Source organism: Shimia sp. R9_3, from assembly GCF_017743755.1.
GTDB lineage: Bacteria > Pseudomonadota > Alphaproteobacteria > Rhodobacterales > Rhodobacteraceae > Shimia.
Genome location: NZ_JAGHRP010000002.1, coordinates 626,984 through 681,552 on the forward strand (window position 1 = coordinate 626,984; position 54,569 = coordinate 681,552).

At 59.6% G+C, this 54,569-nt stretch carries 60 protein-coding genes and 1 tRNA gene (1 of these 61 cut by a window edge); 34 read left to right on the forward strand and 27 right to left on the reverse strand.

Going from position 1 to position 54,569, the window contains the following annotated elements; translation table 11 throughout:
* A protein-coding gene (locus J7412_RS07480; RefSeq protein WP_209062011.1) for a polysaccharide biosynthesis/export family protein crosses the window boundary here: on the reverse strand, positions 1–252 show its 5' end (the start). The gene continues 852 nt to the left of window position 1, outside the view; the window shows 252 of its 1,104 coding nt (coding positions 1–252); the start codon lies at positions 250–252; the stop codon falls past the left edge of the window.
* A 132-nt stretch (positions 253–384) separates the two neighbouring features.
* Positions 385–1,680: a capsular biosynthesis protein gene (locus tag J7412_RS07485; RefSeq protein ID WP_209078083.1), complete on the reverse strand. Its 1,296-nt coding sequence runs from the start codon at positions 1,678–1,680 to the stop codon at positions 385–387.
* A 179-nt stretch (positions 1,681–1,859) separates the two neighbouring features.
* Here J7412_RS07485 and J7412_RS07490 point away from each other — a divergent pair, with 179 nt between their 5' ends.
* Complete coding sequence (locus J7412_RS07490; RefSeq protein ID WP_209078084.1) at positions 1,860–2,450, forward strand: riboflavin synthase; 591 nt, start codon at positions 1,860–1,862, stop codon at positions 2,448–2,450.
* Positions 2,451–2,578: 128 nt separating this feature from the next.
* Here the strand turns inward: J7412_RS07490 and J7412_RS07495 are convergent, their stop codons facing one another.
* Positions 2,579–3,631 (reverse strand): proline racemase family protein, encoded by a 1,053-nt coding sequence (locus J7412_RS07495; protein WP_209078085.1) that lies wholly within the window; start codon positions 3,629–3,631, stop codon positions 2,579–2,581.
* A 240-nt stretch (positions 3,632–3,871) separates the two neighbouring features.
* Here J7412_RS07495 and ribB point away from each other — a divergent pair, with 240 nt between their 5' ends.
* The 4 genes from ribB to J7412_RS07515 all read left to right on the forward strand — a co-directional run bounded on the left by ribB (position 3,872) and on the right by J7412_RS07515 (position 6,522).
* Positions 3,872–4,993 (forward strand): 3,4-dihydroxy-2-butanone-4-phosphate synthase, encoded by a 1,122-nt coding sequence (gene ribB / locus J7412_RS07500; protein WP_209060725.1) that lies wholly within the window; start codon positions 3,872–3,874, stop codon positions 4,991–4,993.
* 4 nt (positions 4,994–4,997) lie between these two features.
* On the forward strand, positions 4,998–5,549 hold the full coding sequence (locus J7412_RS07505) for a 6,7-dimethyl-8-ribityllumazine synthase (protein ID WP_209078086.1): 552 nt from the start codon (positions 4,998–5,000) through the stop codon (positions 5,547–5,549).
* Positions 5,546–6,016, forward strand: coding sequence for a transcription antitermination factor NusB (gene nusB / locus J7412_RS07510; RefSeq protein WP_209060722.1), 471 nt, complete (start codon positions 5,546–5,548; stop codon positions 6,014–6,016). Before J7412_RS07505 ends, nusB begins: the two co-directional genes overlap by 4 nt.
* Before the next feature lie 176 nt (positions 6,017–6,192).
* Complete coding sequence (locus J7412_RS07515; RefSeq protein ID WP_209078087.1) at positions 6,193–6,522, forward strand: hypothetical protein; 330 nt, start codon at positions 6,193–6,195, stop codon at positions 6,520–6,522.
* A gap of 58 nt (positions 6,523–6,580) precedes the next feature.
* On the opposite strand, the gene J7412_RS07520 is transcribed toward J7412_RS07515, so the two are convergent.
* Both J7412_RS07520 and J7412_RS07525 read right to left on the reverse strand, forming a co-directional pair.
* Complete coding sequence (locus J7412_RS07520) at positions 6,581–7,018, reverse strand: SRPBCC domain-containing protein (RefSeq protein ID WP_209078088.1); 438 nt, start codon at positions 7,016–7,018, stop codon at positions 6,581–6,583.
* Positions 6,993–7,349, reverse strand: a complete 357-nt coding sequence (locus J7412_RS07525; RefSeq protein WP_209060714.1) for a metalloregulator ArsR/SmtB family transcription factor — start codon at positions 7,347–7,349, stop codon at positions 6,993–6,995. The genes J7412_RS07520 and J7412_RS07525 overlap by 26 nt, the downstream gene beginning before the upstream one ends.
* Positions 7,350–7,504: 155 nt before the next feature.
* Between J7412_RS07525 and J7412_RS07530 the strand changes: the two genes are divergently transcribed.
* Positions 7,505–8,080, forward strand: coding sequence for an STM3941 family protein (locus J7412_RS07530; RefSeq protein ID WP_209078089.1), 576 nt, complete (start codon positions 7,505–7,507; stop codon positions 8,078–8,080).
* 285 nt (positions 8,081–8,365) lie between these two features.
* Positions 8,366–8,830: an MmcB family DNA repair protein gene (locus J7412_RS07535; RefSeq protein ID WP_209078090.1), complete on the forward strand. Its 465-nt coding sequence runs from the start codon at positions 8,366–8,368 to the stop codon at positions 8,828–8,830.
* Between the two features lie 182 nt (positions 8,831–9,012).
* Here J7412_RS07535 and J7412_RS07540 read toward each other — a convergent pair whose 3' ends face one another.
* On the reverse strand, positions 9,013–9,198 hold the full coding sequence (locus J7412_RS07540) for a DUF6324 family protein (RefSeq protein WP_209060708.1): 186 nt from the start codon (positions 9,196–9,198) through the stop codon (positions 9,013–9,015).
* Between the two features lie 175 nt (positions 9,199–9,373).
* On the opposite strand from J7412_RS07540, the gene J7412_RS07545 reads away from it, so the two are divergent.
* From J7412_RS07545 to J7412_RS07555, 3 genes are all read left to right on the forward strand, one after another.
* Positions 9,374–9,862, forward strand: coding sequence for a GNAT family N-acetyltransferase (locus tag J7412_RS07545; protein WP_348540478.1), 489 nt, complete (start codon positions 9,374–9,376; stop codon positions 9,860–9,862).
* Between the two features lie 45 nt (positions 9,863–9,907).
* Positions 9,908–9,984: transfer RNA gene (locus J7412_RS07550), tRNA-His, on the forward strand.
* Positions 9,985–10,135: 151 nt separating this feature from the next.
* A complete protein-coding gene (locus tag J7412_RS07555) occupies positions 10,136–10,387 on the forward strand; it encodes a hypothetical protein (RefSeq protein ID WP_209078092.1) in 252 nt (83 codons plus the stop codon).
* A 77-nt stretch (positions 10,388–10,464) separates the two neighbouring features.
* Here the strand turns inward: J7412_RS07555 and J7412_RS07560 are convergent, their stop codons facing one another.
* A complete protein-coding gene (locus J7412_RS07560; RefSeq protein WP_209078093.1) occupies positions 10,465–10,791 on the reverse strand; it encodes a DUF6476 family protein in 327 nt (108 codons plus the stop codon).
* Between J7412_RS07560 and J7412_RS07565 the strand changes: the two genes are divergently transcribed.
* On the forward strand, positions 10,790–11,818 hold the full coding sequence (locus J7412_RS07565) for an RluA family pseudouridine synthase (RefSeq protein ID WP_209078094.1): 1,029 nt from the start codon (positions 10,790–10,792) through the stop codon (positions 11,816–11,818). The genes J7412_RS07560 and J7412_RS07565 overlap by 2 nt on opposite strands.
* 100 nt (positions 11,819–11,918) lie before the next feature.
* On the opposite strand, the gene J7412_RS07570 is transcribed toward J7412_RS07565, so the two are convergent.
* Positions 11,919–12,320, reverse strand: a complete 402-nt coding sequence (locus tag J7412_RS07570; protein WP_209078095.1) for a hypothetical protein — start codon at positions 12,318–12,320, stop codon at positions 11,919–11,921.
* Between the two features lie 94 nt (positions 12,321–12,414).
* On the opposite strand from J7412_RS07570, the gene J7412_RS07575 reads away from it, so the two are divergent.
* The 3 genes from J7412_RS07575 (at position 12,415) to J7412_RS07585 (ending at position 15,449) form a co-directional block, all read left to right on the forward strand.
* Complete coding sequence (locus tag J7412_RS07575) at positions 12,415–13,236, forward strand: LysR family transcriptional regulator (protein WP_209078096.1); 822 nt, start codon at positions 12,415–12,417, stop codon at positions 13,234–13,236.
* A 181-nt stretch (positions 13,237–13,417) separates the two neighbouring features.
* Positions 13,418–14,314 carry an RNA polymerase sigma factor RpoH gene (gene rpoH, locus J7412_RS07580; RefSeq protein ID WP_209078097.1) on the forward strand — a complete coding sequence of 299 codons (897 nt, stop codon included), beginning with the start codon at positions 13,418–13,420 and terminating at the stop codon, positions 14,312–14,314.
* A 166-nt stretch (positions 14,315–14,480) separates the two neighbouring features.
* Positions 14,481–15,449, forward strand: coding sequence for a Gfo/Idh/MocA family oxidoreductase (locus J7412_RS07585; protein ID WP_209078098.1), 969 nt, complete (start codon positions 14,481–14,483; stop codon positions 15,447–15,449).
* Between the two features lie 81 nt (positions 15,450–15,530).
* Here J7412_RS07585 and J7412_RS07590 read toward each other — a convergent pair whose 3' ends face one another.
* From J7412_RS07590 to prfA, 3 genes are all read right to left on the reverse strand, one after another.
* On the reverse strand, positions 15,531–16,151 hold the full coding sequence (locus J7412_RS07590) for a DUF4167 domain-containing protein (RefSeq protein ID WP_209062007.1): 621 nt from the start codon (positions 16,149–16,151) through the stop codon (positions 15,531–15,533).
* A gap of 218 nt (positions 16,152–16,369) precedes the next feature.
* Positions 16,370–17,209 carry a peptide chain release factor N(5)-glutamine methyltransferase gene (gene prmC / locus J7412_RS07595; RefSeq protein ID WP_348540479.1) on the reverse strand — a complete coding sequence of 280 codons (840 nt, stop codon included), beginning with the start codon at positions 17,207–17,209 and terminating at the stop codon, positions 16,370–16,372.
* A complete protein-coding gene (gene prfA, locus J7412_RS07600) occupies positions 17,206–18,255 on the reverse strand; it encodes a peptide chain release factor 1 (protein ID WP_209078099.1) in 1,050 nt (349 codons plus the stop codon). Before prfA ends, prmC begins: the two co-directional genes overlap by 4 nt.
* An 83-nt stretch (positions 18,256–18,338) precedes the next feature.
* Here prfA and J7412_RS07605 point away from each other — a divergent pair, with 83 nt between their 5' ends.
* Positions 18,339–18,629: a hypothetical protein gene (locus J7412_RS07605; protein WP_247742751.1), complete on the forward strand. Its 291-nt coding sequence runs from the start codon at positions 18,339–18,341 to the stop codon at positions 18,627–18,629.
* On the opposite strand, the gene J7412_RS07610 is transcribed toward J7412_RS07605, so the two are convergent.
* The 3 genes from J7412_RS07610 to J7412_RS07620 all read right to left on the reverse strand — a co-directional run bounded on the left by J7412_RS07610 (position 18,549) and on the right by J7412_RS07620 (position 21,313).
* A complete protein-coding gene (locus J7412_RS07610; protein ID WP_209078101.1) occupies positions 18,549–18,956 on the reverse strand; it encodes a DUF1499 domain-containing protein in 408 nt (135 codons plus the stop codon). The genes J7412_RS07605 and J7412_RS07610 overlap by 81 nt on opposite strands.
* 115 nt (positions 18,957–19,071) lie before the next feature.
* The gene (gene speB / locus J7412_RS07615; protein ID WP_209078102.1) at positions 19,072–20,037 is read right to left on the reverse strand and encodes an agmatinase; all 966 of its coding nucleotides are present in this window, start codon (positions 20,035–20,037) and stop codon (positions 19,072–19,074) included.
* Between the two features lie 115 nt (positions 20,038–20,152).
* Positions 20,153–21,313, reverse strand: a complete 1,161-nt coding sequence (locus J7412_RS07620; RefSeq protein ID WP_209078103.1) for a M20 aminoacylase family protein — start codon at positions 21,311–21,313, stop codon at positions 20,153–20,155.
* A gap of 63 nt (positions 21,314–21,376) precedes the next feature.
* Here J7412_RS07620 and mazG point away from each other — a divergent pair, with 63 nt between their 5' ends.
* Both mazG and J7412_RS07630 read left to right on the forward strand, forming a co-directional pair.
* Positions 21,377–22,207 carry a nucleoside triphosphate pyrophosphohydrolase gene (gene mazG, locus J7412_RS07625; RefSeq protein ID WP_209078104.1) on the forward strand — a complete coding sequence of 277 codons (831 nt, stop codon included), beginning with the start codon at positions 21,377–21,379 and terminating at the stop codon, positions 22,205–22,207.
* Positions 22,208–22,389: 182 nt separating this feature from the next.
* The gene (locus tag J7412_RS07630) at positions 22,390–23,403 is read left to right on the forward strand and encodes a Fe(3+) ABC transporter substrate-binding protein (protein ID WP_209078105.1); all 1,014 of its coding nucleotides are present in this window, start codon (positions 22,390–22,392) and stop codon (positions 23,401–23,403) included.
* A gap of 75 nt (positions 23,404–23,478) precedes the next feature.
* Here the strand turns inward: J7412_RS07630 and J7412_RS07635 are convergent, their stop codons facing one another.
* Complete coding sequence (locus J7412_RS07635) at positions 23,479–24,666, reverse strand: membrane dipeptidase (RefSeq protein WP_209078106.1); 1,188 nt, start codon at positions 24,664–24,666, stop codon at positions 23,479–23,481.
* A 139-nt stretch (positions 24,667–24,805) separates the two neighbouring features.
* On the opposite strand from J7412_RS07635, the gene J7412_RS07640 reads away from it, so the two are divergent.
* From J7412_RS07640 to J7412_RS07655, 4 genes are all read left to right on the forward strand, one after another.
* Entirely contained in the window at positions 24,806–25,075 is a 270-nt protein-coding gene (locus tag J7412_RS07640) for a DksA/TraR family C4-type zinc finger protein (RefSeq protein ID WP_209060680.1), read from the forward strand.
* Between the two features lie 7 nt (positions 25,076–25,082).
* Positions 25,083–25,568: an NAD(P)H-dependent oxidoreductase gene (locus tag J7412_RS07645; protein WP_209078340.1), complete on the forward strand. Its 486-nt coding sequence runs from the start codon at positions 25,083–25,085 to the stop codon at positions 25,566–25,568.
* Between the two features lie 103 nt (positions 25,569–25,671).
* Positions 25,672–26,133 carry a hypothetical protein gene (locus J7412_RS07650; protein ID WP_209060678.1) on the forward strand — a complete coding sequence of 154 codons (462 nt, stop codon included), beginning with the start codon at positions 25,672–25,674 and terminating at the stop codon, positions 26,131–26,133.
* A gap of 24 nt (positions 26,134–26,157) precedes the next feature.
* Positions 26,158–26,478, forward strand: coding sequence for a hypothetical protein (locus J7412_RS07655; RefSeq protein WP_209060677.1), 321 nt, complete (start codon positions 26,158–26,160; stop codon positions 26,476–26,478).
* Between the two features lie 205 nt (positions 26,479–26,683).
* On the opposite strand, the gene J7412_RS07660 is transcribed toward J7412_RS07655, so the two are convergent.
* The 3 genes from J7412_RS07660 to J7412_RS07670 all read right to left on the reverse strand — a co-directional run bounded on the left by J7412_RS07660 (position 26,684) and on the right by J7412_RS07670 (position 29,931).
* Complete coding sequence (locus J7412_RS07660; protein WP_209078107.1) at positions 26,684–28,501, reverse strand: M3 family oligoendopeptidase; 1,818 nt, start codon at positions 28,499–28,501, stop codon at positions 26,684–26,686.
* A gap of 189 nt (positions 28,502–28,690) precedes the next feature.
* Positions 28,691–29,641, reverse strand: coding sequence for an alpha/beta hydrolase (locus J7412_RS07665; protein ID WP_209078108.1), 951 nt, complete (start codon positions 29,639–29,641; stop codon positions 28,691–28,693).
* The gene (locus J7412_RS07670) at positions 29,641–29,931 is read right to left on the reverse strand and encodes an SCP2 sterol-binding domain-containing protein (RefSeq protein WP_209060674.1); all 291 of its coding nucleotides are present in this window, start codon (positions 29,929–29,931) and stop codon (positions 29,641–29,643) included. The genes J7412_RS07665 and J7412_RS07670 overlap by 1 nt, the downstream gene beginning before the upstream one ends.
* 124 nt (positions 29,932–30,055) lie before the next feature.
* Here J7412_RS07670 and J7412_RS07675 point away from each other — a divergent pair, with 124 nt between their 5' ends.
* The 6 genes from J7412_RS07675 to J7412_RS07700 all read left to right on the forward strand — a co-directional run bounded on the left by J7412_RS07675 (position 30,056) and on the right by J7412_RS07700 (position 36,002).
* The gene (locus J7412_RS07675) at positions 30,056–30,616 is read left to right on the forward strand and encodes a tetratricopeptide repeat protein (RefSeq protein ID WP_247738642.1); all 561 of its coding nucleotides are present in this window, start codon (positions 30,056–30,058) and stop codon (positions 30,614–30,616) included.
* Between the two features lie 39 nt (positions 30,617–30,655).
* Positions 30,656–33,532 carry a helicase-related protein gene (locus J7412_RS07680; RefSeq protein WP_209078109.1) on the forward strand — a complete coding sequence of 959 codons (2,877 nt, stop codon included), beginning with the start codon at positions 30,656–30,658 and terminating at the stop codon, positions 33,530–33,532.
* Positions 33,533–33,535: 3 nt separating this feature from the next.
* Positions 33,536–33,913 (forward strand): RNA-binding S4 domain-containing protein, encoded by a 378-nt coding sequence (locus J7412_RS07685; protein ID WP_209078110.1) that lies wholly within the window; start codon positions 33,536–33,538, stop codon positions 33,911–33,913.
* A 53-nt stretch (positions 33,914–33,966) separates the two neighbouring features.
* Positions 33,967–34,305, forward strand: coding sequence for a ferredoxin FdxA (gene fdxA, locus J7412_RS07690; protein WP_209060666.1), 339 nt, complete (start codon positions 33,967–33,969; stop codon positions 34,303–34,305).
* Between the two features lie 298 nt (positions 34,306–34,603).
* A complete protein-coding gene (locus J7412_RS07695) occupies positions 34,604–35,113 on the forward strand; it encodes a CarD family transcriptional regulator (protein WP_209060663.1) in 510 nt (169 codons plus the stop codon).
* 118 nt (positions 35,114–35,231) lie between these two features.
* On the forward strand, positions 35,232–36,002 hold the full coding sequence (locus tag J7412_RS07700) for a potassium channel family protein (protein ID WP_209060661.1): 771 nt from the start codon (positions 35,232–35,234) through the stop codon (positions 36,000–36,002).
* Between the two features lie 43 nt (positions 36,003–36,045).
* Here the strand turns inward: J7412_RS07700 and cobS are convergent, their stop codons facing one another.
* A complete protein-coding gene (gene cobS / locus J7412_RS07705; RefSeq protein ID WP_209078111.1) occupies positions 36,046–36,819 on the reverse strand; it encodes an adenosylcobinamide-GDP ribazoletransferase in 774 nt (257 codons plus the stop codon).
* A gap of 82 nt (positions 36,820–36,901) precedes the next feature.
* Here cobS and cobT point away from each other — a divergent pair, with 82 nt between their 5' ends.
* Entirely contained in the window at positions 36,902–37,912 is a 1,011-nt protein-coding gene (gene cobT, locus J7412_RS07710) for a nicotinate-nucleotide--dimethylbenzimidazole phosphoribosyltransferase (RefSeq protein WP_209078112.1), read from the forward strand.
* Between the two features lie 15 nt (positions 37,913–37,927).
* On the opposite strand, the gene J7412_RS07715 is transcribed toward cobT, so the two are convergent.
* Both J7412_RS07715 and J7412_RS07720 read right to left on the reverse strand, forming a co-directional pair.
* The gene (locus J7412_RS07715) at positions 37,928–39,811 is read right to left on the reverse strand and encodes a cation:proton antiporter (RefSeq protein ID WP_209078113.1); all 1,884 of its coding nucleotides are present in this window, start codon (positions 39,809–39,811) and stop codon (positions 37,928–37,930) included.
* A gap of 28 nt (positions 39,812–39,839) precedes the next feature.
* The gene (locus tag J7412_RS07720; RefSeq protein WP_209078114.1) at positions 39,840–40,295 is read right to left on the reverse strand and encodes an Lrp/AsnC family transcriptional regulator; all 456 of its coding nucleotides are present in this window, start codon (positions 40,293–40,295) and stop codon (positions 39,840–39,842) included.
* A 157-nt stretch (positions 40,296–40,452) separates the two neighbouring features.
* Between J7412_RS07720 and hppD the strand changes: the two genes are divergently transcribed.
* Positions 40,453–41,550, forward strand: a complete 1,098-nt coding sequence (gene hppD, locus J7412_RS07725) for a 4-hydroxyphenylpyruvate dioxygenase (RefSeq protein ID WP_209078115.1) — start codon at positions 40,453–40,455, stop codon at positions 41,548–41,550.
* A gap of 112 nt (positions 41,551–41,662) precedes the next feature.
* On the opposite strand, the gene J7412_RS07730 is transcribed toward hppD, so the two are convergent.
* From J7412_RS07730 to J7412_RS07745, 4 genes are all read right to left on the reverse strand, one after another.
* A complete protein-coding gene (locus tag J7412_RS07730) occupies positions 41,663–44,188 on the reverse strand; it encodes a hypothetical protein (protein ID WP_209078116.1) in 2,526 nt (841 codons plus the stop codon).
* Positions 44,189–44,403: 215 nt separating this feature from the next.
* Entirely contained in the window at positions 44,404–45,696 is a 1,293-nt protein-coding gene (locus J7412_RS07735) for an O-acetylhomoserine aminocarboxypropyltransferase/cysteine synthase family protein (protein ID WP_209078117.1), read from the reverse strand.
* Positions 45,697–45,911: 215 nt separating this feature from the next.
* The gene (locus tag J7412_RS07740; RefSeq protein ID WP_209078118.1) at positions 45,912–46,916 is read right to left on the reverse strand and encodes a hypothetical protein; all 1,005 of its coding nucleotides are present in this window, start codon (positions 46,914–46,916) and stop codon (positions 45,912–45,914) included.
* A gap of 99 nt (positions 46,917–47,015) precedes the next feature.
* Positions 47,016–47,684, reverse strand: coding sequence for a TetR/AcrR family transcriptional regulator (locus J7412_RS07745; protein ID WP_209078119.1), 669 nt, complete (start codon positions 47,682–47,684; stop codon positions 47,016–47,018).
* A 63-nt stretch (positions 47,685–47,747) separates the two neighbouring features.
* Here J7412_RS07745 and J7412_RS07750 point away from each other — a divergent pair, with 63 nt between their 5' ends.
* The 4 genes from J7412_RS07750 to J7412_RS07765 are packed head-to-tail and all read left to right on the forward strand — an operon-like array spanning position 47,748 to position 51,710.
* Positions 47,748–49,067, forward strand: coding sequence for an NAD(P)-binding domain-containing protein (locus tag J7412_RS07750; RefSeq protein WP_209078120.1), 1,320 nt, complete (start codon positions 47,748–47,750; stop codon positions 49,065–49,067).
* On the forward strand, positions 49,064–49,972 hold the full coding sequence (locus J7412_RS07755) for a bile acid:sodium symporter (protein WP_209078121.1): 909 nt from the start codon (positions 49,064–49,066) through the stop codon (positions 49,970–49,972). The genes J7412_RS07750 and J7412_RS07755 overlap by 4 nt, the downstream gene beginning before the upstream one ends.
* Positions 49,969–50,907 (forward strand): SDR family oxidoreductase, encoded by a 939-nt coding sequence (locus tag J7412_RS07760; protein ID WP_209078122.1) that lies wholly within the window; start codon positions 49,969–49,971, stop codon positions 50,905–50,907. The genes J7412_RS07755 and J7412_RS07760 overlap by 4 nt, the downstream gene beginning before the upstream one ends.
* On the forward strand, positions 50,904–51,710 hold the full coding sequence (locus J7412_RS07765; RefSeq protein WP_209078123.1) for an SDR family NAD(P)-dependent oxidoreductase: 807 nt from the start codon (positions 50,904–50,906) through the stop codon (positions 51,708–51,710). The genes J7412_RS07760 and J7412_RS07765 overlap by 4 nt, the downstream gene beginning before the upstream one ends.
* A gap of 139 nt (positions 51,711–51,849) precedes the next feature.
* On the opposite strand, the gene J7412_RS07770 is transcribed toward J7412_RS07765, so the two are convergent.
* Positions 51,850–52,224: a DUF4345 family protein gene (locus tag J7412_RS07770; RefSeq protein WP_209078124.1), complete on the reverse strand. Its 375-nt coding sequence runs from the start codon at positions 52,222–52,224 to the stop codon at positions 51,850–51,852.
* Between the two features lie 27 nt (positions 52,225–52,251).
* The gene (locus J7412_RS07775; protein ID WP_209078125.1) at positions 52,252–53,175 is read right to left on the reverse strand and encodes an SDR family NAD(P)-dependent oxidoreductase; all 924 of its coding nucleotides are present in this window, start codon (positions 53,173–53,175) and stop codon (positions 52,252–52,254) included.
* Between the two features lie 133 nt (positions 53,176–53,308).
* Between J7412_RS07775 and J7412_RS07780 the strand changes: the two genes are divergently transcribed.
* A complete protein-coding gene (locus J7412_RS07780) occupies positions 53,309–54,226 on the forward strand; it encodes a LysR family transcriptional regulator (protein ID WP_348540480.1) in 918 nt (305 codons plus the stop codon).
* Positions 54,227–54,569 lie beyond the last annotated feature (343 nt).

The window sequence follows — 54,569 nt, forward strand, 5'->3', positions numbered from 1 at the left end:
GTTTTCCCAGATTGTCAGCGCCAGAACATCGCCGGGGCGGATGGTGTCAGAGCCAAGCCGGTCTGCATTCTGGAAGCTGTCAGAGAATCCCAGAGCGGGAACAATGGCGGTTGCGCGGGACACGCGGTCATTGACCTCAACGATGAAGGCGTCACCCTCACGCTGTACGGAACCGGCGAAGATTTCTTTCTTGTTTGGGCCGGACCGTGGCACCAAACTGCAAGAAGCCACAAGCGCCGCGACCGCGACCATTGTGGCGCATTTCCCCATACGGGTAGCAAAGACTTTCACTGCTCGGTCTCCTCGACCTTATATTTTTCTGCCTCAGGTTTTTTCGACAACTTATCGAAATAGAAACCAAAAATCCAGCGCTAGACTTAGTGGTTACTTCGTCACCAGCCGCAACTGTTGCCGCGGTGCCGCTGTGCCGGAGGCGAGCGCATTGTAGGGATCGTCAGGAGAAAGCATCATATCGACGACCTGCCGGAGCAGTTGCCGACGTGCGCGGGCAGAGTAAAATCCGCCGGGCACCTGACTGGTTTCCAGCAGGTAGCGGCGATAGGTTTTATAGGCGCGGTTGTCCGGGCGGCTGGCACCGGCGAAGAACTCGGTCAGAGGTTGTTTGCTGACAAACTCGGGCTGGTCATAGACCGCGCTGCCAAAGGCTTTGAGAGGAATGCCGCGCCAGAGCACCTGCTGCGCGGCTGTCGAATTCACGGTGACAGCGGAGCGCGCATCATTGAGCAACTGGGCAAGTTTGCCGCCGCGCACATAATGCACGCGGTCCTCAACATTGTGCTGCCGGGCAAGTTTGCGAATCTCCCGCCGCAGGGGCACGCGGCCGTCTTCAAGCGGATGCGCCTTGAACACCAGGTGATGGTGCTGGGGGGCGCCAGCGGCAAAATTCTCAATCACCAGCGACAGGAAGTCTGTCATGCTGTCAAACGGAGAATGGGACTGAAAGCTGCTGTCATGTTCCAACTGCAGCAACGCCAGATGATAGGGGAAGCCGCCAAAGCGGATGCGCAGCGTGGCGATGCGGCGCTCCAGCGCGTGGGCGGGCATCATCAGAAGACGCTGAAGATAGAGGCGGAATTCCCGCGTGACCGGCAACGCCCGATGCGGGCGGAAATTGCGGTAACGCTGGTTCGTGAACATCACAAACCAATGATAGAGCGCGCCATAAAACACATGCTGACGGGTGTCACCCCAATGGGCCGGGGGCAGCGGGGCCTCCATATCCGACAGCTCCAGCGCACGCTCCATTTCGGGGATGGTCATGTCCATCAGGCGCGAGTTGCCGTTGGAGCCGCCGCGTTCATAGGTCACCCAATAGGGGCGCAGATAGCCCTCTTCAAAGACATGCACCTGCACACCGGCGCGTTTGGCAATCTCCACCGCGTGGGCATGGATGGGGCGGGTGTCCCCATAAAGCACAATATCGGTGATGCCCTTGTCCGACAGAATATTCTCAAAGGTGTCTGGCCAGTTTTCCAGCGTGTCGCGATAGGGAATGTAGCTTTTGCGGGCGGGCCAGAAGGCATGATCTCCGGCGTTGAAGCCGACACGCCAGACCCGCGCACCGGACCGGCGCAGCATCCGCCCAAGCGCCGCAAAAAACGGGCCGTGCGGTCCCTGTAAAAACAGGAAAGTCCTATCTGTGCCGGTGGTATTCTTCATAGTCGCCAACCCTATACGCCGGAATTTAAGCAAATGTTACCCTTTCCGCGTGGCAAAATTATGGTCCAGAGGGGGCTGCTTGTGGCTCTGTTGGCCGTCCTGACGCCTGCCATGGCTTGTCTTGGCGCGCGCTGCGGCTTAGGTCTAACGCAAATCACCGGATTGTATTGGAGCGGCTCGTGTTTACCGGAATCATCACCGACGTTGGCAAAATTGCGGAATTGGAACAGCGGGGCGATCTGCGCGCGCGCATCAGCACGGCCTATGACACCGGCAGCATCGAAATGGGCGCATCTATTGCAAGCGACGGTGTGTGCCTGACAGTCATCGCCATGGGCGAAGGCTGGTATGATGTGGAAATCAGCGGTGAAACCGTCTCCAAGACCAATCTGGCGGCTTGGGAAGCTGGGCGCCGTGTGAACCTTGAACGCGCGCTGAAGGTGGGCGACGAGCTTGGCGGGCATATTGTGTCTGGCCATGTGGACGGTGTGGCCAAGATCGTGAAGATGGCCGACGAAGGCGACAGCACGCGGTTCACCTTTGAAGCGCCCGAAGCTTTGGCGAAGTTCATTGCCCCGAAAGGCTCTGTGGCGCTCAATGGCACCTCGCTGACCGTGAATGAGGTGGATGGCTGCACATTTGGGGTGAATATCATTCCGCACACCAAAGAGGTCACCACCTGGGGCGACGCGAAAGAGGGCGATCTGATCAACCTCGAGATCGACACGCTGGCACGCTATGTGGCGCGGCTGTCTGAGATGGGCGGCTGAGGCCTGATCCCTTCACCCCGGCAGACATAGCCTGCGGTTGTCGTGCTTGGTTGTGGGGACTGAAGCGTTTGAGGCGTCGCATTGCTGCGGCGCCTTTGCTTTTGCGCGCGAGCCTCTGAGTCGCAGCCTCACCACATATCGCCAACGGTAAAGCCGTTGGGGAATGGATCACTGGGATCTAGCGTGTAGTTTGCGGTGCCGTAGATCCAGCCCTGGCCAGACAGGCTCGGCACGATGGCTTTGTAAGGACCAACCGTGGTTTCGCGCAGAATACGTCCGGTGAAGGTGGTGCCCAGCGGGCCTGCATTCACATAGTCCTTACCCACAGCCAGCTGGCCGCGCGCATGCATCACCGCCATCTTTGCGCAGGTGCCCGTGCCACAGGGGGAGCGGTCCAGAATACCGCTGGCCGCTTCGGGCCGCGCGGGATCAAACGGGCCGGTGGAAATAGTGATTGCGCCGCGCCCGTGGGTGGCCGGATCAATCGGTGGCCCCCAGAGATTGGTGATCGTTGGGCCGATGATCGCGGGGTTGTCTGGATGCACAACGGGGAGCTGCTCTGCGGTGGCGTGCCGAATGGCTTCGCTGACACGCAGGATTTCCCCGCCATTGTCACCGGAGAGATCCACGTCCAGTTTCGCGGCTTCCGCCAAAACAAAAAACATGCCGCCCCAGGCCACATCCACGGTGACGGTGCCAAGGCCCGCCACTTCGACCTTTGCATCCAGATGCACGGCAAAGGCGGGCACGTTTTCAAAGCTGACGGAGGTGACTTTGCCATCCTTGCAGGTGGCGGTGACTTTGATGAGGCCTGCGGGGGCTTCCAAGGTCAGCTCGGTCACGGGCTCCACCATCGGCAGGATGCCGGTTTCCAGAAGCGCGGTGACCACGCAGATCGTGTTGGAGCCGGACATCGGCGGGTATTCCTGCTGCTCCATGATGATGAAGCCCATGTCGGCCTCCGGATGGCAGGGTGGCACAATCACATTGCAGCAAAGGCCCGGGTTGCCGCGCGGCTCGCGCAGCATCTTGAGGCGGATATCGTCGTGATGGGCCTGCATATAGGTCATGCGCTCAAACACGGTGTCGCCGGAAAAATGCGGCACGCCGCCGGTGATGACGCGCCCGGGTTCGCCTTCGGCATGGGCTTCAACAGCGGTGATCAATCGGTTTGTGCGCATGGTCTGTCCTCTTCTTAAGGGGGAGCCTATGCGCAAACCGGGGCAGGGGGCCAGCCCCCTCACTTGCGCAAAGCGCAAGCACACCCCCGGGATATTTGAAGAATGAGAAGCTGTTGGGAGGCTTTCTGTGGCAAGGTCTGGGTACAAAGGAGGGCGATTTTGCACCCGGGGTGGCCGTTCCTGCACTTTCATTCAGAGCACGCATGGTCTATCTGAGCGGCAACAGTGCGGAGATGACAGATGTCTTTTGAACAGCCCGGCCCCGTTGAGCAAAGCCTGCGTGATGCGATCAGCCCGATTGAGGAGATCATTGCAGAGGCGCGCAATGGCAAGATGTATATCCTTGTGGACCATGAGGATCGTGAAAACGAAGGGGATCTGATCATCCCGGCGGAGTTTGCCGACGCGGCGGCGGTCAACTTCATGGCCACCCATGGGCGCGGGCTGATCTGCCTGCCCATGACCGCTGAGCGGATTGACACTCTGGGCCTGCCGATGATGGCGGTGAACAACTCCTCCCGTCACGAGACCGCTTTCACCGTATCCATCGAGGCGCGTGAAGGTGTGAGCACCGGGATTTCTGCCGCAGACCGTGCGTTGACCATTGCCACCGCGATCAATGAGCAGAACACCATGGCGGCGATTGCCACACCTGGGCATGTCTTCCCGCTGCGGGCCAAGCGTGGTGGTGTGCTGGTGCGCGCCGGTCACACCGAAGCCTCGGTGGATATTTCGCGCCTCGCAGGTTGTCACCCCAGCGCGGTGATCTGTGAGATCATGAACGAAGACGGCACCATGTCCCGCCTGCCGGAACTGGTGGAATTTGCCAAAAAGCACGATCTGAAGATCGGCACGATCAGCGACCTGATTGCCTATCGTTCACGTGTCGACAATGAGGTGGTGGAAACCTCGCGCGAGACCGTGACCTCGGAGTATGGCGGCGATTGGGAGATGCGCATCTTTACCGATCAGATCCACGGCATCGAGCATGTGGTGATGATCAAGGGCGATATCACAACACCTGAGCCGGTTCTGTCGCGCACCCATGCGCTGCATGAGGCGGGAGATGTGCTGGGTCTTGGGCCCAAATCGGTCAACGAGCTACCCACCGCCATGCGCAAGATTGCCGAGGAAGGCCGCGGTGTGGTCTGCCTGTTCCGCGAAGTGCGCCACAGCCTTTACGCCGATGAAGACGAAGGCCCGCGCATTGTGAAACGCACAGGACTTGGCGCGCAGATCCTCTCCAACCTCGGTTGTAAAGAGCTGATCCTGCTGACCGATAGCCCGGAAACCAAATACCTCGGACTGGACGCCTATGGGCTGTCCATCGTGGGCACACGCCCCATTCTCTCGGAAGGATAAGACCATGGCAGGCGCAGAAAAACACTACATCATGCCGCGCGCAGAGTTCGACAAGCCGGTCAAGCTCGCCATCGTGATGTCACCTTACTACAAAGACATCGCCGACAATATGCTGGCGGGCGCTGTGGCGGAGATTGAGGCCGCAGGCGGCACCTATGAGGTGGTCGAAGTGCCCGGCGCGCTGGAGATCCCAACGGCGATTGGCATTGCCGAGCGCATGAGCAACTTTGATGGCTATGTGGCGCTGGGCTGTGTGATCCGGGGCGAGACCACCCATTACGAAACTGTCTGCAACGACAGCAGCCGCGCGATCCAGCTTCTGGGACTGCAGGGGCTGTGCATCGGCAACGGCATCCTGACGGTGGAGAACCGCAAGCAGGCCGAAGTGCGGGCCGATCCGAAAGATCAGAACAAAGGTGGCGGTGCTGCCGCTGCGGCCTTGCATCTTGTGGCGTTGAGCCGTAAGTGGGGCGCTCAGCGCAAGGGAGTCGGCTTTTTGCCCGACACCGAAGAACTCAAGATCGCTGGTCAACTCAAGGACAATCCAACGGCATGACCCTTTCAGGTAACCAGAAACGTAAGATGAAATCCGCCTCCCGGCTCTATGCGGTGCAGGCGCTGTTTCAGATGGAAAGCTCACACCAGACCGTAGATCAGGTGCGGGTGGAGTTTCTGGACCACCGGTTTGGCGCCGAGGTGGATGATGGCACTGACATGATCGAGGGCGATGCGGAGCTGTTCCGCAAAACCCTTGAGGATGCGGTGAACTATCAGGCGCCGATTGACCAAATGACCGACCGCGCGCTGGTGGCAAAATGGCCGATCGATCGGATCGACCCAACCCTGCGCGCGCTGTTCCGTGCGGCGGGTGCGGAGATCCTGCAAAGTGAGACCCCACCCAAGGTGGTGATCACCGAATATGTCGGCATTGCCGCGGCCTTCTTCCCGGACGGCAAGGAATCCCGCTTTGTGAATGCGGTGCTGGATCACATGGCGCGTGAGGCCAAACCGGAGGCGTTCTAAGCGCCTCCTTGCTTTCTCCAACTCATTAATCGGCTGTTAACCTTCGCGCGCCAAGGTGATCCGCGACGCGCGCGGTGGCGTATGCTGTGTGACGTGTCGTCGGACAAATATGTCGCGCCGGATTGGCTTGCCGTTTCTGACAGGCTGTCGTTTAATGAGCGAAAGGAGGCACTGCCATGCCAAAGCTTATCTCTCTTTACATTCGTCAGGTCGCGATTGGGTTTGCCTTGTCCGCCGTGTTTGTCGGGATGTTGATGTATTTCAACGTGGCCAATCTCTGGCATCTGGTGAGCAGCAGCTCTGAAGGCGCGATTGCGCTGGTGGTGATGTGGGTGCTGAACGGCATCGTGTTCGCCGGCGTGCAGTTCGGTATCGCCATCATGCGACTGAAAGACGACGATCAACCCGGTGGTGGCAAGCGCCAGATGATGCCGATGATGCTGGCAGAGCCGGTACCGGTCAAAGTGGATCGCCGCACACCTCAGCAGCGCCAGATCCGCCGCTGATCTCAGGCCACAGTAAACCGCATCGAAGCGCCCCTCCAAGGGCGTTTTTTTGTTGGGCTCACTGCATGTCGTGCAGGTTGAGCAGGAAGCCGTGCCAACCTTTGTCGAGCGCCAAAACGAGGCCAAAGCCGTCCACATCCTTGGGCAAACCAGAGTGGGTGAGCGTAAGACGCGTGCCACCGGGGGCGTCCTTCAGCTCCCATTCCACGGTGCTCATCTGGCCATCCATAGGCCCCACGGTGAAATCCCATTTCATGTAGTCATGAGGTTTGGCTTCAACCACTTTGCCCCAGCACATGCGGTCGCCGTCTTTCTGGGAACGCAGCGTGTAGTCTTCTCCAACCGTGAGATCCGCATCGGAAGGGTGGAACCATTTGCCCAGCAGCTCCGATTTGGTGAGAAAGGCCCAAACGCGGTCTTTGGGCACCGCGAGGAAGACGGATTTGCGAATGGTCGTGTCTTGGGAAAGTTCAGCCATTGTGCTGTCCAGCGTCATTGTCAGTCTCCTTTTGGATGTCGGTTTCGATGGCGGTCTTGAGTGCGGTCAGGCGCGCGTCCCAGAATTGGTCAAACCACCCCAGCCAATCCAGAGCAGGTTTGAGCGCCAAGGGATTGAGTGCATTCACTTTTTCGCGCCCGCGCGGGGTCACTGTGATCAACCCGCCGTCTGAAAGCACAACAAGGTGCTTCTTCACCGCAGCGCGGGTCATGTCAAAATGATCGGACACCTCGGCGATGGTCATCGGGGTGTCCCCCAACATGCGCAGAATATCGCGACGGGTGGGGTCACCCAAAGCGCGGAAGACAGGTTGCAGGTGATCGGGCATGGGAGTCTCTTACGTGATACCTTTTGGTATTCAAAAATATGATACCTTTTGGTGTTGAGTCAAGGGCTGTTGATAGCTCTGATAATCGTTGCTGGCGCTACCGATGTGTCCGTGTATAAATCTCAAAAAGCGCCAAAGCTGGAAAAGGCACCACAGTGAAAGTCTATGAAAACGCACCCGTGATTGGGATTCGTTGCGCACAGATTGATCCGACTGTGGAGTTGAAGATCAGGCGCGACCTGAAGAAAATCACATCAGCAATACTTGTGTCCGCTGTTTTCGCTTCAGGGAGCGTCTGGATTTTGAGCGACCAAGGTTGGGAAACTGCGAGCCTTGAAGCATGGCTAGGTTTGATTTTGTTTGGAGGGGCAGCGATAGGGTACACCATTTTTGCCCTACTTGGCAGGCGAGATCCCCTTGTACTTTCTCCAAGAGGACTGTGCGACCATCGGATGAGTAAAACGGTTATCCCTTGGAGTGAGGTAACTGGGGTTGATCAGTCCACACTGGGGCGATTCAACCGTGTTGTGGCCGTGACTGTGAAGAAGGAAGCCATGGCCAATTTTAAGGCTCATCTTTTTGGCCGCCGCCTTAGCAGGCTTTCTGCGAAAATGGGATTGAAGACCATCTACATCCAAGGGGATTTGGAACCCTCCATCGACGAACTGGTCGAGATCATCACGCAGTATGCAAAAAACTACAATCCGGATTTTGAAAGCTCTGAAAACTGATCTCAGAGGCTTAAAGTGGCGGGCCCGCAAACGCAGCCGTGGGGTTATCTCATTCCCGAGGACCTGTATATACAGGTGGGCGCCAGGTAACCAGGCCAGGACCAGGACAGAGCCAGCTCCCTCGGAATTGCTTAAGGCCACCGGAATGCAACCGTATCACGAGAAGGGCAGCACCCGCCGCTGACCTATCTATGCCCGCACCCCAGCAAAGACAAGGGGTGGCCCGCCTGTGTTCCTTCAAATCAGAGCTTGAAATTTTGTTCTCTATATGTTCACGCTGTGGGTATGGAAGAGAATTTGCAACCCGGACAACGCCTCGCGCGTGGTGTCAGCCGCCATCTGCGCAGTCATGGCTTTGTTTCTGTTGAAGAATTTGTGCCCGTCCGCGGTCTGCGCGTGGATGTGATGGCCTTGGGGCCCAAAGGGGAGCTTTGGGTGATTGAGTGCAAATCCAGCCGCGAAGATTTTCAGACCGACAAGAAATGGCAGGGCTATCTTGAGTGGGGCGACCGCTATTTCTGGGCGGTAGACACGGATTTCCCCACCGAACTTTTGCCGGAGGGCACGGGGCTGATCTTTGCGGATGCCTATGATGCGGAGATCATTCGCATGGGGCCCGAAGAAAAACTGGCTCCGGCGCGGCGTAAAAAGATGATCCAGAAATTTGCCATGGATGCGGCGCGGCGCCTGCAGCGCTATCGCGATCCCAAGCTCACGGCCCTGCCGGAGGAGGCGGAAGAGGGGGCCTGATCGCGCGGGCAGAGCGCGGTTACCGCAATGGGATTTACGGTTTGAGATCAAAGCCTTTGAACTCAAAGACCGTAGAGAGATCCTGAGCTGTGCGCGCCTGAAGCCGCCCAGGCTTCTCATTCTTCAAATATCCCGGGGTAGCCACATCGCAGATGTGGCAGGGGCAGCGCCCCTAACCAGCCTCACTTGACCTGACGCGCCGTGGCTGCGGCTGCGCGAATCTCTTCGGCGATTTCTTCGGCTTCCTCGGGGTCAAAATCCATCGGGATCTCCAAGCCACCGGCTTCGATATAGATGCGCACAAAACCCTGATCGGTCGGGCCGATTTGCATGTTGGCTTCGATGTTGCTTTCGGTGTTGATGCCCATGGCGATCTCCTTGGGGTCAGTCTTGTGGTCGGTCTTGGGGGTTCCATGTTGTGCCGATTGCGGTAGCGTGAACTTGCGCCAAAGGCAAGCTGTGCGCGGATCTGGCGGTTTGGTGTGCGGTGGAGAGGCGCGTGGTGGAGAGGTCGGCTGTGGAGAGGTTAAAGGGGGCAGGGCAGTGGATGACGGAATCACCTTCCGGAAGTTTGCGGCGCAGGATCTGGACTGGCTGGTGGAAAGCCACGCCACGCTCTATGCGCGCGAAGAAGGGTTTGACGACAGCTTTGGTCCCCTCGTGGCAGACATCGCCCGCGGATTTCTTGTCTACCATGAGATCGGCAAAGAATCAGGTTGGATTGCTGAGCACGACGGGCACCGGCTGGGATGTATTTTCTGCGTGCGCGCGGACCGGGAGGGATTCGCCAAGCTGCGCCTGTTTCTGGTGCTGCCGGAGGCGCGCGGCTTTGGCTTGGGGCAACGGCTTTTGGATACCTGCATGGGGTTTGCGCGAGGCGTCGGCTATGAGGGCATGACGCTCTGGACCCACAAAAGCCATGAGGCAGCCTGCGCTTTATATGCCAAAAACGGCTGGCGCTGTGTGGCGGACCGACCGGTGCACAGCTTTGGATGCGATCTTGTCGAACAAACCTGGGAAATCGTGTTTTAGGTGCTTGCATCCCCTGAATGGTATCTGTAAACCGCCCCTCACAGTGCCGCCTTAGCTCAGTAGGTTAGAGCGCTGGATTGTGGATCCAGAGGTCCCCCGTTCGAGCCGGGGAGGCGGTACCATCAAAAAGCTCTCAGCTGTTACGGCTGAGAGCTTTTTTGTTTTTGGGCGCATACCAAACTAACAAGGTCATCTCGTTGCTTGCGCGGAAGACCACCAAAACGCTATTCGTATTGAAGCCCTGAGGCTAGCGCACCTCCAGCATATCCGTATGTGAAAGGATCTGAATTGATTAAGCGTTTCATTGTCGAAATTTGGCGAGAGTTTTTGTTTATTGTTTTGATGATTGGTATGATCTTGATTTACAAAATCTACTTTCCAGAGAAGTTTGCGGCGTCCAGTTACAGCGCTGCCGCCGACTTCTTAATTTTTTGCGGTATACCATTTTTTCTTTTCTATGAGTGGGTGACCTTTGATCGTAGTGCCGAAGAAAAACGGGGGAACAACGATCAGCGTAAAAGGTGAGCTTTTGGCTCTCTGAAATTGGACTCTTTGGTTCGATCTGGCTGGGGGTGCGTTTCGTCGATTTGAAGCCGCAAAGGTCACTGTTCTTTAGGATTGTTCCCAAAACCCCCTGCCGTCAGCGCGATTTCCTGGCGCAGTGCACCGGTGATGCGGTCGTGAATCAAAATGCGGTTGTCGGTGGTCACAATGGCCACCCAGCCGTCCCCCATGGTGACCGCCTGCGCCTCTGCACCGCCGTCCAGCGTGAGGTTTTCCGGCAGGATCGGCCCATCGTCACGGAAGCGCATGACAATCAGCGCAACCACCGTTACAAGCCCCACCATCATCACCACAGTCAGGCCCGTGACCAGAAGGCGCAGAAAGCGCAGGTTGGTTGGCTCAATTGGTTCCGGAGACTCTTCCATGGCGGAAACCCTTGTAGAATTTGTGATCGCGGAAGACCCGCCCAAGCGTCTTGATAAGGCGCTTTCGCGTGATGTGCCAGTGGAAGCCAGCCTGAGCCGCACGCGGCTTGCCAAACTCATCTCTGAGGGCGGCGTGGCGCTCAACGGAGTGACGGTGACCGACCCGAAGCACAAGGTGGCAGAGGGCGATGCGGTCATAATCACCGTGCCAGTGGCCGAGGACAGCCACATCGGCCCAGAGGACATTCCGCTTGAGGTGATCTGGGAAGATGATGATCTCATTGTGATCAACAAACCGGCGGGCATGGTGGTGCATCCAGCACCGGGCACGCCCAATGGCACCTTGGTGAACGCGCTGCTGCATCATTGCGGCGACACGCTTTCCGGTGTGGGCGGTATGAAGCGCCCCGGCATTGTGCACCGCATTGACAAGGAAACCAGTGGCCTCCTGGTGGTGGCCAAGACAGACGCGGCCCATCAGGGGCTGGCGGCGCAGTTTGAGGCTCACACGGTGGAACGTTACTACCGCGCGGTGTGCTATGGGGTGCCGGATGCCAATGACCCACGCCTGCGTGGTGTGCGCGGCGTGAATTTTGAATCCGGCAACATCATGAAAATCACCACCCATCTGGCGCGTCACAAGACAGATCGACAGCGTCAGGCGGTGCTGTTTGAAGGCGGGCGCCATGCGGTCACGCGGGTGCGGATCGTACAGCCTTTTGGCAATCCGGCGGTGGCCTGTCTGGTGGAATGCTGGCTTGAGACCGGCCGCACCCACCAGATCCGCGTGCATATGGCCCATGCCGGCCACGGGCTGATCGGGGATCCGGTCTATGGCGGCCGTCGCAAGCTGCCTGAAAAGGCAATCGGCGTCAAAGGCGCAGGCGCCGCGCGAAGTTTTGACCGTCAGGCGCTGCACGCCGCTGTTCTGGGCTTTGAGCATCCGGTCACAGGGGAAACTCTGCGGTTTGAAGCGCCCCTGCCAGAAGATATGGCGCAGTTGATTGAGGATCTCGGCGGGGTCTGAAGAGGCGTAAGTCCACAGGTTGGCCTGTGAAAGCCCAAGGATCTGAGCCAGATACGGTTGGCTCAGATCATGTTGTCACCATCGGCGAGTCCGCTGTGCCTCAGTGTGTCGCCTGTGACAAATCTATGATTTCGGTGACGGTTTCACGAAAGAAATCGACCTTGCCGTCCGACTCATGCGAGAGGATGTAGGTGCTGCTGCGGCAGGGACAGCCGCCAAGCCCGTAGAAAAATTCCTGTTCAAACCGGGTCAGATGCCAGCCTTCCTGATCCAGTGCTGTGGTTTCAATACGCAGCGCCTTCGTGCCTTTGGGGAACACCTCCATAGCAAGGCGCTGCAGTATCTCTCCCAATGCGGCCAACCCTTTGCCCGCCTGCCAGCTCACATCAGCCTCGTCTTTATAGTGGTCAATCCGAAAATCGATGTCTTCGGCCAAAAGCGTGATCATGCTGGCATCCGCCTCAGCAAACTTCTGTAACAACGTCTCAATCGCGGTGGTCATTCCTGTGCTCCCAAAATGATTACAGGTTTTGGATGGCAGGATTTTCAAGTATAAGGAATTCAGGTGTTATATAGATTTGATATAGGAATTGGCTATGGTAGAGCTGACCGCACTCACATATTTTGTCAGCGCCTATGAAACCGGCTCGTTCAGCGCGGCGGCGCGGGTCAATGGTGTCAGCCAGCCCACCGTGTCCGCTGCCATTCAGAAACTTGAGACCACATTGGAGGGGGCGGTGTTCTTGCGGGAGCGTCGCGGGTTGTCGCCAACCGATCTGGGGCAGCGCCTTTATCAGGAGGCATCCGCCTCTGTCGCCACCTTGGCAGGCTTGCCTGATCGTCTGAAGCCAAAACCCCGGCAGGTTCTGAGGGTTTATGCCCAACCGGATGTGCTGATGGCGCCCTATATGCCGCTGTTTCATCAGCTCAGACAGGCCATGCCGCAGGTGGTGCTGGCCTTTTGCGACAATGTGGAAGAGGCGGATGTGGCCTTGGTGACCGAAGGCTGTCAGCCCAAAGGCCACAGTTTTTCCAAACTGAGCGAGGATAAGTTTGGTGTGGCCTTGCCCAAAGGGCATGTGCTCGCTGCGGCGGAAAGCCTGTGTTTGGAGGATATTGCCAATGAGCCGCAAATTCTGCGCCCCTATTGTCCGAATGCCGATCTGATGCGGGTGGCGCCGATGGCGGTGTCAGAGGCGCATGCGCGGGCCTTAAATGACCTTCAGGTGTTGGATCTGGTGGCCGCAGGGCTGGGCGTTGCGCTGGTGCCAATGGCGCATCAGGCGGCCCATGGCGGGGTCGAAGTCCGCCCCCTGCGCGTTGACGTGGCTTTGACACGTGTGGTGGGGCTGTCAGCGCGAAAAACCAGCTTTGCGCAGGAGGTTGCGGCTAAGTTTGTAGCCCTGGCAGGGGGCTGATGGTCTAGCCATGCGTGTGAAACAAAGCGCAAATGCATGTGAAACACTGGTCTAAAGCTGGTGTGGTCGCGTAGTAAACCCTACTCTGAGAGTCAGAAATTCACATCTGCCTATTGAAACACGCATTTGGCGACCTAGATCAATGTTAAGCAGATAAACATACGATTGGGAGGCAAGACTTATGGCAAATTATGCAAACCTGCCCGCACCGACACCAGAGGGCGGTCTGAACCGCTACTTGCAGGAAATTCGCAAATTCCCGCTCCTTGAGCCGGAAGAAGAATACATGCTGGCCAAGCGCTGGGTTGAGGAACAGGACGCGACAGCGGCCCATAAAATGGTGACCTCGCACCTGCGTCTGGCGGCCAAGATCGCCATGGGCTATCGCGGCTACGGCCTGCCGCAGGCGGAGGTGATCTCCGAGGCCAATGTGGGCCTGATGCAGGCGGTCAAGAAGTTTGATCCGGAAAAAGGCTTCCGTCTGGCGACCTATGCCATGTGGTGGATCCGCGCGAGCATTCAGGAATATGTGCTGCGCAGCTGGTCCATGGTGAAACTTGGCACCACCAGCGCGCAGAAGAAGCTGTTCTTCAACCTGCGCAAGGCCAAGGCCCGTATCGGCGCGCTGGAAGAAGGCGATCTTCGTCCTGAAAACGTGGAGCGCATCGCCAATGATCTCGGGGTGACCGAAGAAGAGGTGATCTCCATGAACCGGCGCCTGTCGGGCGGGGATGCCTCCCTGAACGCACAGGTCGGCTCCGAGGGCGAAGGCACCATGGAGTGGCAGGACTGGCTGGAAGATGAAACCGCGGATCAGGCGGCGGATTATGAGGCCAGGGACGAGCTCGCTGCCCGCCGTGAGCTGCTGGTTGAAGCGATGGATGTGCTGAATGACCGCGAGAAGGACATTCTCACCCAGCGCCGACTGGCGGACAAAGCGGTGACGCTTGAGGATCTGAGCGGGCAATATGACGTGAGCCGCGAACGCATCCGCCAAATCGAAGTGCGCGCCTTTGAAAAACTGCAAAAGCGCATGCGCGAGCTGGCCTCCAGCCGCGGGATGCTCGCAGCGAACTAAGCGCAAACAAACCACATAGATAAGAGCGCCGGTCCTTTCAGGATCGGCGTTTTTCATTGCGGCCTCCTTTGGCTCATGGATCTGCGATCTCACAGATGACGCGGGCGGTTGCCTCTAGGGAACGCGGAGACTAGGCTCTGCACGTTCAGAGGGAGGGAGCGCTAACATGACTGACAAAACCATTCGATGGGGTATTCTCGGGGCGGCAAATTTTGCCCTCAATCACATGGGGCCGGCGATCCATGCCGCCAAAGGCGCACAGCTGGCGGCGGTGGCGAGCTCCAGCGCGGAGAAGGTGGCCGCTTTCGAGGCTTTCGCGCCGGGGCTGCGTCACCACACAAGCTATGAGGCACTGCTCGCCGATCCGGAAATCGATGCGGTCTACATCCCGCTGCCCAACCATTTGCATGTGGAATGGGCGATCAAAACGCTTGAGGCCGGTAAGGCGGTGCTCTGCGAAAAACCCATCGGCATGGATGTGGCAGAGATCGACCGTTTGATCGCGGCGCGGGACAAGGCCGGTGTTCTGGCGGCGGAGGCCTTCATGATTGTGCATCATCCGCAATGGCAGCGGGCCAAGACACTGCTGGAGGAAGGGGCCATAGGCACTTTGCGCCACGTGAACGCGGTGTTTTCCTATTTCAATGACGACCCTGCCAACATCCGCAATCAGGCTGATATTGGCGGCGGCGGCTTGCGCGACATCGGCTGCTACGTGCTGGGCGGCGCGCGTTTTGTCACCGGAGAGGAGCCGGTCTCGCTCGATCACACGCGGGTACAGATGGAAAACGGCATCGACCTCTTTGCCGATATGAGCTTCACCTTCCCCAGCTTCACCTATCAGGGCTACACCGCCATCCGTATGGCCCCGCGTCAGGAAGTGCATTTTCATGGCGACGCCGGGGTGATGAGCCTGACATGTCCTTTCAATGCCGCCGTGTTTGATCAGGCGGAGCTGGTTCTGTCACGGCCCGATCAAAGCCGCCGCGTGGAGCGGTTCCCCGGAGTGAACCACTATGTGCTGCAGGTGGAGGCCTTTGGGCATGCGCTGCGGACAGGTGAGGCTTATCTCTGGCCGCTGGAACAGGCGCGCGGCACGCAGGCCATGGTGGATCAGGTGCTCGCCACCGCTTAAGCGCGGTGCACCTTTCAAATGAAAAGCCCTCGGGGGAGGATCTCCACCGAGGGCTTTTTTGATGTCTTTAACAGAGTTGGCTTATTCGGCCGCGTCGTTGCTTTCCGCTTCTGGCGCAGGAGCCTCTGCCGGGGCGTCCTCTGCCGCTGGGGCAGGGGCCTTCTTGCGCGGCGCGCGCTTGCGTGGCGCTTTCTTGGGCGCAGGCTTTGGCGCTTCCGGCTGTGTTTCCGGGGTTTCCACCAGCGCGCTTTCTTCGGCCACATCCACGATCAGATCAGGTTGTTCGGCTTCAGACGGGTCCACCGTTGGCATCGCTTCATCCGCCTGCGGCTGGGCCTTGCCCTCGCCACCGTTGGCCTCACGCTCCTGGCGCTCCATACGCTCGCGGCGCTCGCGATCCCGCTCTGCCTGACGCTCCCGGTTCTGGCGTTCCTGCTCTTCGCGGCGCGCCTCTTGCTCGCGCTGCGCTTCGTTCAGCATGCGCTGGTAATGCTCTGCGTGCTGCTGGAAGTTCTCCGTCGCAACACGGTCATTGGAAAGCTGGCTGTCGCGGGCCAGCTGGTTGTATTTGTCGATCACCTGTTGTGGGGTGCCGCGTACTTTTCCTTCCGGGCCGGAACTGTCAAACACACGGTTGACGATATTGCCGGAGGGACGGTTGCGGTTTGACTTATTCCGCGAACGTGACTTCGAAGATCTCATGTTTTCAGCAATCCAGCCTTGGTCCATGGCGGTCGCTCATCCCGTTTCACGCCTCGTGCGCTCTGTCTTCCGGGGGCGACAATTTGTGGCTTGGTGTCCGATCGGGACGGCCCTGAAAATAGGGGATCCAGCAAAAGGACACGAACTTGATATGGCGCATTTGGTTCTCACACAAGAGGTTTTCTGTCTAGAATGCGCTCAATTGCAAAAATATCTCGTTATGTTGGGCGTTTTTGCCCGATCACCACGCGGTCACGCCCATCCAGATCCGGCAGCACAGCGACGTTTTGCAAACCGGCCTCCTCAAAAAGCGCGGTCACATCCGGCCCCTGCTGCCAGCCGATTTCCACCATCAGCCAACCCGCGGGCGCAAGATGGTCTGGCGCGCCTTTGGTGATGGCGCGGTAGGCGGTGAGCCCGTCCGCTTCATCCGTCAACGCGATGCGCGGCTCATAAGACAGCTCTGGTGCGAGGGCGTCCATTTCAACCAATGCGATATAAGGCGGGTTGGACACGATGAGGTCAAAGCTGCCGTCAACGGCGGCAAACCAATTGCTTTCTGTCAGCGTCAGCCGATCTGCCACGCCGATCTCATCAGCGTTCTGGCGGGCGACCGCGAGGGCATCGGCAGAGACATCTGTGGCGGTGCCGCGCGCGTCGGGCCGCTCTGCCAACAGGGAAATTGCAATGGCACCGGTGCCTGTGCCGAGATCGAGCACGGATTGGAAGGGGCGCTTTAACGCCTCAAGCACCAAGGCCTCGGTTTCCGGGCGCGGGTCAAGCGTCGCGGCCGTGACCGCAAAGCTGTGATTGAAGAAGGCCCGTTTGCCCAGAATATGCGACAAAGGCTCGCGCGACAGGCGGCGGGCGACAAGGCCAAGCAAGGCGGTTTGCTGCGTCAGCGTTGCTTCGCTGCGCGCTTCAAGCGTGAGCCGGTCAGCAGGCATGTCGACCGCTTTCGCCACCAGAAACCTTGCATCACGCGCAGCGCTGTCAATTGCGCCAGCGGTGAGAGAATTCTGCGCTTGTTTGATCAGGTCAGCGATGGTCAGGCTCACCCTTCCATCTCCGCCAGTGCTGCCGCCTGTGCGTCTGCGGTGAGTGCGTCGATGGTTTCGTCCAGATCGCCCTGCATCACCTGATCCAGCTTATAAAGCGTGAGGTTGATGCGGTGGTCGGTCATGCGGCCTTGGGGGAAGTTGTAGGTGCGGATGCGCTCTGAGCGGTCGCCTGAGCCCACCTGGCCAGCCCGATCCGCGGCACGCTCATCGGCAATACGCTGGCGCTCCAGATCAAACAGGCGGGTTTTGAGAACCTGCATGGCAATCTCGCGATTGCGGTGCTGGGATTTTTCCGAGCTGGTCACGATGATGCCGGTGGGCAGGTGTGTGATCCGCACAGCCGAGTCGGTGGTGTTCACGTGCTGACCGCCGGAGCCTGAGGCGCGCATGGTGTCGATGCGGATATCACTGGCGTCGATCTGAATGTCCACGTCTTCCGCTTCCGGCAGCACAGCGACAGTGGCCGCCGAGGTATGGATGCGCCCGCCGCTTTCAGTGGTGGGCACACGCTGCACGCGGTGTACGCCGGATTCAAACTTCATCCGGGCAAAAACGTTTTCGCCTTTGATATGGGCAACCACTTCCTTGATGCCGCCAAGCTCAGTGGCGTTTTCCTCAAGGATTTCCAGCTTCCAGCCGCGTGCTTCGGCATAGCGCTGATACATGCGCAGCAGGTCACCTGCAAAAAGCGCGGCCTCATCGCCGCCGGTGCCGGGACGGATTTCCAGAATGGCCGGGCGGGCGTCTGCCGCGTCTTTGGGCAAAAGCGCGAGCTGCAGGGCGTGTTCGGCCTCTGGCACAGCCGCGCGCAGCTCCGGCAGCTCTTCTTCGGCAAGCGCCTTCATATCGGGATCGCCGAGCATCTCTTCGGCTTCCTCAATGTCGGAAAGCAGGCGCTGATACGCTGCGATCTGCTCCACCACGGGCTTGAGATCGGCATATTCCTTGGCCAGCGCAGCAATGTCGCCGCCGCCTTCGGCCATCTGCGCCTCAAGGAACTCAAAACGCTGGGTGATCTGATGTAATCGCTCTATCGGAACCATGTCGCTAAGTGGGACAATCTCGGGGTTTGGTCAAGGGCTGCCTTTTGGTGTAGCATGGCCTTATGAGACGGTTGTTTGTGGTGATGATGCTCTTTGCGCCCCCCGCCATGGCGGATGGGATGATCAACGGTGTGCCGGTAGATTGCTATTGCACCGACAAACAGGGGCAGCGGATCGAGCTTGGCGAAACCATCTGTTTGCAGGTCGATGGGCGCATGTTCATGGCACAGTGTCAGATGTCGCTGAACGTGCCGATGTGGCGCGAAATTTCGCCCGGGTGCCTCAGCTCCAACCTATCCCCGTTGCCCCAGAGCCGCGATCCAAGCCTCGATGCGTTTGGCATTCACACCGAAGTCCTTTTTCCCAAATCGTGAGCGCGCGTTGATCTTGAGCGTGTCACCGACCTGCTGGGCGGTGGTGTAATCCGGATAAGACAGCAGTTTGGAGCGGGTCACATAGGTGATCATGCCGTCCTCAAGCGCACCAGCGAGCACCGTAGTGCGCGGCGTGCTCAGCGCTATTTCGTTCAATCGGGTGAGACCGTCAGGGCCGGTGTCGACAATCCGGCGGGCGCTGTTCTCGCCGTCGCTGTTTTGATCAAATTGCGCAGCCACATGCCATTTTGCCGGATCACTCGGTGCCACACGCACATAGACCGCCAGAAGCGCCACCACCGCAAAAAATACCCAGATATAGCTCATCGTCGGTCTCCTGTGAGAGGTGGTTTTTTGTTTGCGGGCAAGGTCTTCGCCCGCGTCCTTCATGATACGCTGCCGCCTCTGTTGTGGATCAGGATCAAAGCAGATGCGGGGCGCGTCAAGCTTTCCGCCGCGTCCACCCCCACAGACAGATCAGTTCGAGCGCCACATGGGCCCCAGCAACGGCGGTTGCGCCGGTGGTGTCAAACGGCGGAGACACCTCAACCACATCGCCGCCCACCATATTGATGCCGGCAATATCGCGCAGGATGATGCTGGCCTGACCGCTGGACAGACCACCCCAGACCGGAGTGCCGGTGCCGGGCGCAAAGGCGGGATCAAGCCCGTCGATGTCAAAGGTCAGATAGGTCGGGTGGTCGCCCAGAATGCCTTTGATCTTCTCCGCCACTGCCACAGGGCCATTCACATGCACTTCGCGCGCATCAATGATGTTGAAGCCAAGCGTGTCCGGGTTCTCGGTGCGGATCCCCACCTGAACCGAGCGCGAGGGATCCACAAGCCCGTCTTTCACCGCTTTGTAAAGCATGGTGCCATGGTCGATCCGGTTCGGCTCATCATCGGCCCAAGTGTCTGTGTGGGCGTCAAATTGCAAAAGGCTCATGGGGCCGAACTTCTCGGCATAAGCCTTCAGGATCGGGTAGGTGATGTAGTGATCCCCGCCCAGCGCAATGCTGGCGGTGTCGGCCTCCAGAATGCTGCGGATATGACTGGTCAGCGCGTCCGGAAACTCCATCACCCGCGCATAGTCAAAAGCCAGATCGCCATAATCCACGATGCTGAGTTCGGTCATCGGGTCATAGCCCCAGCCGTAAGGCGGATCGAAGGCCTGAATGGCGCTGGCTTCGCGGATGGCGCGTGGGCCAAGGCGGGTGCCCGGGCGGTTGGTCACCGCCATGTCAAACGGCACGCCCGTCACGGCGATGTCGACGCCTGTCAGATCTTTGCTGTAGCGGCGGCGCAGAAAGGAAGTGGCCCCCCCAAAGGTGTTTTCAAAGCTCAAACCGTGCGGCGCTTTGCGCGTGAAGGCATTGTCGACCTGGGTTTTGGCATCTTCGAGCGCCATGGGGAGTCCTCATTTGAAAATTTGATCAAATTTCGTCTGTAGACACAAAAAGGTCAAGCCCTCCCGATTGCGGAAGGGCTTGTTGTGAGGCTGCTGCCCAAAAATCTGGGGTGGATCAGCGCGGCTGTGCCGTTTCCACGAGCTTGGCAAAGAAAGACGCGCCAATCGGGCTGATCTCGTCGTTGAAATCAAAGGCAGGGTGGTGCAGCCCGGCGCCTTCGCCCGCACCAAGGAAGAGATAAGCCCCGGGGCGCGCTTCCAGCATGTAGGAGAAATCTTCCGCGCCCATCTCCATCCATTGCTCGGCGTCCACATTGGCCTCACCAGCGATCTCGCGGGCGACATCGGTGGCAAAATGGGTCTGCTTTGGGTGGTTGATGGTGGCGGGGTAATCCACATCCAGCTCCAGCGTCGCGTCCAGCCCGTAAGCGGCTGCGGTGCCTTTGGAAATCTCCTCAAGGCGGCGGTGGATCATCGCCTGCACATCCTTGTCAAAGGTGCGGATGGTGCCATTGATGAAACCGCCATCGGGGATCACATTGTTGGCGCTGCCCGCATGGATCTGCGTCACCGACACAACCGCCTGCTGGCGGGTGTCATGGTTGCGGCTGACAATGGTCTGGATCGCATTGACCATGGCCACTGCAGCCACCACCGGATCAACCGTGTCCTGGGGGTAGGCTCCATGGCCGCCTTTGCCCTGAATGTGGATCGTGAAGGTATCAACCGCCGCCATGATCGGCCCCGGCGTGGTGTGAAAGCTGCCCAGAGGCTGGCCCGGCACATTGTGCAGCGCATAGACCTCTTTGACATCAAAGCGCTCCATCACACCTTCCTGCACCATGATGTTGCCGCCGCCGCCTTCTTCTTCGGCCGGTTGGAAGATCAACGCCACACGGCCGGAGAAATTGCGGGTCTCGGCAAGGTATTTGGCCGCCCCGAGCAGCATGGTGGTGTGCCCGTCATGACCGCAGGCGTGCATTTTGCCTGCGACCGTGCTGGCGTGGTCCGCACCGGTGATTTCATCCATGGGCAAGGCGTCCATATCTGCGCGCAGACCAATGGTCTCGCCATCGCCCTCACCATTGATGATCGCGACCACGCCGGTTTTGGCGATGCCTTCATGGATTTCATCCACGCCGAACTCTTTCAGGCGCTCTACCACAAAGGCCGCCGTTTCCACGCAGTCAAATTCCAACTCCGGGTGGGCGTGCAGGTGACGCCGCCATGTTTTCATCTCTTCCGCGTAATCTGCGATGCGATTCACGATTGGCATGTCTGGACTCCCCTCCATCAATTCGCTCAGATGCCTCCAAACCAAAGACTGGAGCGTAGCGCAATGGCCGAAGACCACCTTATCCTTGATCCCAATGGCGGCATGCCGCGCCTTTTGGAGATTATGCGCCGTTTGCGGGATCCGGACCATGGCTGCCCCTGGGATATCGAGCAGGATTTCGCCACCATTGCGCCTTACACCATTGAGGAGGCCTATGAGGTGGCCGATGCGATTGAGCGTGAGGCCTGGGATGAGCTGAAAGGCGAGCTTGGCGATCTGCTGTTTCAATCGGTGTTTCACGCTCAGATGGCGGCTGAGAAGGGGCTTTTCACCTTTGATCAGGTGGCAGACACCATGTCTGACAAGATGGTCGCGCGGCATCCGCATGTCTTTGGCGATGAAAGCCGCGACAAATCCGCCGAGCAACAGACACGCGATTGGGAGACGGTGAAGGCGGCGGAGCGTGCCGGTAAAGCGCAAGAGGGCACGCTGGATGGTGTGGCTCTGGGCCTGCCAGCCTTACTGCGCGCCGTGAAGCTGCAAAAGCGTGCCGCACGGGTGGGATTTGATTGGCCGGACATCGGGCAAGTGGTTGATAAGATTGTCGAAGAGGCCGGTGAGCTTGCTGAGGCACGCGACCGGTTGACCCAAGATGAGATCGAGGAGGAGTTTGGCGACCTTCTCTTTGTGATGGCCAATCTCGCACGGCATCTCAAGATTGATCCCGAAGCCGCCCTGCGGGCCACAAACGCCAAATTTGTGCGGCGTTTTGAAGGGGTTGAGGCCAAGCTCGCGGCCCAAGGCAAACGTCCGGAGCAGAGCGATCTGGCCGAGATGGATGCGCTCTGGGATGCGGTCAAAGCCGAAGAGAAGGCGGCCAAGGGGCAGGGGTAAAACCCGCGTCTGAGCGGGCGACTTGCCCCTGAAACCTGCGCCGGACATGGGCGCAGGCGTTGGCGCTGAGAGGCCGCCGTTCACGCAAATATCAAACCTGAATAATTTGTTCAGGTATTGACCTGACTGAAAAACTCAAATTTAACGCAGCCCATCGAAACCATGACACCGTGAGGGATGACATGACCAAAGCGCTTTCCACCTCCATTTTTGCTTTTGCCGCAGCGGCCGTGGCTGCGCCGGCGATGGCTGATGAAGTCAACGTCTACTCCTACCGTCAGCCAGAGCTGATCAAGCCGCTGACCGATGCCTTTACCGAAGAAACCGGCATCAAGGTGAATGTGGCCTACCTCAAAAAAGGCATGGTGGAGCGTCTGCAGGCAGAGGGGGATCGCTCCCCTGCCGATCTGGTGCTGACCGTTGATATCTCCCGCCTGAACGCGGTGGTTGAGGCCGGTGTGACCCAGCCTGTGATCAGCGACGTGATCGTCGCCAATGTGCCGGAAGCTTACCGCGATCCAGAAGGCCACTGGTTTGGCCTGACCACCCGCGCACGGATTGTCTACGCTTCCAAAGACCGCGTCGCAGAGGGCGAAGTCACCACCTATGAGGATCTCGCAGACCCGAAATGGGAAGGCCGCATCTGCACCCGTTCCGGCACCCATGCCTATAACGTCGCTCTGACCTCCGCTGTGATCGAGCATCACGGCGAAGCCGAAGCCAAAACCTGGCTGGAAGGCGTGAAAAACAACCTCGCGCGCAAGCCGCAAGGCAACGACCGCGCACAGGTCAAGGCGATCTGGGCCGGTGAATGTGACCTCGCTGTGGGCAACACCTACTACATGGGCAAAATGCTCAAAGACACTGAGCAGCAGGCCTGGGCCGACAGTGTGAACATCGTGTTCCCGACCTTTGAGGACGGCGGCACCCATGTGAACATCTCCGGCATCGCGCTGACCAAAGCTGCGCCCAACAAGGAAAACGCCATCAAGATGATGGAATTCCTGACCGGCTCCAAGGCGCAGGAAGTCTATGCCTCGGCCAACTTCGAATACCCAATCGCGCCGGGCATGGAAGCCGATCCTCTGGTGCAGAGCTGGGGTGAGTTCACCGCTGACGACGTGAACCTGATGACCCTCGCCGGCCACCGCGCCGAGGCGCTCAAGCTGGTTGAAGAAGTCGATTTTGACGGCTGAGGCCACGCGATAGCGCGATAGAATACCAAAGGGCGGCCCCGAAAGGCCGCCCTTTTTGTTGCGCTAAAACGTCTGTCAGCCCAACCGCGCCTTGAGCACGCGCAGCATATTCTCCCCCATAACCTTGCGGATTTGTGCCTCGCTCAGACCTGCCTCAATCAGCGCGTGGGTCAGCGCGACAAGCTGGGATGTGTCAAAGGCTGTGGCGACCGAGCCGTCATAATCTGAACCCAGCGACACGTGGTCTTCTCCAAGCAGGTCCACCGCCGCTTTCACGGTTTTGGCCACTCCGGCAGGGCTGTCATCGCAGGTCACATCTGCCCAGTAGCCGATCCCCACAACGCCGCCGCCATCCGCTGCGCCATTGGCCACGATCGCCTGCATCAGCGCGTCTTCGTAGTTCCGTTTCACGGGGCAATTTCCGTAAATACCGGTGTGGCTGACGATCAGCGGAATGTCGGTCAGCGCAATGACCTCTTCCGCCACTTTCGGGCTGGAGTGGGCCAGATCAAGCACCAGATTGCGCTCTGAGATGGCATTGACCACCTCGCGGCCAAAATCGGTCAGCCCTTTGTTGCCAATCCCGTGCAGGGAGCCACCCAGCGCGTTGTCAAAGAAGTGCTGCAGGCCAATTACTCGGTAGCCTTCGTCCTGCAGTTTTTGCAGGTTTGCGATGTCGCCCTCCAGAGGGTGCGCCCCTTCGATGCCCAGCATACCGCCAACAACGGTTTGCCCTGCGTCGCGGTCCGCAAGCAGCGCGTCGATGTCGGCGCTGCTGCGCAGGATGCGCAATTGCCCACCAGATGCTGCCTCGGCCTTTTGCAGGCGCTCCGCCTGATAGACCGCGCGCTCAAAGATCGAATCCCAAGTGCGCGCAGGCCAGAGCTGCCCAACTGCCAACAGGGTGATGTTGTCGCGCGCATCTGCGGAGTTTTCCTCATAGTTCTGCCCGGCCGGAGATTTGGTCACGGCGGTGAACACCTGCAGCGCCACATTGCCCTCAATCAGACGGGGCAGGTCCACATGGCCGCGATCCGCGCGGTCCAGAACATCGCGTTTCCAGAGCAGCGTGTCAGCATGCCAGTCACCAATGGCAAGGTCACCGTGCAATCTGCGGGCAACATCGCTGACCGGAAAACCGCCCTCGCTGGTGATCGCGTTGCGGGATCTTTCCACATGCCCCGGTGCCACGATCAGAAACGCAGCCACCGCCACAGCAAAAGTCAAAAGCAGCCTGCCCAACCATTTGCCGAATGTGCGCATATGTTCTCCCCCGATGCACCCTAGTCCTTGTGCAGAGCCTAGGCCGGAAAGAGGGCATTCTCAAAGCTTTACGTCGGGGCGGGGCGTTGCTCCTTGCCAGTGGTGTGCTTAGATTGGGGGGAGGGCAAAGGAGGATCACATGGCTGGTGGTTGGGCAAAAGATGGCGCGGTGAGCGAACAGATCGAGGCCAGCATCAACGATGAGCTGGCCCGCCTTCAGGCGCAGCGTCAGCCGGTGGGTGAGAGCCTCAGGTTCTGCGCGGAATGCGAAGAGGAAATCCCCGAAGCACGCCGCCTTGCGCGACCCGGCGTAAAGCTCTGCATTGAATGTCAGCAGGAGCGCGACAGCGCCTATCAGGCCCGTGGCGGCATCAACCGGCGCGGCTCCAAAGACAGCCAGTTGAAGTGAGACCCCTCTGATGAGCTTGCTGATTGTCTATCACTCCCGCACCGGCGGCAGTCGTCTGATGGCCGAAGCTGCCTTTGCCGCCGCAAGAGCCGAAGGCGCGGTGCGCTTGCTGCGTGCAGAAGACGCCCAGCCGGAAGACCTGTTGGCTGCAACGGGCTATCTCTTCTGCGCGCCGGAAAACCTCGCAACGCTCTCGGGCGCAATGAAAGAGTTCTTTGATCGGTGCTACTACCCTGTTCTGGGGAAGATCGAGGGGCGGCCTTATGCGCAGATGATTTGTGCCGGATCAGACGGCGCAGGTGCCGCGCGGCAACTGGCGCGCATCGCCACGGGCTGGCGGCTCAAGGAGGTGCAGCCCGCGCTGATTGTCTGCACCAATGCGCAGACGCCGGAGGCGATCCTGGCTGAGAAATCCCTCTCTGAAACGGAGCTGGCCCCCTGCGGTGACCTTGGCGCCGCGCTTTCTGCCGGACTGGCGCTTGGGGTGTTCTGAGGCACGCGACTGATTGCGGCTCGGCACCGCTTTGCTGATGCAGATTTGGTGAAACGCGCGCGGCAGTGTACCATGTCCCTTATTTGTTTATGGGATTTTGGGTATGTTTCTGTTGTATTTCCCCAAAAAGGCCGCGCTCTTTGCGCTTGCCCTACTTCTCGCCGCTTGCACCAACTACGCTGATTATTCGCTGCAAGCCTACACCTACGCCACCGAGGCCAAGGCCAAAACGCTCAAATTGGTGAGCAAAGCCAACGGCAGCTACAGCGCCAATCGGGCAGCCGCTGAGGCGTTGTTGCTGGATATGGACGTGGCTTATGAGTTTGCCAACGGCATTGAGAACAACGAAGAAGCCGCTGATATCTGGGATAAATTGCGCGATCCCGATGGCAATCTGGTGGGCGGTTTTCTCACCGCTTGGCGCACAGAGTTCCCCGGCGGCGTGAGTGCAGACAGTGCATTCATCAATGAGTTCAAAAAGAACATCACCTTCAGCTTTGATCGCCTGATCTGTTTGGAAGCGAACAAAGGCCAAGCCACCGCTTGTGCTGACATCGAACAGTAACGCCCGCAGGCAAGGAGAGAGATCATGGACACAGACGCGATATTAGACGCGATCCAGGACGGATTGGCGGACCTGGTCAAAAATGCGGCCAAGACCTTTGCCAATGAGGCAGAGCGGGATTTGAAAGCCTTTGTGAAAGAGTCCGAGGAAGACATCCGCCGCTATGCAAAGCTCTTTGCGGAAGGCAAGCTCTCGGAATTTGAGCTGAAGTTCCTGATGAAGATGAAAGCCGACAACGCGGAGCTCTTGGCAATATCCGCCAAAGGCATCGCGCGGGCGCGGGTCAAACATCTGATGAACAGCATGAAAGACCTGATTGTCAGCACAATTTTGGCGGCGGTCTGAAACGAAAAAAACCGGAGCAGGGGCTCCGGTTTCTCAGCGCGCTTTAGGGCTCTGCTTCGGTTGGTTTTGGGGCTCCGCCCGTTCGCAACACATTCGCTCCACTGGAGCGAATGCCGGGGCAAGCCCCGGGTCAATTTGGGGCTCAGCCCGTTCGAAGCTCAAACCGTCCACTGGACGGTTTGCCGGTCGGGGACCGGACCGCTTCTCACTCCATCGCTTCCAGCTCGTCGATCATGGACGAAATCATCGATAGGCCCTTGTCCCAGAACTTGGGATCAGAGGCATCCAGACCGAAAGGTGCCAGCAGCTCTTTGTGGTGTTTGGAGCCACCTGCCTTGAGCATGTCGAAATACTTGTCCTCAAAGCCTTCGTCCCCTTCGGCGTAAACCGCATAGAGGGCGTTTACGAGGCCGTCACCAAAGGCGTAGGCGTAGACATAGAAGGGCGAATGCACGAAGTGCGGGATATAGGCCCAGAAGGTCTCATAGCCTTCCATGAAGTCAAAAGCTTCCCCGAGACTTTCTGCCTGCACCGACATCCAGATCGCATTGATGTCTTCCGGTGTCAGCTCGCTTTCACGGCGCGCGGCGTGCAGTTTGCATTCAAAGTCATAGAAGGCAATCTGGCGCACAACCGTGTTGATCATGTCCTCAACCTTGCCCGCCAGCAGGATCTTGCGCTGCTCTTGGGTTTCGGCCTTGTCCAGCATCGCGCGGAAGGTCAGCATTTCGCCAAAGACAGAGGCGGTTTCCGCGAGTGTCAGCGGGGTGGAGGAGAGCATCTCGCCCTGTTCCGCCGCCAGCACCTGATGCACGCCATGGCCCAGCTCATGCGCGAGTGTCATCACGTCGCGCGGTTTGCCGAGGTAGTTCAGCATCACGTATGGGTGGACACTGGTCACGGTGGGATGCGCAAATGCACCCGGCGCTTTGCCCGGCTTCACGCCCGCATCAATCCAGCCTTTGGTGAAGAACGGCTCTGCAATCTCGCCCATGCGCGGATCAAAGGCGTTATAGGCATCCATCACGGTTTTCTGCGCGGTGGCCCAATCCACAGTGGAGGGATCTTCCATCGGCAGCGGCGCGTTGCGGTCCCAGACCTGCATGCGGTCCAGCCCCAGCCATTTGCGCTTCAGCTCATAGTAGCGGTGGCTGAGCTTGGGGTAGGCGGCCACAACCGCATCGCGCAGCGCTTCTACCACCTCAGGTTCCACATCATTGGAGAGGTGACGGCCGGTCTGCGCGCTTGGCATATTGCGCCAACGGTCGAGCACTTCTTTTTCCTTGGCGGCAGTGTTGTGCACGCGGGAGAAGATCTTGATGTTGTCGTTGAAAACCCGCGCCAGCTCATGGGCAGCGGCTTCCCGCTTTTCACGATCCGGATCGGTCAGGAAGTTCAGCGTGCCTTCGATGTTGTACTCTTCGCCAAGCACGTCAAAGGTCAGCCCCGCAATTGTTTCGTCAAACAGGCGCTCCCAGGCGTCGCCGACCACGCCGAGATCGTGCAGGAACTTCTCCAGCTCGTCAGACAGCTGGTGCGGCTTCATTGCGCGAATGCGGCGGAAGACCGGCTCATAGCGCGCCAGCTCTTCGTTTTCTGCAAAGGCTGCGGCCAGTGTGTCATCTTCGATGCGGTTGAGTTCCAGCGTGAAGAACACCAGCGGCGTGGAGAAATTGGTCAGCTTCTCCTGCATATTCGCCATGAACTGCGCGCGTTCTGCATCGGTGGTCAGCTGGTAGTAGCGCAGACCGGCGTAAGACATGATGCGGCCGGAAATCTGAGAGATCTTCTCGTTGCGCTGCACACAGGTGAGCAGGTCCGCCGCAGAAAGCCCGGCAAGCTTGCCCTCATAATCGGCGGCAAAGGCGGCACATTCGCCCTCAAGCCACTCCAGATCCGCGATCAGCTCCGGCGCGTCGTCCCCCGCGTAAAGATCGCTCAGATCCCATTCGGGCAGATCGCCGAATTCTTGCGTGCCAGAAGACGCATTGGCATCGCGAACGGGAAACGGAAGGTTCAGCATGAAAGCACCCTGTGTTGTGAATAACTGTTGTCGCTCAGATAGGCAGAGCGGCGGGGGAGGTTCAAGGGGCAGCAGCGATGGACGCGCGTTTACGACGTCTGCGCAGAGAGAGGGGCCAGCTCCTCTGTCACAGCGAGCTGCGCCATTCACCCCGGGATATTTTGCGAATGAGAAAAGGCTGGCTGGCGTTTAGCTGTGTTCGGCAAAGAAGGCGGCGCAGTCGTCAAAAATGCGATTGCGGCTTTCCGGCACTTCCATCAACACCTCGTGTTCTCCGGCAGGCACGATATCCAGCGTGCCGTTGGGCCAGCGGCGCATGCGGTCATGAATGGCGCTGGTGTCCACGATCTGCTCATCCGCCCCAAGGAAGGTGAGGCAGGGCGTGTCAGGAGAGGCTTTTTTCTCAAGCTTGCGGCATTCCATCAGCGCCTCATAGACCCAGCGCAGGCTGGGGCCGGCCAGGGAGAGATCAGGATGATCCGTCATCTGGCGCTGCATGTAGGCGTACATGCCCGCGTCTTTGGTCAGGGCGTTTCCGTCAAAATCTTGGTCCAACACATAGGTTGTGTCGCTGGTGCCCGGTGAAATCATCTGGTCAAAGCCAAAGACTTTGGAGAGCGCGCTGGTGACCCAGGCGGTTGGGCGCATTGTGGGGGAGAGGTGGATGCCCCACATCGGCCCGGAGAAGACCGCGGACTTCACCGGCAAGCCGTCATAGATCGCGCGCAACCCGATGCAGCCACCCATGGAGTGGCCGACCAGATGGTAGGGTTTGGGAAGTTCCAGCGCCTCGACAGCTGCCATCACGGCGGCGACATCGCGCTGAAAATCATCAAAGTGGCCAACGTATCCGGCGATCGGATTTTTGATCAGGCGATCGGCCAGACCCTGACCGCGCCAGTCAATGGCGATCATTTCATAACCGCGCGCGCCAAAATCGGCGGCCGCGCGGCCATATTTTTCCACATATTCGGTGCGGCCCGGAAACAGCAGCACCGTGCCTTTGGTCGGGCCAGCGGCCGCTTCGCGCTGCCAATGGGCAAAGCGCAGGCGCACCCCGTCTTCTGCCTTGGCCCAATAGGCATCTGCCTCAGGGCCGTCGGCTACGTCATGATAAAATGGGGCGCGCTGCAAACTCATCAGGACAGAACGCCGCCCAACTTCATGGCGGCACCCATGTCGCCGTCAATCGCCAGCTTGCCGGACATGAAAGCGGCGGTTGGGTTCAACTCACCTTCCAGGATGGCCTGGAATGTTTCCACATCCGCGGTCATGGTCACATCAGCGTCTTCGTCGCCTGCGCGCACGCCGTCTGCGTCGATGATGATGGCGCCTTCGCCTTCGATGGCAAATTTGGCGGAGCCGTCAAAGCTCTCACCACCGAGTTTTTCGGTCAGGGCGGTCACTGCGGCAGTTACGATATCGCTCATCTGCTTGATCCTTCACTTTGTTGTGCACATCTTGGGAATCACATGTGCAAGGGCTACAATAATTTACGTTATGGTCAACTTACCGAGTCGTCTCAAACTTATCGTCGCGGCAATTCCTATCGCAATGGGGATTTTGCAACCCGTGATTGCCGCCGGACCGGCACAGGCGCAGGACGCGGCTGAAAGCGCTGCCGAACAGGCGGCGGACACGCAGGATGTGGGCGCTCTGCTGGCTGCCCTGGCGGATGCCGATCCCGGCGAGGCAGACCGTCTGGCGGGACAGATCCGCCACATCTGGGACGCCTCGGGTTCTGCCAGTGCCGACTATCTGCTGCGCCGCACCCGCAAAGCCATCGAGGTGGAGGATCTGCAGGCGGCTCTGGCCCATGCGACAGCCCTGACAGATCATGCGCCGGAATTCGCCCAGGGCTGGGCCGAGCGCGCGCGCACCTTCTATGCGCTGGATCTTTACGGGCCTGCCATCAGCGATCTGGAGCATGTTCTGGCCCTGAACCCGCAGCATTTTGACGCGATCATGGGGCTGGCGGTGATGCTGGATCAGATGGGCAAGCCGGAAGACGCCTATGAAGCCTATCTGCAGGTCAAGGCTATACATCCCCATCAGGCAGGCCTAACAGAGGCCTTAGAGCGACTCGAGCCGCAGGTGCGCGGCAAATCGCTCTAAGCAAGATCAGACGACCACGACCAAGAGCTAGGCAAAGATATGGCCGCAGATCGGCGGATCACCGCAGTGTTGGGTCCCACCAACACGGGCAAGACGCATTATGCGATCGAGCGCATGTTGGGCTATCGCACAGGCGTGATCGGCTTGCCCCTGCGCCTGCTGGCACGGGAGGTCTATGACCGGATCGTGGCCGCGCGCGGCCCCTCTGTGGTGGCTCTGGTCACCGGCGAAGAGCGCATCGTGCCGCCGCGCGCCCAATATTGGGTGGCCACGGTTGAGGCGATGCCGGAAGGGCTTGGCGCAGATTTTGTGGCGATAGACGAAATCCAGCTCTGCGCCGATCCGGAACGCGGGCATGTGTTTACCGACCGGCTGCTCAGGATGCGCGGCACGCAGGAAACCCTGTTTCTGGGCAGTGACACCATGCGCAGCACCATTGCGGAGCTGGTGCCTGAGGCGCAGTTCATGCGCCGTGAGCGTATGTCCACACTCAGCTATTCCGGCAGCCGCAAGATCAGCCGGATGCAGCCGCGCTCTGCGATTGTTGGGTTTTCCGTGGATAGCGTCTATGCCATTGCCGAGCTGATCCGCCGTCAGAAAGGCGGGGCGGCTGTGGTGATGGGCGCGCTCAGCCCGCGCACGCGCAACGCGCAGGTGGCGCTCTATCAGAACGGCGATGTGGACTATCTGGTGGCGACCGATGCCATCGGCATGGGGCTCAATCTTGATATCGACCATGTGGCCTTTGCCTCCACCACCAAATTTGACGGCCGCCGGATGCGGCCTTTGGCGCCAAACGAGCTGGCGCAGATTGCCGGACGGGCAGGGCGGGGCATGAGCCACGGCACCTTTGGGGTGACCGGCGAAGCGCCACCTCTGGACGAAGGCGTGGCTGAGGCGATCATGGATCACCGCTTCACCCCGGTGCAGAAACTCAACTGGCGCAACGCGCGGCTGGAGTTTGGCAAGGTGGACGCGCTGATCCGCTCGCTCGAAGAAGCGCCAGATGATCCGCTTTTGATGAAAGCGCGGGAGGCCGATGATCTCCGCGCGCTCAAAACCGTGGCGGCCGAGGCCGAAATTCAGGCCCGCGCCAGCGACGGCAAATCCGTACGCCTGTTGTGGGACGTCTGCCGCATTCCGGATTTCCGCGGCATCAGCCACGCCGAACACGCTCAGATGATCGAGCGAATCTTCGGTTTCCTGCATGAGAGCGGACGGGTGCCGGATGACTGGATGGCGCGACAGGTCAAACGGCTTGATCGCACCGATGGCGACATTGACGCACTGTCAAAACGATTGGCGTTTATACGGACGTGGACTTATGTCGCACAGCGCAATAACTGGGTGAGTGATGAAAATCATTGGCGTGGCGAAACGCGCGCGGTAGAAGATCGCCTGTCGGATGCTTTACACGAGCGTTTGACGCAGAGATTTGTGGATCGGCGCACGTCAGTGCTTTTGCGCCGGCTCAAGCAGAAGGAGGCCCTTTTGGCCGAAGTGAATGACAAGGGTGAGGTGACCGTCGAAGGAGAATTCGTCGGTCGTCTTGAAGGGTTCCGTTTCATCGCGGACAAAGAAGCCAGCGGGCAGGAAGCCAAGACGCTGAAACAGGCGAGCTTGCAAGCCCTCGCGCCGCAGTTCCATCTGCGCGCGGACCGCTTCTATAACGCGCCGGATACGGAAATAGACTTCACCGAGCAGGGTGGCCTCATGTGGGGCGAGCAAGCTGTCGGTAAGTTGGTGGCCGGTGACGATCCGCTCAAGCCCGGTATTTCCGTGTTTGTGGATGACGAGGCCGGTACCGAGGTTGCTCAGAAGGTTGAGCGCCGCCTGCAGCACTTCATCGATCGCAAGATCGCCGCGCTGTTTGAGCCGCTGCTGAACCTCAGCCGTGACGAAGAGCTGACCGGTCTGGCCCGTGGCTTTGCGTTCCGCATGGTCGAAGCGCTGGGCATCATCCCGCGCGGTGACGTGGCCACCGAAGTCAAAGAGCTGGATCAGGACGCCCGTGGCGCGCTGCGCAAGCACGGCATCCGCTTTGGTCAGTTCACCATCTTCATGCCGCTTCTGTTGAAGCCCGCGCCAACCCGTCTGCGTTTGGTGCTGTGGTCCTTGTCGCAAGGCCTGCAGGAATTCCCCGAAGCACCGCCTCCGGGTCTTGTGACCGTGCCATCGGGCACCAGCCTGCCGCGTGGCTATCACGCCATGGCGGGCTACCGTGCCGCTGGTGAACGCGCGATCCGTATCGACATGCTGGAGCGTCTGGCGGATATGCTGCGCGCGGAAGACAGCCGTGGCGGCTTTGAAGCCAAGGCTGACATGCTGTCAATCACCGGCATGACGCTTGAGCAGTTTGCCGACCTGATGCAGGGTCTGGGCTATGCTGCGGAAAAAGGTGAGCGTGAAAAGGTGAAAGCCGCGCCAGAAGCTGCGCCTGCAGCCGAAGCCGACACCAGCGAAGCACCTGCAGAGGAAGCCGCTGCTGAGGCACCTGTGGAAGCGCCTGCCGAAGAGGCAGCCGTTGAGGCCACCGCTGAGGTGGCTGTTGCGGACGCGCCGGAAGCGGAAGCTGCGGCTGCAGAGGCGCCTGCGCAAGACGCTGAGACTGCCGCTGATGCGGAAGCACAAGCGCCTGAGGTGGAGGTGTTTTACACCTTCACCTGGGCCGGTCGTCAGGGTGGCAACCGTGGTGGTCAGCGTCGCGGTGGCAACGCTCAAGGCGGTAACAAGCGCCGCAATGACACGCAGGGCGGTGACAAACCGCGCGGCAAAGGTGGCAAGCCAAAAGGCAAAGGCCCGCGTCGCGACAATGGCCCCAAACAGTTCCAATCCCGTCCTCCCAAAAAGGAGAAGGCGATTGATCCGGACAACCCCTTTGCCGCAGCGCTTATGGGGCTGAAGTCCAAGGACTGACGCTTGAGCGGGCCGTCCTCAAAACTGCGGGTCGACAAATGGCTCTGGCAGGCACGGTTCTTTAAGACACGCAGCCTGTCGGCCAAACTTGTCACCGGCGGGCATCTGCGGGTGAACGGCCAAAAAGTTGCCAAAGCGAGCCATGCGGTGAGCATTGGTGACGTGTTGACCTTCCCACAGGCGCGGCGTGTGCGTGTGGTGAAGGTGGCAGCGCTTGGGGAGCGGCGTGGCCCGGCACTTGAGGCGCAAACATTATACGAAGATCTGACCCCGGAAGAGAAACCTGTTCCAAAGGCACCGGGTTCAGACGGAAAAGGGCGTCCCACCAAGAAGGATCGCCGCAATCTCGATCTTATGATATCTTCCCGCCTTGAAGATTAAGTCGTGCTGATTTAGTCAGGCACGTGATCTGACGATAAGTGAGCTAACCCAAAATGACCTATGTTGTGACCGACAATTGCATCGCATGCAAATATACGGACTGCGTAGAGGTATGCCCGGTAGATTGTTTTTACGAAGGTGAGAACACGCTGGTGATCCACCCGGACGAATGCATCGACTGTGGTGTGTGCGAACCGGAATGCCCGGCGGACGCCATCCGTCCGGACACGGAGCCGGATATGGAAAAATGGGTTGAGTTCAACCGCAAGTATTCTGAAATCTGGCCAGTGATTATCACCAAGAAAGATCCGCTGCCCGGTCACGAAGAAAAAGACGGCGAGACCGGCAAATTGGAGAAATATTTCTCCGAAGCACCGGGCGAAGGCGGTTAAGCTATCGGTATCGAGGCGATTCGCTCTGCCCTGTGCATATCGGGATCGCCGCTCCGGCCTAAAAAGAGCGTAACGCTCTGAAGACGCTACGCAAAACACCTTTTTAAGCGGGCTGCGCTTTAAAGGGACCGTTTTTTGTGTTATATATCCTTCACAGAGGACATAACTGCCTGAGAGCCATCCCCGCATTTGCTGAGGGTGGCTTTTTCTACCAGAGGACATTCCGTTTCGGGAAAGCGCCTTTCCCGAGCGAAATTTTTTGTCTGGCAGGACTGGGGGCCCACAAAGGAAGCACTGCATGAGCAAAGCCAAGAAGAACGAGTTCAGCCCGAACGACTATGTTGTTTATCCCGCACATGGTGTTGGGCAGATCATTTCCATCGAAGAGCAGGAAGTTGCAGGCATGCAGCTGGAGCTTTTCGTGATCTCGTTTGAGAAAGACAAGATGACCCTGCGGGTTCCGACCAACAAAGCCACCCATTTTGGCATGCGCGGTCTGAGCTCCCCTGACGTGATTGATCAGGCGATGAAGACCCTGAAGGGTAAAGCCAAGGTCAAACGCGCCATGTGGTCACGCCGCGCGCAGGAATACGAACAGAAGATCAACTCCGGAGATCTGATCGCAATTGCCGAAGTGGTGCGAGACCTGCACCGCACCGATGATCAACGCGAGCAGAGCTATTCCGAGCGTCAGCTTTACGAAGCCGCGCTGGAGCGTCTGACCCGCGAAGTGGCCGCTGTGGCCGGTGGTGACGAAGTCGCCGCAGCCAAGCAGGTCGACGACGTATTGGTGTCGCGCGCCGCATAAGGCCGGCGCCCCATATCTTTTCAGAAAAAGACTGCACTCTGGTGCGGTCTTTTTTATTTTTATACAGGGTCTTGCCTATGATACCTGACCTTAGGTTCCACCAGTCCAGGAGACAGAGATGCGCGATCTGAAAAAGTTTCTGACCGGGCTTTATACCGCGCACACGCCGGGGGCGGTGCGGTTTCGCTACGGGCTGGTCATCTTTGACGCGCTTACGGTGCTGTTCTTTTTCCTGACCGTGAACTTTGAGTATGGCTTTGCGCTGACGGTGCTCAGTCGGGTGGCGGGGGCTGCGATTCTGCTGGAGCTTCTGGCACGGCTCTGGGTGTCAGAAGACCGCTGGTTTCTGCTCACACGCATCTACACGCTGGCCGACATCGTGGTGATCGCCAGCCTGTTTCTCGATCTCTTTGTGGCCGGAAATCTCGCCTTCCTCTGGGTGCTGCGCGGCCTGCGCCTGATCCAGTCTTACCACCTGCTCTATGACCTGCGCCGGGGCAGCGGCTGGTTTCGCAAACACGAAGACGCCATGGCGGCGGGCATCAACCTCTTTGTCTTTGTGATGCTGGCGGCGGCGACCACACGGGCGTTCTTCATTGATGAAACCGTGACCGACACGCCCTATGTCGACGCGCTCTATTTCACCGTGGCCACGCTCTCAACCACGGGCTACGGCGACATCACGCTGGGCACGCCGCTGGGCAAGCTGTTCTCCGTCTTTGTGATGGTGGTGGGGGTGACCCTGTTCGTGCGGCTCGCGCAGGCGATTTTTCAGCCCGAGAAGGTCAATTTCACCTGCCAGACCTGTGGTCTGATGCGTCATGACCCGGATGCCATCCACTGCAAACACTGCGGCAGCATCGTGCACATCAAGACGCGCGGGGCATAGGCAGCCCCGCATAAGGCCTGCCATCTCTCTCTGGCTGGGTCGGTCAGACCGGCCAATCAAACTGCGCGGCAGCCACCAGCGTGAACAGCAGCGCAATCTCGGTGACCTGCTGTGTCGCGCCCAGAACATCGCCGGTCTGCCCGCCGATCTTGACCTTGGCGGTGGCGGAACAGAGCGCCGCCATCACAAAGGCCACGCCTCCCATCACCACGCCGGGAATACCGGCGCAGCCAAAGGCCACCACTGCGGCCAGCGCAAATCCGGTGATCGCACCACCGCGCGGCGCGCGGCCCTGAGAATGGCTCAGCCCGTTTGAGCGCGCATGGGGCAGGGCGGTCATCACCAGCACCATGGTGCTGCGCGAGAGCATGGCAATCGCCAACAGCCCGAAGAGCCAGACATCCGCCTCCAGCAACAGCGTCACCGCGCCCCAGCGCGCGGCAATCGACAGGCAGAGCGCAATCACGCCGTAGGCGCCGATGCGGCTGTCCTTCATGATCTCCAGCCGACGTGCCGGATCCCAACCGCCCCAGAATCCATCTGCCGTGTCCGCCAAACCGTCTTCATGCATCGCGCCGCTCATCACGATCATTGCGGTGAGCCAGATGATCGCCGCCAGCACAGGGGGCAGGCCAATCAGCAGCGCGGCGGCGGTGGGCAGGGCAGCCAGAAGCGCAAGCACAGCGCCAGCCAGCCCGTAGGCCCATGCGGCGCGGGCACCCCGGCTGAAATCGGCGCGCACCGGCAATCGCGTCAGAAGTGCAATCGCGGTGTTGATATCGCGGGGGCGAAAGGGTGACGTGTCGGTAGCAGGCATGTCTGCGTCTTTTCCTGTATTGCCGGGGGCTGGCAATGAGCTAAACAGTGCTGACGATAAGAATTCAACAGGAGCCCCGCCGATGTCCGCAGAATTTTCCACTCTCGCCGCGTTTCAATCGCTTTTGGCGCAGGCCCCCGGCGTGGATCAGCAAGCCATGGGCGAAGCTGAGGCCCGCAACGGTCAGCTGACCAAGCCTCCCGGCGCGCTCGGACGCCTTGAGGATATGGCGATCTGGTATGCGGGCTGGCGCGGCAATCCACGCCCCTCCATCGAGGCACCGCAGGTGATCATCTTTGCGGGCAACCACGGTGTGACAGCGCAAGGTGTATCTGCGTTCCCCGCGGAAGTCACCGAACAGATGGTGCTGAACTTTCAGCATGGCGGCGCTGCCATCAACCAATTGAGCCGCGCCGCCGGTGCCGATCTGGATGTGATCGCGCTGGATCTGGACACGCCTACGGCAGACTTCACCCAAGGCCCGGCCATGAGCGAAGCTGAAGTGGTCGCCGCGCTGCAGGCAGGTTGGTCTGCGGTCAAAGAGGGCACCGATCTGCTGGTTGTGGGTGAAATGGGCATTGGTAACACCACCAGCGGCGCGGCGATTTCCCATGCGCTCTTTGGTGGCGCTGCGGAAGATTGGGTGGGCCGTGGCACCGGTGTGGATGACGCAGGTCTGGCCAACAAAGCCCGTGTGGTGCGCGAAGGCGTGGCCGCCAATGGCACGCCCAAAGGTCTTGAGGCGCTGCGCTGTCTGGGCGGGCGCGAATTGGCAGGCATGGTCGGCGCGATTGCGCGTGCACGCAGCCTGCGCATTCCGGTGATCCTGGATGGCTTTATTGCCTCTGCGGCTGCGGCCACGCTGGCGGACGCCCAAGACGGCGCATTGGATCACGTGATCTCAGGCCACGTCAGCGCCGAAGCGGCCCATGGCGCGGTGCTTGCGCAGCTCGGCAAAGAGCCGATCCTAAGCCTCAACATGCGTCTGGGCGAAGGCTCCGGCGCGGCTGTGGCCATCAATATTTTGAAAGCGGCAGTGGCCTGCCACTCTGGCATGGCCACCTTTGCAGAAGCGGGTGTGGCAGACGGCTGATCCCGCGCCCCCTGATCAGGCTTCCTCGCTTGGCTTCTCCTGAAGCTGCGCGAGGAGAACCGCCTCAAGTTCGCTTTCCAACTCTTTGGCACGCTTGATATATTCGGCGTTCTGCGCGCTTGGCACACCTTCGCGCCAGACCTGCGCAAGCTCCTGCACCGCATAGCGGTCGTGTTTGTAAAACGCCTGTTCCGCGCGGGCGGCCTCATATTCGCTGAGGCCAATGTTTTCCAGCACATAGCGGCCTGCGCGCAGCGAGCTGTCAAACATCTCCCGCACAATGTCATTCGCCCCGGCATTATAGAGCTGATAGACCGTGCCGCGGTTGTTGGCGCGCGCGATGATGTGCAGATCAGGGCGTTCGCGCCGCGCGTAATGCGTGAGCTTGATGGCTGCTGCCGGATCATCCAGCGCCACCACCAGCACACTTGCCTCCTTCAACCCGGCTGCATGCAGCATCTCAGGGCGGGTCGGGTCACCAAAGAACCCTTTGACCCCAAAATGGCGCATGGTTTCGATGGTCTGAATGTTGTGATCCAGCACAACCGTCTCAAAGCCCGAGGCGCGGACAAGGCGGTTCACGATCTGACCAAACCGGCCAATGCCTGCGATGATCACCGGCCCGGTGCGGTCAATTGTGTCAGGCTCCTGCCGCTCTTCTTCCTTGTCGCCAAACCGTTTGGAGATCTGATCATAAAGGATGAACAGCAGCGGCGTGATCAGCATGCTCAGCGCCACAATCAGCAACAGGCGTTCTGCCAGCGCTGGCGGCAGCACGTTTTGCCCCATGGCGGTGGTGATCAGCACAAAGCCAAATTCCCCTGCCTGCGCGAGCCCGAGCGTAAACAGCCAAAGCGCACGGTGACGCAGGCCAAAGGCGCGGCCGATGCCATAGAGCACCATGGCTTTCAGCGCCATCACCGCAAGCGTCAGCCCGAGGATGTCACCGGGCGCGGCAATGAACACATCCAGATCAATCTGCGCCCCGACCGTGATGAAAAACAGCCCGAGCAGCAGGCCCTTGAAGGGGGCAATATCGCTCTCAAGCTCGTGCCGGAACTCGGAGTTTGCAAGCAGCACACCAGCGAGAAAGGTGCCAAGCGCGGGGGACAGCCCGACCAGATGCATGAGGAAGGCAATTCCGACCACAATCAGCAGGGCGAGCGCTGTGTACATCTCTGGCAGATGCGCGGCATGGATAAAGCGGAACACAGGCCGCGTCAGGTAGCGCCCGCCAATGACAATGGCCGCCACCACACCCAGCGTCACCAGCGCGATGCCCCAGCCGGGCAGGCCGTCCACAAGAGACAGCCCATGCGCGGCGTCTTCATGGCCATGCGCGCCCACCGAAATGGAGCCATCTGCCATCACCTGCGGCACCGCGGCACCTGCCAGCAGCGGTAGGATGATGAGCATCGGGATCACCGCAATGTCCTGCGTCAAAAGCACCGCAAAGGTCGACCGCCCGCCGCCTGTCTGCATCAGGCCCTTTTCCGTAAGCGTTTGCAGCACAATCGCCGTGGAGGAGAGGGCAAAGATCATGCCGCAGGCAATCGCCACATTAATGGGCCGGTCCAGCGCCACGGCAAGGGCAAACACGGCCAGCCCGGTAAGCCCCACCTGCAAGCCGCCCAAGCCCACAAGCTTGTCGCGCATCGCCCAAAGTGCGCGCGGGTCCAGCTCAAGCCCGATGATAAACAGCATCATGACCACGCCGAACTCTGCATAGTGCAACAGCTCATCCGCCTCATGGGTGCCCACCAGCCCGAAGATCGGGCCAATGAGAATGCCCGCGGCGAGATAGCCGAGCACCGATCCCAGCCCCAGACGTGCGGAAATCGGCACGGCAATCACCGTGGTCATCAGAAAAATAGTGGCTGTATAGAGGGCTTCTTCCATTCTGGTCGTCCGGGCCTTTCTGCTTGGTTTACGTTGGCAACGGGGCGTCGCGTTTGAGCTGATCCATCACGATCTGGCTTTGCACACGGCTCACTGCGGGATGCGGTAGCAACACTTCATGTATCAAACGGTTAAGCGCTGTCAGGTCTTCGCAATAGGCGCGCAAAAGATAATCCGCATCGCCGGTCAATGTCCAAGCGCTGACAATTTCGGGGCGGGTGCTGATCAGCGTGGCAAAACTCTGCGATTGCTCCGGCCCATGGGTGCCGAGCTGCACCTGCACAAAGGCCTGCACCGACAGCCCAAGATGGCCGGCACTCAGCCGTGCGATATAGCCCTCAATATAGCCTTCCGCCTCCAGCCGCTGGCGTCGCCGCCCGGCCTGGCTTGGCGACAGGTTCAGGATATCGCCCAGCTCCTGCGCGGTGAGATGGGCGTTGCGCTGCAACGCGGTGAGCAGGCGCATGTCTGTGTCATCAAGCATATGCGGAATTCTTGCATGGATTTTGGTGTCTAAGAGGATTTTACGCGCTGAATGTAAATTTTGCACGTCACTTTGCGGTGTTTGCGCGGCAATTGCGCCTTATTTTTGAATGTGAACAGGCAAATGCCATTTGGCTTACCAAAGGAGGAGACGCACCATGGGCCCATTCCCCCACGATGCACCGCGCGCAGAGATTTCCGATTACAACCCGGCAGGCACCGACGGATTTGAATTTGTCGAATTCGCCCATCCGGAGCCGCAGGAGCTGCGCACGCTCTTTGCCAAAATGGGCTACACCCATGTGGCCAACCACAAGACCAAAGCGATTGAGCTGTGGCAACAGGGGGATGTGACCTACATCCTCAACATGGAGCCCGGCAGCTTTGCTGCGCGCTTTGTCGAGGAGCACGGCCCTTGTGCGCCGTCTATGGGCTGGCGTGTTGTCGATGCGCAGCAGGCCTATGAACATGCGGTTTCCAAAGGCGCAGAGCCTTATGACGCGGACGACAAGACCCTGAACTGGCCTGCGATCAAGGGCATCGGCGGCTCGCTGATCTATTTCACCGACCAGTATTATGACACCTCGCCGTTCAACGAAGAATTCGACTGGCTGGTGACCTCCAAGCCTGAGGGCGATGGTTTCTTCTACCTCGATCACCTGACACACAACGTCTTCAAAGGCAACATGGACAAGTGGTTCAAATTCTACGGCGATCTCTTCAACTTCCGCGAAATCCGCTTCTTTGACATCGAAGGCAAATTCACCGGCCTGTTCTCCCGCGCGCTCACATCGCCTTGCGGAAAGATCCGCATCCCGATCAATGAGGACCGCGGCGAAACCGGCCAGATCGTAAGCTATCTGAAGAAATATAACGGCGAAGGCATTCAGCACATCGCGGTGGGCAGTGACGACATCTACGCCTCCACCGATGCGATTGCCGAAAAAGGCATTAAGTTCATGCCGGGGCCGAACGATGCTTACTATGAGCTGTCAAAAACCCGCGTGGCGGACCACGAAGAGCCGCTCGACCGCATGAAGAAACACGGCATCCTGATTGATGGCGAAGGTGTGGTGAACGGTGGCGAGACCAAGATCCTGCTGCAGATCTTCTCCAAAACCGTGATCGGCCCGATCTTCTTTGAGTTCATCCAGCGCAAGGGCGACGATGGCTTTGGCGAGGGCAACTTCAAAGCGCTGTTTGAATCCATCGAACAGGAGCAGATCAACAACGGGGAAATTCAGGCAGCTGAATAACAGCCGCCGCCACGAGATCCGGCGAAGTCCGGGAGGGAGGGGAGCGCCGTTCCGCAGAGATGCGGGCGGCGCTTTTTCCTTTTGCGCTTCCGCGCCGCGCTGTCAGAAGGGCTCAGCCGTCTTTCGGCATCTTCAACACGAGGTTGCGGCCACTTTTGACATAGCGCAGCTCATCTTCGCCAATCGCTGCCACTTTGCCGCCGTCGATCCGGTCCCCCACCTGCACCTTCTTGTAGCGCCCGCTTGGCAAACGCACCAAGGCGCGGCGGTTTGACGAGGTGCCATAGACCCCGATCAGGCTGGTTTTTCTCAGGTTGATTGCGTTGTTGATGGTGGCCTGACGGGCGACGGAAGCGGTCGACGGAATGGTCGGCACCACAGTGGCGGCTGGCGGTGCGGCAGCAACCGGCGTCGCTGTTTCCGCCTCATTCTGCGCGGCGCGGGCGGCCAGTTGGGCAATGTTGGCAGGTTTCTGGCGTGGTCGCAGGGAGGCCGTCACCGCGTATTGCGTCGGGGCACGGTCCGCGACACCCGCGTCTTGCGCGCTTTCCGGGCGCAACTGGGGGCGAATGCTGGCGAGTTCTGCGCGCGACAGGCCGCCGAAGGTGGCGCGCTCGTTCTGCTCCAGCAGATCACTTGGCCGCAGTTTCGGCCTGACGCTCGCCAGCCGCGCATCGCTTTGCAGGCGTAGGGCATCTGCCACAATGATCCGTTTGGGATAGGCCGCAGGCACCACCGGAGGCCGTCCGGCATAGACCATCACACCTTCCGCATTCAGCGCGCCTTCACGAGTGGCCAGCACCAGACCGCGCGCGTCCACATCAAAGGCCACGCTGGCCGCCAGCGGATTGACCTGTGTCGGCAGCACCTCATCTGTGGTCAGGGCGTCCACACCCGGCAGGGCCACCGCGTCCAAGCCAAATGTCAGGCGGTCAATGGAGGCCACATAGATTGTGTCGCTGCTGTCTTCGGTCAGTTCGGCCAGAGGCTCCGGTGCCAGTTGCCAAATGCCGGTCACCGCATAACGCGCTTCAGCTTCTTCAGGTGTCAGCGCCGGGGCCTGCGCGACGATGGTGGCCGCTTCGCCGCCGTCCTCAACGCTCTCTGCCAGCTCTTCGGGCGCAAGGTCTTCAGGGGGCAGGGGCTCCAGCAATGCGGTTTGCGTGCCATTTGTCCCATCAGGTGTCAGCCCGTCCGGCACCGTGATCGCAATCACTTCTTCCGCCGCAGGCAGCGCATCAGCGTCAGTCGCGTCTTCGGCCAAAACCGGCGTCTCTTCAGTCTCACCGCTTTCCGAAGACGGCGCTGTCGCAACCTCAACGGCCTGTTCGCGACCGATCAGCCCGGCAATGCCGTTTTCCAGAAACAGCGAGGCCCAGAGCGCCACAAGCCCCATAAAGACAAGCAGCAGCGTGGTCAGGATCAGCCCAAGATGGCGTGGCTTGCCGCCCACTTCGCCTTTTCGCGCGCCAAACATCGTGAGGTTCTGTTGGTCTGCAGTTGCCGGTTTGGTGGCCTGTTTCTTGTTGCGGCGCGGCTTGGGATCATTGCGCGGCGTCTTTGGCGCTGGGCCGGCCACTTTGGTCTTGTAGCGCGCGCTTGCGAAGGTGCTGGTGTCGCCACCGCTGTCTGCATCGCGCATCAGATCAGGGGCATCCTCCTCACCGCGTTCTGCAGTCAGCCCGGCGACCGCTTTGGCCGGATCAAACCGGATGGCGGTTGCATCGCTGTCACGTGGCACGGGGATGCTGGGAGCATTGGTGCCGGTCACATCGCGGGTGGCACCACCCAAGGCGCGTTTGGGCGCGGCGTCCGGCGCATCCCGATGCGCGCGAACAGAGGCAAAACCTGCAGGAACCTCAGGCGTGGTCTCTGAAGGCGAAGCGCTGTCGTCAGTTTTCTGATCTGAGGCCACATCGTCAGGCGCAGAGACCTCAACCTCCGCAGGTGCCTCTACATCCACCTCGGCTGACGCTTCAGCAACGGGCACCGCGGGTGCGACTTCAGGCAGCTCTGGTTCAGCTTCTACCTCGATATCTTCCGGGAGGCTCTCAGGGGCAGCGCTCTCAGGCACTGGCGCCTCGGCGATAGGCAGGGGGCCAGACCCGACCACCTCAATCGCGCTGCGATCAGCCGCTACCTGCAAGCCCGCGCGCTGTGCCGCGTCGGTCAGGCCAAAATCCGGTGCTCCGGCAAAGCTCTCCGCAGGCGGGATCGCCGTGAAACACACCGGATTGAATTCATGCTCCGTGGCAAAGGCCTCCGCCTCGGCCAGGGTCTCGCGCGCCACAGCCGCCACTTGCGGCGTCTCCCCATGCAGCGACACATCAAACATCAGCTGATCGGCACGATAAGGCGTGGCACCTTCCAGCACCTCCTCGGTCTGCATCCGGCGGCGGCTCTCGCTCATCTCACCGGCAGGCAGGTCCAGATATTTGATCTGGTCATTGGGCAGTACCAGCATTGTCTGAAATCCCACGCCGCCCAAAGCGGTCGCCATCTCGCGCAGCTCGGCCAGTTTTGCCGTGAGATCGTCAGACTCCAGCGACACCTCCCCCAGAAGATGCCAGCCGCCTTGAACGCGGGTGAGGAGGCTAATGCCTTGATAAGACAGGGTGAGCGCAAGATCCGGAGTCATGGAACAGCCCTAACATGGTGATGTGCAGGATGCCCGTGTTCCTGCGGAATTGCCGAATTTATAGCAAGTTATCGCCGAAGGGGAAGCAAACACTTGGTGTGATCCGCCCCTTGATGCCTGCCTTTTGAGCCAAAGTTCCATCGCCATAGAAAAAACGCCCCGGCGGGTTTGCGCGGGGCGTTTTGAAAAGCTGTTGTCAGATCGGGCGCGCGGGCTTAGCCATGCGCCTTTCTCAGCGCCTGGTCGAGATCGGCGATCAGGTCTGCCGCCGCCTCGATGCCAATGGAAATCCGCACCACATTTGGCCCGGCACCCGCCGCTTCCTGCTGCTCCGGCGTCAGCTGACGGTGGGTGGTGGAAGCCGAGTGGATCACAAGGCTGCGCGCATCGCCGAGGTTGGCCACATGCGAGAAAATCTCAAGGTTCTCCACAAATTTCACACAAGCCGCATAGCCGCCCTTGAGCGCCACGGTGAACAGGCCACCAGCGCCTTTCGGGCAAATCCGCTCCACACGATCGTGGTAAGGCGAGCTCTCAAGCCCCGCGTAGGTCACATAATCCACCAGTTCATGGGTCTCGAGCCAGCCCGCGATTTCCTTGGCGTTTTGCACATGGCGCTCCATGCGCAGGCTGAGGGTTTCAATGCCCATCAGCGTGTAATGCGCCGCCTGCGGGTTCATGGTCATGCCCAGATCGCGCAGCCCCACCGCAATGCCGTGGAACGTAAAGGCCAGCGGGCCAAAAGTCTCATGGAACTTCAGTCCGTGATAAGCCGGCTCCGGCTGGCTCATGGAGGGGAATTTGTCGCTGGCGGACCAATCAAACTTGCCGCTGTCCACAATACAGCCACCGGTGACGGTGCCATTGCCGGTCAGATATTTGGTGGTGGAATGCACAACCAATGTGGCGCCAAGGCTGATCGGGTTACACAGGTACGGCGTGGCCGAGGTGTTGTCGACGATCAGCGGCACACCTGCCTCATCCGCGATTGCCGCGAGCGCTTCGATGTCGCTGATATAGCCGCCAGGGTTGGCCACAGATTCACAGAACACCGCGCGGGTGTTCTCATCCACGGCGGCTTTTACCGCGTCCAGATCATCGGTGTCGACAAATTTCGCGGACCAGCCAAAGCGTTTGATGGTCTGGCTGAACTGCGTGACCGTGCCGCCATAAAGCCGGTTGGAAGCCACCACATTGCAGCCCGGCTGCATCAGCGGGAACAGCGCCATGATCTGGGCCGCGTGACCCGAAGAACAGCAGACCGCCCCGACACCGCCCTCAAGCGTGGCAATGCGTTCTTGCAGAACCGCCACGGTTGGGTTGGTCAGGCGCGAGTAGATGTAGCCCACTTCCTGCAGGTTGAAGAGTGCCGCCGCGTGTTCCGCATCGCGAAACACATAGGCGGTGGACTGATAAATCGGTGTCTGGCGTGCGCCGGTCGCCGGATCCGGCCGCGCGCCCGCATGAATTTGCAATGTGTCAAAACCGTAGGTGGGTCCGTCGCTCATGTTGTCTCTCCCTAACTTTCTTGGCGACAAGTGTTAGGGGGCGCCGCGCTGTCGTGCAACCGAACAAGTCGCAACTTCGTGATGAAGGCCGCTCAAGGCCGGACAGAAAACCGCCATGCAAGGCCGCAGCCGCCCGCTTTCCTGCGAAGGGGATGTTTCCGAAATTGGCGATCACTCGCGTGAATTGTAACGGGTAACCCTTGTCTACGCCTGTCTCAGCGCAGCCAATATCCGTTCTTTTTCAGTGTGTTACGTATAGCTTGTTCACGTCGCGGCAGGTGTTCGAGATCAAACAGCGCCCGCGCTTTATGTCCGCGCTTTTGATAGATCATCCGCTTGAAGGGCTCATATTGTTTCAGCACCTTCTTGATCCGGTTGGGGGCGGCAATCTCTTCCAGCGCTGCGACCACATGATCGGCCTCCCGTGCATAAAGCAGTGGCATCAGCCGGTAGTGACAGCTCACCGACCCATCAAGTAGCCCCTCAGGCAGAGCATCCCGCCCGCCGCCAAGCCCGTGGATCACCAGCGGCAGCGCAATCTGATCAAGCCAGGGCCGCAATGTTTGGGAGGCCAGCGCGTCCGGCGGGTCGTTTTGAATGCTGGTGGCATATTTTAGAAACCGCTCGCCAAACATCTTGGGGCATTTGTAGTAGAAGAACCCGGCGTTGAAATAGAGATAGCGCCGCCAGTACTCGTCTGGCTGGCTCAGATCGAGGGAGCTTTCAAAGTCGAGCCCGAAGCGGTCATAAAGCGCTTTCCAGATCCCGTTGTAGCCCGGCCCATAGAGCGGCGGCTCCGGCCATGTGCCCTCCACCCGCAGGCTTGCGGAAGGGCGCTCAAAATCAAACGGCACTTTGGCGATGTCATCAAGGATCAGCGTGTCACTGTCAAAGAAGACAAAGGGTTCCCCTTCAGGCAGCGCACTCAGCAGCTCGATTTTGTTGCCATAAGGATAGTCCTCGCCAAAGGCGCGGCTTTCAAACGGCAGGATTTCTGCCTCCAGCTCTTCCAGCAGCTCGCGCACCTGCGGGTTGCCGATGCGCACGTCTTTTTCCCAACGCGGCCCGGGCTGCGGCTCAGCCACAAACAGGCGGCCTGCAAAATTGGGGGATTTGGCGCGCAGCGAGGCCGCAAACAGCGCCGCCTCATATTGCAAGCGCCCGTTTTGCCCCACAACAACGATGTTGAAGCTCTGTGATTTCAAAGGCTTTTTTGCCATCTGCTCTGCTGCTCTGCGCGATTGTTTTTGCAACTATATGCCTGCAGGCAGAGTTGCAAAAGCGCGCATTCGATTTTTTTGCAAACGCGGTCTTTCCGGTCACCGTGCCTGCGCCGCACTGGCCTCTATGCCCGCCGCGCAGAAGGTCACCAGCTCACTCAGGCGGCTTTGGGCATCTTTGCGGCTGTCGCCAAGCGCTTCCATCCGCCATTGCGCGGTCAAAAGCGCCAGCATTCCGGCAACGGAATAGACAAATCCGGTGGCCACCGCGGCCCGGGCCTGAGGTGGGTAGAGCGCTGCGATTTCTTCCACAAACTGCATGGCGGTGGGGTCAAAACACACCGACGCCAGCTCTTGCCAGCGCGTGTCAGAGGAAACAATAGCCACCAGCCGCGCATAGGCCAGCCACTGTGCATCGCCGCAGTCTGCCCGGGACAGATAGGGCTCAAAATAGCATGTGAGCGCGGCGTTGAGTGTGAACCCGCCTTGGGATTTGCAGGCCGCAAGCGCTTCGGTCCGCGCGGCGTTCAGGATGTCGGCACGGCGCGCCACCACTCGCCAGAACAGCTCTTCCTTGCTGCCGCCATGGTGGTTCACCAGCGCGCCCTGAACCCCCGCCTCAGCGGCGATATCGCGAATCGATGCCGCATCGTAGCCGTGGCGCGAGAACACCCTTTCCGCTGCGTCAAAGATCCGTGTTCGGGTCTCCAAAGCCTTCTTGGAAGGGGCCCTTTGTCTTTGTTTTTCTTGCAGGAAATCACGGCTCATAAAAACAGCTTGCCTTATATTTAACGACCGTTCAACTTAAATAACGTTCTCAAGGAGACCGGAATGTCAGAAACGCGCGAAAAATTCGCCCTCGTCGGGGCGGGGCCGATGGGTTTGGCCATGGCTAAGGTGCTGCGCGCGCAGGACATCGCTTTTGATGGCTTTGAGCTGCACTCTGATGTGGGTGGGCTGTGGGACATCGAGGGGCCGCGCTCGACCATGTATGAAAGCGCGCATCTGGTCTCCTCAAAGACCATGACGGAGTTCGCGGATTTTCCCATGGATGCGGAGGTGGCGGAGTACCCGTCTCACCGCGAGATGGCCCGCTATTTTCGCGACTTCGCAGAGCATTTTGATCTGCGCCCCCATTTTCGGTTTGGGGCGGAGGTCACAGAGCTAGCGCCGGAAGGGGACAACGGCGCGGGCTGGCGTGTCATTTGGCGACAGGGAGGGCAAACGCATAGCGCCGTCTATGCGGGCGTTTTGATCGCAAATGGCACGCTCAGTACCCCTAATATGCCCAAATTGCCGGGCCAGTTTGACGGTGAGCTGCTGCATGCCGCCGCCTATCGCCATCCGGAGCAATTTGCCGGCAAACGTGTGCTGGTGGTTGGGGCAGGCAACTCAGGGTGCGACATCGCGGTGGATGCGGTGCATCACGCGCAAAGCTGTGATCTGTCGATGCGGCGCGGCTATTATTTCGTGCCCAAATACGTCTTTGGCAAACCGGCTGACACCATGGGCGGCGCGGTCAAGCTGCCGATGTGGCTCAAACGTCGGGTCGATGGGCTGATCCTCAAATGGTTTGTCGGCAACCCCCAAAAGTATGGTTTTCCCAAGCCCGACTACAAACTTTACGAAAGCCATCCGGTGGTGAATTCGCTGGTGCTCTATCACGCGGGCCACGGCGATTTGACCATCCGTGCGGATATCGCCGATATTTCCGGGAAAACGGTGACTTTCACGGACGGCGCGCAGGCCGACTATGATATGATCCTTGCTGCAACCGGCTACAAACTCGACTATCCGTTCATCGACCAAAAACTGCTCAACTGGCAAAAAGATGCACCACATCTCTATCTGAACGCCATGCATCCTGAGCGCGATGACCTCTTTGTGCTGGGCATGGTGGAGGCCACAGGGCTTGGCTGGCAGGGGCGGCACGAGCAGGCGGAAATGGTCGCGAGATACCTACGCGGGCTGAGAAGCGGCAGTGCCGCGGCGAAAAAACTCCAGCGTGAGAAGCGGTCCGGCTTCACGCGCGCAACCGGTGGAATGTCTTACCTCGAACTGCCGCGCATGGCCTACTACGTTGACAAGGCCACATACCGTGGCGCTGTGACGCGCTGGATCAAAGCGCTAGAGGCGGAGCAACCCAAATGACTGAGGCCAGTCTGGATGCGGTTGTGCTGAACTTCAGCGCAACCTCATTGACCGTGCTTAATGCGGTTCTGGCGGTGGTGATGTTTGCCATTGCCATCGACCTGACACCTGCCGATTTCCGCCGGCTGGTCCAGGCACCGCGCGCCTTGGTCACGGGATTGGTGTCGCAATTTCTGCTGCTGCCTGCCGTGACCTTTGTGCTGGTCTTGCTCACCCAACCGCGGCCCTCCATCGCCTTGGGCCTGATGCTGGTGGCGGCATGTCCGGGCGGCAATATCTCCAACTACATCACCCATCGCGCGGGCGGAAACGCGGCCCTTTCCGTGTCCATGACCGCATTTGCCACCGTCGGCGCCATCCTGATGACGCCGCTCAACATCGCGTTCTGGGGCGCGCTTTATGCGCCAACGCGCGCGATCTTGCAGGCCACGCAGATTGATCCGGTGTCGGTCGCGATCACGGTGGGGCTGATGCTGATCCTGCCTCTGGTGCTTGGCGTGTCGCTCAACAGCGCGCGCCCCGAGCTGACAGCGCGCCTGCGCCGCCCGCTGCAGAATGTGGCCATGGCCATTTTCATCGCCTTCATCGTCTTGGCGCTGATTTCCAATTGGGACTACTTTTTGCAATTTGCGACCGCTGTGGCGGCGCTGGTGCTTCTGCATAATGCTTTGGCGCTGACCACCGGCTTCAGCATCGCCAGCGTGATGGGGCTTTCTGCCTATGACCGGCGCGCGGTCACCATCGAAACCGGTATTCAGAACTCAGGCCTCGGTCTGATCCTTATTTTTGGCTTTTTCGGCGGGCTTGGCGGCATGGCCGTGGTGGCTGCGTTTTGGGGGATTTGGCATGCGATTACCGGCCTCGGTCTGGCCATGATCATGAACCGGACAGAGGCTGCTCGATGACCCGTATCCTGATAACCGGGGCCGCTGGCATGGTCGGCTCAGCCCTTCTGGCGGAGCTCGCCAGAACCAGCCATGAGGTCATCGCCTGTGATGTACAGGCCCCCGAAGAGCTACCTGCCAATGCGCGGTTTCATCCCATGGATGTCACCACCGATGCCCCGCTGCGGGTGATTGCCCGCTATCAGCCCGATGTGATCGTGCATCTGGCCTCCGTTGTGACGCCCCCCAAAGACAGTACGCGGGATATGGCCTATGCGGTGGATGTGGTCGGGACCCGCTCTGTTGTCACCGCAGCCCTTGCGGCTGGCACCAAACGCTTGGTGATCACCTCCTCAGGCGCCGCTTACGGCTATCACGCCGACAACCCTGTGCCGCTGCGCGAAAGTGATGATATCCGGGGCAATGCGGAATTCGCCTACGCCCATCACAAACGTCTGGTCGAGGAGTTTCTGGCCGAGGTGCGCCACAACGCGCCCTTCCTCGAACAGGTTGTGCTGCGGGTCGGCACGGTGCTCGGGCGTCGCACCGACAATCAGATCACCGATCTCTTCCACAAACCGCGCCTTCTGGCGGTGCAGGGCAGTGACAGCCCCTTTGTCTTTGTCTGGAACCGCGATCTCGCCCGCATTCTGCTACGCGCGGCCACGGATGGGCCCGCAGGCATCTATAACGTCGCAGGCGACGGCGCGCTCAGCGTCGATGATCTCTCCGATGTGATGGGCAAACCCGTGTTGCGGCTGCCCGCCTGGCTGTTGCGCACCGCGCTCGCCGTGGCGCGCCCGCTTGGTCTGTCCCAATATGGCCCGGAACAGGTCAGCTTCCTGCAATATCGCCCCGTGCTCTCCAACACCGCTTTGAAACGAGATTTTGGCTACACACCGGAGAAATCCAGCCGTGAGGTATTTGAGTTCTGGCATCGGAACCAGCGCTCATGAGCGAGCCACGGGGAGGAGGGCGCAAAACCGCTGTGATCTCCGGCGGCGGCGGCGGGCTTGGCTCCGCCCTGTCAAAGCAGCTGCAAGAGCAAGGCTGGCAGGTGGTGTTGCTTGATCGTGAGGTCAGCGGGCTGCAAATCTCAGACACGCAATTGCCGATGAAATGTGATCTCACCGATCCCGCGCAGCTGGCCGCCTGTTGTGAGAAAATTCTAGCCTGCTTTGAACGTATTGATCTGGTGGTCTATGCGGCGGGCGTCACCACGATTGGACCGGTGGCCAAACTCTCAGACCTCGCGCACCGGCATCTCTTTGAGGTCAACTATTTCGCCGCCGTCGCTTTGGCGCAGGCGTTTCAGAAAGCCCTGCGTCTAAGTCAGGGCGCCCATCTCGTGCTCACCTCAGTGGCAGGATTTGCCCCGCTTTACCAACGCGCGGCCTATGCGGCCTCCAAACACGCCATGGCCGGTTTTTTCGGCTCTCTCAGGGCGGAGGAGAGAGCTTTTGGCGTGCGGGTCTGTGTCGCCGCCCCGTCCTTTGTCGCAACCAATCCTGAGGGCCGTATCGATGCGCTCGGCATCTCACCACCGGGCAGTGCGGCTGACGCGGTGGACGCCATGACACCGGAACAGGCCGCCACCGAAATCCTGCGCGGGTTTCGCCAAGGCAGGGATTTTGTGGCAGTGGGCCGCGTGTCCAAACTCGCCCATATGCTCAACCGCGTGTCTCCCGCCTTCTATCAATGGCTCATGGCGCGCACGATCAAGGGCGAAGCGGGCGAGGCGGCAGATCGCGAGGCTTGAACGGCCCGGCAAATGTCTCCGTTTGTCCAATGCGACCAGAGTGGTCGACCCTGTTCAGATTTCCAAAAAATTCACTCAGCCTGCGTCTCGCATCAGGCTGAGTGGGTTTGTGGTTGGAGCTTTGCGGCTTGGTCGCCCGTCACATACCGGTTGAGGTGTAGGCCGTCATTAAAATCGCAATGATCGCCAGTTCCACCACAAGCGGCGGCACCACAGCCTTGTCAAAACCATCCGCGAGTATGCCAATGATCCGCCCGGCCGTGACCGCCGCCATCACAATGGAAACCGCAACATAGCCAAGGGTCTGCCCTGTGGTCAGCCCGATCACCAAAAGCGCGACCGAGGCCAGAAACAGCCCGCCAATCACGGATCGGATCGTGCTGAGGCCGGGTGTGCCAACCGGCTCAATCGCGAAATTTGCAACCATGCGCCGTGGGGCAAACATGGACATCAGGCCAAGTGCCGTAAGCGCGACGGTGGCAACGATGACAAGAATATTCAGTGCGAGGTCCATTTTTGGGCTCCTTTCTGGGATAGAGTGTCACGCAAACCGCATCATCGCGTCGCTCGCGTTGTCCTGAGTGGTGGTGTCTGCAAAGGTGGCGTCGATGCTGACCTGATCGACCAAAGCTCCGGTGGGATAGCCCGCCTTGCTGGCATAGAAATGCCCGGTCTCAAACTTAGGGTTGAACAGGCCCTCGACATAGCGTTTCGCGCCGGTTTCAACGCTGTGCATCATGCCAAACAGCGGCATTAGCACGCCCCCGACATGTTTGAAGATGACCCGTTTGAGGAACGGCAGATCGTCAAACCCTGCAGTCCCCGCCGTGCCGCCTGGGCTCATGCTGATAAAGCGAACATGCGGATGTTTGCGCGCCATGGCCCCCATCCAGAGCGTCGCTGCGAGTTTGACATAGCCATACGTCTGCATCGGATCGCCCTCCGGCCCGAATTTGTTGCCATTGGCAATGGATTCAAATTCTTCCAGCGATCCGCTTGCCAGATCCGGGCGTTGCATCCTCATTTTCGGAATGCCCCGCGCCGCCTCAGAGCTAGCATAGAGCACGGTTGAGGTGATGAGCTGGCGCGACAGCAATTCATTCACCAGCACGATATGGCCAAGCACATTGGTGGCAAAGATGGTGGTGACACCCTCGTTGGTCAGCGCATTGGGCTTTTGCCCTCCGGTGCCACCGGCATTGAGCACCACCGCGTCAATCGGCGTGGTCAGTGCGGCCACCGCTGTGCGCACCGTCTCGGGTGCGGTGACATCCATCAGTACGACCTCAAAAACCTTGCGCCCGGTCTCGCTTTCAAGCGCGTTTCGGGCTGCCTCCGCTTTCGCCTGATTTCGGCAGGCAAGGTAGATTTTTTCCACCCCGTTTCGCATCGCCAACTGGCGGGCAGCCTCTCGGCCCAGCCCGGCATTGGCGCCCGTGATCAGGACAGATTGAATGGGTTTCACAGCGCATTTCCTCCGTTTCCAAGTCTCGGGATCTCTCCCGCTATGCTCAGGACATTAGGGTGTTTGAAAATCGACGTGTATCCGGGTAAACTTGGACAAGGTGGTTCATTTTTGAGCCACAGAAGGGGGCGCAGTGGACGGGGATGCTTTGAATTGGGACGATCTGAAGGTCTTCTTGGCAGTGGCGCGCACCGGCACCATTCGGGGCGGGGCCGACAGCATGCAGGCCAATCACACAACTCTCGCCCGACGCCTCACAGTGATGGAGGAACGTCTGGGCAGCCGGCTGTTTGACCGTTCCAAACAGGGATTGGCCCTCACGCAGCTGGGCGAAGATCTGCTGCCCTATGCAGAACGGGTCGAAGAAGAAATGACCGCCGCCGCCCGTGCGATTGTCGGGCGCGATGCGCAGCCTTCAGGCACCATCTATCTGACCCTGCCGCATGGGCTGGCCATGACGTCAATCGCCGATGATCTGAGCGCCTTCGCCGCGCTCTATCCCGATATTTCGCTGAATATGACCTTTTCCAACGATGTGGCCGATCTCACGCGCCGTGAAGCGGATGTCTCACTGCGCGTCGCAGATACGGTCACCGATGATGTGGTCGGTCGCAAGCTCGTGCAGATGTCCCAAGCCGCCTATTGCAGCCCCGATTATGCGACGCGGGTGCGCGACAATCAGGGGGAGGGGCTGCATCTCATCGGCTGGCACGAGCCCGAAGGAGAGGTCACCGCAAAATGGGTGCAGCAAAGCTGCTATCCCAAGGCGCAGCTCAAACACCGTGTCTCTGAACTTGTGCCTCTGACAACTCTTGCTGCGGCGGGGATGGGCATGGCTTATCTGTCTTGCAGCATCGGAGACCGACACCCTGGTCTGATCCGCGCCCCTTTTCAGACACCGCTGCCATACCGCAACCTCTGGCTGCTTCTGCACCGCGATTTGCGCAACACGGCTCGCGTGCGCCTGTTCGTAGATTTCCTCGCAGCCAAGGTCACCGCCCGCAAAAACGAATTCTGGGTCGCAGGCACAAAACCGCGGGAGGTGGCGTAGCCAAAAGCTCTCAACGCTAAGAACACGGGTCCAAGCTGTTTGGATAAAACCTGAGCATCCACATTCACAATGCGCGCTAAGTCACTGATAAGATGGAAAGTGGTGGGCGACCTTGGAAAGTCCACCACTCCTCTAAGTGACCGCAATTGCTCAACAATCCAGAGCGGGTTAGCGGTTGTGTCTCACCTTTGTGTCTCACTTAGGGCGTTTAGGCAAGGCGTCACAGCGTAGGCGAGTGCGGTGGCCTAAGATTGAATGTCGTTGACCTTCTGTCGCTCGAAGGTAGAGTTTCCTTGATATGACTAAGCATTCGATCACAGAGCCGCAAAAGCGGTTTGTCGGA

Coding starts and splice junctions, on each gene's coding strand:
- J7412_RS07485 (WP_209078083.1), bottom strand. CDS start 1,680: ATGAAGAATACCACCGGCACAGATAGGACTTTCCTGTTTTTACAGGGA.
- J7412_RS07495 (WP_209078085.1), bottom strand. CDS start 3,631: ATGCGCACAAACCGATTGATCACCGCTGTTGAAGCCCATGCCGAAGGC.
- ribB (WP_209060725.1), top strand. CDS start 3,872: ATGTCTTTTGAACAGCCCGGCCCCGTTGAGCAAAGCCTGCGTGATGCG.
- J7412_RS07505 (WP_209078086.1), top strand. CDS start 4,998: ATGGCAGGCGCAGAAAAACACTACATCATGCCGCGCGCAGAGTTCGAC.
- nusB (WP_209060722.1), top strand. CDS start 5,546: ATGACCCTTTCAGGTAACCAGAAACGTAAGATGAAATCCGCCTCCCGG.
- J7412_RS07515 (WP_209078087.1), top strand. CDS start 6,193: ATGCCAAAGCTTATCTCTCTTTACATTCGTCAGGTCGCGATTGGGTTT.
- J7412_RS07520 (WP_209078088.1), bottom strand. CDS start 7,018: ATGACGCTGGACAGCACAATGGCTGAACTTTCCCAAGACACGACCATT.
- J7412_RS07525 (WP_209060714.1), bottom strand. CDS start 7,349: ATGCCCGATCACCTGCAACCTGTCTTCCGCGCTTTGGGTGACCCCACC.
- J7412_RS07535 (WP_209078090.1), top strand. CDS start 8,366: ATGGAAGAGAATTTGCAACCCGGACAACGCCTCGCGCGTGGTGTCAGC.
- J7412_RS07540 (WP_209060708.1), bottom strand. CDS start 9,198: ATGGGCATCAACACCGAAAGCAACATCGAAGCCAACATGCAAATCGGC.
- J7412_RS07565 (WP_209078094.1), top strand. CDS start 10,790: ATGGCGGAAACCCTTGTAGAATTTGTGATCGCGGAAGACCCGCCCAAG.
- J7412_RS07560 (WP_209078093.1), bottom strand. CDS start 10,791: ATGGAAGAGTCTCCGGAACCAATTGAGCCAACCAACCTGCGCTTTCTG.
- J7412_RS07570 (WP_209078095.1), bottom strand. CDS start 12,320: ATGACCACCGCGATTGAGACGTTGTTACAGAAGTTTGCTGAGGCGGAT.
- J7412_RS07575 (WP_209078096.1), top strand. CDS start 12,415: ATGGTAGAGCTGACCGCACTCACATATTTTGTCAGCGCCTATGAAACC.
- rpoH (WP_209078097.1), top strand. CDS start 13,418: ATGGCAAATTATGCAAACCTGCCCGCACCGACACCAGAGGGCGGTCTG.
- J7412_RS07585 (WP_209078098.1), top strand. CDS start 14,481: ATGACTGACAAAACCATTCGATGGGGTATTCTCGGGGCGGCAAATTTT.
- J7412_RS07590 (WP_209062007.1), bottom strand. CDS start 16,151: ATGAGATCTTCGAAGTCACGTTCGCGGAATAAGTCAAACCGCAACCGT.
- prfA (WP_209078099.1), bottom strand. CDS start 18,255: ATGGTTCCGATAGAGCGATTACATCAGATCACCCAGCGTTTTGAGTTC.
- J7412_RS07605 (WP_247742751.1), top strand. CDS start 18,339: ATGATGCTCTTTGCGCCCCCCGCCATGGCGGATGGGATGATCAACGGT.
- J7412_RS07610 (WP_209078101.1), bottom strand. CDS start 18,956: ATGAGCTATATCTGGGTATTTTTTGCGGTGGTGGCGCTTCTGGCGGTC.
- speB (WP_209078102.1), bottom strand. CDS start 20,037: ATGGCGCTCGAAGATGCCAAAACCCAGGTCGACAATGCCTTCACGCGC.
- J7412_RS07620 (WP_209078103.1), bottom strand. CDS start 21,313: ATGCCAATCGTGAATCGCATCGCAGATTACGCGGAAGAGATGAAAACA.
- mazG (WP_209078104.1), top strand. CDS start 21,377: ATGGCCGAAGACCACCTTATCCTTGATCCCAATGGCGGCATGCCGCGC.
- J7412_RS07630 (WP_209078105.1), top strand. CDS start 22,390: ATGACCAAAGCGCTTTCCACCTCCATTTTTGCTTTTGCCGCAGCGGCC.
- J7412_RS07635 (WP_209078106.1), bottom strand. CDS start 24,666: ATGCGCACATTCGGCAAATGGTTGGGCAGGCTGCTTTTGACTTTTGCT.
- J7412_RS07640 (WP_209060680.1), top strand. CDS start 24,806: ATGGCTGGTGGTTGGGCAAAAGATGGCGCGGTGAGCGAACAGATCGAG.
- J7412_RS07650 (WP_209060678.1), top strand. CDS start 25,672: ATGTTTCTGTTGTATTTCCCCAAAAAGGCCGCGCTCTTTGCGCTTGCC.
- J7412_RS07655 (WP_209060677.1), top strand. CDS start 26,158: ATGGACACAGACGCGATATTAGACGCGATCCAGGACGGATTGGCGGAC.
- J7412_RS07660 (WP_209078107.1), bottom strand. CDS start 28,501: ATGCTGAACCTTCCGTTTCCCGTTCGCGATGCCAATGCGTCTTCTGGC.
- J7412_RS07665 (WP_209078108.1), bottom strand. CDS start 29,641: ATGAGTTTGCAGCGCGCCCCATTTTATCATGACGTAGCCGACGGCCCT.
- J7412_RS07670 (WP_209060674.1), bottom strand. CDS start 29,931: ATGAGCGATATCGTAACTGCCGCAGTGACCGCCCTGACCGAAAAACTC.
- J7412_RS07675 (WP_247738642.1), top strand. CDS start 30,056: ATGGGGATTTTGCAACCCGTGATTGCCGCCGGACCGGCACAGGCGCAG.
- J7412_RS07680 (WP_209078109.1), top strand. CDS start 30,656: ATGGCCGCAGATCGGCGGATCACCGCAGTGTTGGGTCCCACCAACACG.
- fdxA (WP_209060666.1), top strand. CDS start 33,967: ATGACCTATGTTGTGACCGACAATTGCATCGCATGCAAATATACGGAC.
- J7412_RS07695 (WP_209060663.1), top strand. CDS start 34,604: ATGAGCAAAGCCAAGAAGAACGAGTTCAGCCCGAACGACTATGTTGTT.
- J7412_RS07700 (WP_209060661.1), top strand. CDS start 35,232: ATGCGCGATCTGAAAAAGTTTCTGACCGGGCTTTATACCGCGCACACG.
- cobS (WP_209078111.1), bottom strand. CDS start 36,819: ATGCCTGCTACCGACACGTCACCCTTTCGCCCCCGCGATATCAACACC.
- cobT (WP_209078112.1), top strand. CDS start 36,902: ATGTCCGCAGAATTTTCCACTCTCGCCGCGTTTCAATCGCTTTTGGCG.
- J7412_RS07715 (WP_209078113.1), bottom strand. CDS start 39,811: ATGGAAGAAGCCCTCTATACAGCCACTATTTTTCTGATGACCACGGTG.
- J7412_RS07720 (WP_209078114.1), bottom strand. CDS start 40,295: ATGCTTGATGACACAGACATGCGCCTGCTCACCGCGTTGCAGCGCAAC.
- hppD (WP_209078115.1), top strand. CDS start 40,453: ATGGGCCCATTCCCCCACGATGCACCGCGCGCAGAGATTTCCGATTAC.
- J7412_RS07730 (WP_209078116.1), bottom strand. CDS start 44,188: ATGACTCCGGATCTTGCGCTCACCCTGTCTTATCAAGGCATTAGCCTC.
- J7412_RS07735 (WP_209078117.1), bottom strand. CDS start 45,696: ATGAGCGACGGACCCACCTACGGTTTTGACACATTGCAAATTCATGCG.
- J7412_RS07740 (WP_209078118.1), bottom strand. CDS start 46,916: ATGGCAAAAAAGCCTTTGAAATCACAGAGCTTCAACATCGTTGTTGTG.
- J7412_RS07745 (WP_209078119.1), bottom strand. CDS start 47,684: ATGAGCCGTGATTTCCTGCAAGAAAAACAAAGACAAAGGGCCCCTTCC.
- J7412_RS07750 (WP_209078120.1), top strand. CDS start 47,748: ATGTCAGAAACGCGCGAAAAATTCGCCCTCGTCGGGGCGGGGCCGATG.
- J7412_RS07755 (WP_209078121.1), top strand. CDS start 49,064: ATGACTGAGGCCAGTCTGGATGCGGTTGTGCTGAACTTCAGCGCAACC.
- J7412_RS07760 (WP_209078122.1), top strand. CDS start 49,969: ATGACCCGTATCCTGATAACCGGGGCCGCTGGCATGGTCGGCTCAGCC.
- J7412_RS07765 (WP_209078123.1), top strand. CDS start 50,904: ATGAGCGAGCCACGGGGAGGAGGGCGCAAAACCGCTGTGATCTCCGGC.
- J7412_RS07770 (WP_209078124.1), bottom strand. CDS start 52,224: ATGGACCTCGCACTGAATATTCTTGTCATCGTTGCCACCGTCGCGCTT.